The sequence below is a fragment of the Micromonospora sp. D93 genome, from assembly GCF_018070365.1.
GTDB classification, from domain to species: Bacteria; Actinomycetota; Actinomycetes; order Mycobacteriales; family Micromonosporaceae; genus Micromonospora; species Micromonospora ureilytica.
Genome location: NZ_JAGPXW010000001.1, coordinates 400,160 through 456,424, shown reverse-complemented (window position 1 = coordinate 456,424; position 56,265 = coordinate 400,160). Strand labels below are relative to the sequence as shown.

Genomic DNA, 56,265 nt, shown 5'->3' with positions numbered 1-56,265 from the left:
CCTGGGGCGCGACCAGGATCGCGCTGTTGTTCGACTGCTCCTGCTGCCCGTAGTAGGACCACGGAGTTCCGCTGGTGCCGCCGGAGGAGATCTCCTGCATGGTGCCGCCGCGCCAGTGGAACGCGAAGATCAGCCGGTAGGGGTTGCTGTTGTTGTAGTTGGCGGGCACCCGGAGGATGAAGGTTCGGCTCTTGCCGTTGCTCTGGATGGTGTGCGTGCCGCTGGCCAGCGTCGGCGCCTTGCCGCACCCGCTACCACCCGTCGGCGGTGGCGTCGTGGGGTCGCTGCCGCCCACCTGGACGAGCTGCCACTGCTGGTTCGTGCCGCCCCAGTCGGCGTACTGCACGACGTTCCCACCGTCAGCGGTGGACGCGCCCTGCACCTCGACGGCCTTGTTGCTGTTGCGATTGATCAACCGCACATAGCCACCATCGGAGTCAGCCAACCGGAACTGCTGGTTCGTCCCATTGAGGTCCGCCCACTGCACGATCGCCCCACCGTCAGCGGTCGAGAAACCACTGACGTCGAGCACCTTGCCCGAGTGCCGCGACTTGACCCGGTAATAACCACCACCAGAGTCCACGAACTGCCACTGCTGATTCACCCCGTTGTTACGCGTCCACTGACTGATCCGCGCCCCATCGTTGGTAGCCGACGCATACAGATCCAACGCCTTACCACTGTTCCGGTTCACCAACACGTAGGAGGCGTTGGTGTCCACTGTGGCTGCCGCCGCGGGCGCCGCGTTGACCGCGACGAGTGTGCTGGCTGCCATGACCGCGGCCGCCGCCGCGGCCAACCCTGACCGCCAGCGACGTCTCTGTCGAGAGGCGGGACGAGCCTCACCGAGGGCTTTCATGGTGCACTCCTTCGATCGGGGTCACCCACGAGCGGAACGCCCGCGGGTGCCCTGGCGTGCGTGCCGGCGTCCTGGTGGTGGCGTCAGCACGTGTGGGGGGTGTTGTGCGGGGGTACGGCGGCCCGCCCCGGATGGGACGGACCGCCATTCGTCAGACCTCGCCCGGGCGGGCGCCGGCCGGATCCCGATCGGCCGGCAGCCCTCTCTCCCCCAGGTCGATGGTGGCGGTCGTCAGCCGATCCGGACCAGTTGCCACTGCTGGTTGGTGCCGCCCCAGTCGGCGTACTGCACGATGTTTCCACCGTCGGCGGTGGACGCGCCCTGCACCTCGACGGCCTTGTTGCTGTTGCGGTTGATCAGCCGCACGTAGCCGTCAGCCGAGTTCGCGAGTCGGAACTGCTGGTTCGTGCCGTTGAGGTCGCCCCACTGCACGATCGCGCCGCCGTCGGCGGTGGAGAAGCCGCTGACATCGAGCACCTTGCTGGAGTTGCGCGACTTCAACCGGTAGTAGCCACTCCCCGAGTCGACGAACTGCCACTGCTGGTTGACGCCGTTGTTGCGCGTCCACTGGCTGATCCGCGCCCCGTCGTTGGTGGCCGAGGCGTATACGTCCAGCGCCTTGGCGCTGTTCCGGTTCAGCAGCACGTACCAGGCGCTGGTGTCCACCCCGGAGCCCGGCGGGGGCGTGGTGGGCGGGGTCGAGCCACCGTTCAGAGCGTCCAGGACGGCGGTGTACGCGGCCTTCTTGTTGCCGTTGCAGTCGAACAGCAGGGCGTTGTCCGAGCCACGCCACGAGTCGCAGTCCCGCACGCCCCACACGGTGATGCCGGTGCAGCGCGAGACGGCCAGGCAGGCGCGGGTGACGGCGCCGTAGATGTTTGCCTGGTTGCCGCCGGTCATCACGTCCAGCTCGGTGATCTGCACATCCACACCGAGATCGGCGAAACGCTGGAGGTTGGCCTGGTAGTCACTGGCCAACGAGGTGCCCAGGTGCGACTGGAAGCCCACGCAGTCGATCGGCACGCCACGGGACTTGAAGTCCCGCACCATGTTGTAGATCCCCGTCGACTTCGCGTTGATCCCGTCGGTGTTGTAGTCGTTGTAACACAACTTCGCACCCGGATCCGCCGCCCGCGCCGCCCGGAACGCCGCCTCGATCCAGTCGTTACCGGTGCGCTGCAGGTTCGAGTCCCGACGCCCACCACCGCCGCCATCGGCGAACGCCTCGTTCACCACATCCCAGGCATAGATCTTGCCCCGGTAGTGCGTCGCGACCTGCGTGACGTGGTTGATCGCCGCGTTCCGCAACGCGGTGCCGGACATGCCCTGCGCCCAACCCGGCTGCTGTGCGTGCCACAGCAGGGTATGACCCCGCACGCTCATCCCGTTGGCCTGCGCATGGCTGACCAGACGATCACCACCGGAGTGGTTGAACTGGCCCTGCGACGGCTCGTTGGATGCCCACTTCATCTCGTTCTCGGCCACGACACTGTTGAACTCACGGTTCAGAATCGTCGTGTACGCGCTGGTGGACAGCTTGCCCGTCGCGACGGCAGCGCCGAAGTAGCGGCCCTTCTCGGCGGCGGCGGCCTTCAAGGTCGTGCCGGCGCCGGATGCGGGGGTCAGCGCCACCGTCATGCCGGTGGTGAGGGCGACAGCGATGGTCGCCGCCGCCAACATCGTTCTCATGGGTTTCATGGCGTTCCTTTTCAGTGGTTGCATCGGTGGTGGTGATGTGCCACTTCGCTCGGGGTAACCGATCGGGGACGGCCTTCCTGGCTACCCGGCATCAGCACGCGCGGTCCGAGAGGGCTGTCGCGGCGTCTGCCGGTCCCGAGGTGACGTCCGCGTGCCCTGCAGGACGTCGTGATCGGAGGTACGACCCGTGCGGCTCGCCCGGTGAGCCACGACAGCGATCGTCCTCTATATCGAGAGTGAGCGATAACATGCCGTTCGTCAAGACGTAACGGGCCGTTCACGACGATCTCCCGGAACGCCACGTTTCGCTCGGCGCCAAACGCCCAGGGCAACCGCGCTCAGCCGCCGCACGACAAGGGGACGACCCGTACCACCATGCCGCCGCGGTCGCGCCGCACGGCAACTCTGTTATCGCTCACAGTCGCCGGCCGGCGGCGACCGCCTCGTGGTTCACCAGCACCCGGTGGCCGAGCTACGCGAAGACGGTTACGCCGTTTTCGCGTCGGCGCGTATTCCGGCAACCAGGTCGGCGGTGGTGTGCGCCTCGATGCCGGGCTGCGCGGCGTCGGCGAACCGCTCGACAACCGCCCGGACGTGCCGCTCGGCGGGTGCGGCGAGGCCGTCGTAGACGGCCGCGAACAACTCCCGCGCCGGACGCCTGAGCCATTCCCGTGGGAGAAGCTCCACGGGCAACTGCGGATCGAGGACGGGGAAACGCCGGAAGGTGTCCATGACCTCGGTACGGGCCCGCACCGCGGCGGCGCCGTCGACCCGCCCGGACACCACTCCGGGCAACAGCGGCGTCCACCGCCGCAGGAACGCGTCGTAACTCCGGCTGATCGCCTCGATGTCCCAGGCTTCGATCGGCGCTCGGTGAATGGTCGAGGCGAGTGCTGTCTGCCGCCCACGAAACACCGTCACGGCGCCGAGGGTGAGCCGGTCGAGCTCGGCCCGAGCCGCAGGAGTCAGCTCCTGCGGTGAGATCCACAAACCGTCGTACAGCGGCGCGTAACCGAGCCACCGGAGTTGCGCCCGCAGGGCCCGACGCTGCGTGCTGCGATCCTGCGGCAGCGAGAAGGCGACGATCGTCCAGCACCCGTCCCACCGCGCCGTGGAGCTGGTGGAGGCGAGGATCCAGTGCCCTCCGGCGGAGAGGCTGGCGGCGGCGGCGCGGCTGAGGCGGTAGGAGCTGCGCCGCCCCAGTCGACTGCCCTCCAGCACGCCGCGGCGGGCCAACCTGCTGATCGCGGTCCGCGCGCCGGCCGTCGTCACGCCGGTCTCCCCGAGCAGCGCGACGATGGCGGCGGACGGGAGGGCGACACGCGTCCGCAGCGTGTAGTCGGCCAACAGGGTCACCGCGACACCCTGGGGCGAGTTGCCGACCTGCCGGCGGGGCAGCCGGAGTGCGTGGTCTCCGTCGTCCGGATAGATCTCGTCGATGTCGAAGAGGCTCGCCACAGGCACTCCGTGCTCCTCGGGGACGGTACGACGACTGTAGACGGACCGGCACCGCTCTTCATAAATAGAGCATCCTCGATTGACACTTGTTGGCCCGAGGGGAACACTAATTGCCACGCGACGCCATCCGAAGCCGGGCTGGGCGAGCCACAGGTAGCGGGCAGCGTGCGATCACAGCGGGAGTCGGGCAGACCCGCCGGGTCGCACAGCCAATCCAGCCTGCACAGGCAATCGAAGGAGTCGTCAGTTGAGAATCAGAAGGAAACTGCTACTCGCCCTGGCCGCGTCACTGGTGGCGGCCGGACTGGTGGCCCCCACGGTGGGGCCCGCGTACGCGGCGTCACTGACCGAGGTGACCAGCTTCGGTGAGAACCCCGGTCGGATGCGCATGCACGTCTACGTGCCGGACAACCGCCCGGCCCGGCCGGCGGTCGTGGTGGCCATGCACGGCTGCGGCGGGTCCGGCCCGGGCTTCTACTCCGGGAGCGAGTTCGCCAGCCAGGCCGACCGGTACGGATACATCGTGATCTACCCGTCCGCCACCCAGCAGGCCGGGTTCGGCAACTGCTTCGACACCTGGTCGGACGCCGCCAAGCGGCGTGGCGGAGGCAGCGACCCGGTGTCGATCATCTCGATGATCCAGTACGTGCAACAGCAGTACGCTGCCGACCCGGACCGGGTCTACGCCACCGGCAGCTCGTCCGGCGGCATGATGACCAACCACATGCTGGCGCTCTACCCCGACGTGTTCAAGGCTGGCGCCGCGTTCATGGGCGTGCCGTTCAACTGCTTCGCCAACGCGGCGGACTACCCGCCCGGGAGCAGCCAGTGCACCGGCGGAAACATGAATCGGACCCCGCAGCAGTGGGGCGACGCGGTCCGCCAGGCGTACCCCGGCTACTCCGGACCCCGCCCGCGCGTGCAGCTGTGGCACGGCACCAACGACACGCTCGTGCCGTACTCGTTGTTGCAGGAGGCGATCGAGCAGTGGACGAACGTGTTCGGGCTGAGCCAGACACCCACCTCCACCGACACCCCTCAGGCCAACTGGAACCGGCGCCGGTACGCCGACAGCAGCGGCACCGTTCAGGTCGAGGCGTACAGCATCCAGGGGGCCGGGCACAGCCTGCCGTCCGGCGGCATGGCCGCGTCCGCGATCGCGTTCTTCGGGCTGACCAACCCCACCACGCCGCCGCCCACCATCCCGCCGCCGACCACCCCGCCCCCGACCACCCCGCCGCCGGCTTCCGGCGCCTGTCGGGTGACAGTCGAGGTCAACGCCTGGAACACCGGGCTGACCGAGAACATCACAGTCACGAACACCGGCACCAGCGCCGTCAACGGCTGGTCGGTGGTCTTCACCCTGCCGGGCGGGCAGACCATCACCTCGGGCTGGAACGCCACCTACTCGCCCAGCTCGGGGCAGGTGACGGCCAGGAACGTCGGCTACAACGGCGCCATTCCCGCCAACGGCTCGGTGAGCTTCGGCTTCCAGGGCACCCACACCGGTAACAACGCACGACCGTCCTCGTTCACCCTCAACGGCGCGTCCTGCACGGTCACCTGAGACCGGGTCGACGTCCACGCGAGCGTGCGCCGGTCACCACGAGGTGGTGACCGGCGCACGACGCGTTCTGGCCTCGCCAGGATCAGCGGTAACCGGCGGTCACCACGTTGGCCTGCACGGCGTTCTCGGTCGCGTCGGACGGATAGCCGGCGACCATCGCCCCCTCGTAGAAGGTGCCGGCGCTCAGGTTCGCGCCGCCGTCGGGCTTGCAGCAGTCACCGCCACTGCCCAGGATGATCGCGCCCTGCTTCTTCATCGGGCTGTATCCCGACGGGAGCGAGCCGTCCCACAGCGTGTAGAGGCTGCCGGACTGGGCGTTGCTGCCCTTGATGGCGAAGCGGGACACGCCGTTGTTCTTGAGCGTCGCGGTGACGAACTTGCTGGTGAACGCGCGTTGGTTCGGGTTCCAGGAGCTGCTGCCACCCGGGAAGAGACCCCATTCGAGGTCGGCCTGGACCCAGGGTCCGCTGCCCGAGCAGCCGCCGAACCAGCACTGCTTGCCGAAGTTGATGGCGTCCATCGCCCCGGCGGCGTCGGCCTTCCTGGTCGTCTCGCTGTTGCCGTAGTCGAAGCAACAGCCGCTGTTGACGTGGGTCCCGCTGGTCACCATGTACATGCCCTCGGGCGCCGCGCCGGTCGGCACGCCGGTGAGGTGCCCGTCGCGCCAGTAGCTGTTGCCGGGGTTGATGTAGAGCGAGTACGCCTTCGCGCCTCCGACGGTCAGCGACTCTGAGGTCGCGATCGCCGGCTTGCTCTGGGGAGAGCCCGGCACCACGCTCGACCCCTGGTACCAGAGGTCGTTTCCGCGCCCGGACTGGTCGAAGACGACAGTGATCACGCAGGTCGTGCCGGTGCAGAAGGAGTCCTGCGTCGCCGCGTTGGCGGTGCCACCCGTACCCGTGAGCCCGATGTTGCGGGTCGTGTTGTCCGACGAGCGTCGGACCTGGTAGAGGTTGCCGGCGTACGCCTCGTAGAGCGCCCGCGTGGTGCTGTGCGCCGCGATGCACGGGGTGCCGCCGGAGGTGTAGATGTCGCACGGACGCGCGCCGGTCGGCGGGTTGGTCGGTGGCGGGGTGGTGGTCGGCGAGGCCCACTGCTGGTTGGCGCCGCCGTTGCAGGCCCAGAGGATGACCTTGGTGCCGTTCGCGGTGGCGGCGGCGTTGGCGTCGAGGCAGAGCCCGGACTGCACGCCGGTGATGGTGCCGTTGCTGTTGACGTTCCACTGCTGGTTGTTCTGGCCGTTGCAGTCCCAGATGATCGCCTGGGTGCCGTTGGTGGTGCCTCGGCCGGAGGCGTCCAGGCACTTGTTGCCGTACACCTGCAGTTGCTTGGTCGACGTCCACGTCCACGTCTGGCCGGCAGCGCCGTTGCAGTCCCAGAGTTGCGTCTGGGTGCCGTTGGTGGTGCTGGAGTTGGGCACTTCGAGGCAGCGGCCGGACGGCGTACCGACGATCGGGGTGCTCTGCCCCGGCTCGATGGCGGCCGCGAGTTGAGCGGCGGCCGCCTCGGCGATCGGCGACGGGGCACCGGGGGTGGCGCCGATGCCGACGAGAACGCCGACCAGGGCACCCGCCAGGGCGGTCAGACGACGGGCGCGTTGACGCCTCGGAATGGGTGCACGGGCTTTTCCTGGCCCGGTGGGGGACGGGGTTCGCACGAGGCGGCTCCTCGAAGTCGTGGAAGCGCGGGGGATTGTCGACGCGCCGCGGGGGTGGTGGCATGGCGAATCGATTCGGAGCGAATCGTATGACCTTTGTTTTATTTATGTCAATGAATGTGGTTACCCGGGTGACACACTGGCCGCTGGGCGGACAGCCAGCGCATCACCTCCCGCGGGACGCCTAACGCCCCAGGATCCGCCACGTCTGGTTCAACGGGCTGCCCTGGTTGGCCGCCTTGCAGGTCCACTGGTGGACCAGCGCGCCGGCCGCCGTGGAGACCGCGTTGACATCGACACACTTGCCACTGTGTCGGGCGACGAGTTGGTAGTCGTGCGAGTCGTTGCCGGAATAGGTCACCCTGCGCAGAGTGAACTGCTGGTTGGGCGCGTTGAGGCAGGTCCACTGGTGCACGGCCGCGCCGTCGGCGGTGGACACGCCGCTGACGTCGAGGCACTTACCGCTCTGCTGGTTGACCACGGTGTAGGTGTTGGCCACCCCGGCGACCGGACGGAAGTTCCAGAGCTGCTGGTCACCGCCGTCGCAGTAGTTCTGCTGCTGGACGTTGCCGTCGGCGGTGCTCAGGCCGGCGTTGTTCAGGCACTGCTGGGAGTGCTGGGCCACCGCCACCGACTGGAAGCCACCGTCCGACGGGGGCAGCAGCGTGACGGCGTAGGTGTCGGTCTGGTTGGTGTACGACAGGGTCACCGTGGCGTTGTTGTTGGACACACCGACCACGCTGTTCGAGACAGTGATCGGCCCCGCCACGGCGCCGCCACCGTTGTGTGGGATGCGTTGGGTGAGAACCCGGACCTGGTTGTTCTGCACGATGCCGCTGGTGGTGTCCAGGCGTTGCAGGTTGACTGTCAGGTTCCCGGTGGTCCGACCACCGCCGATCAGGACCTTCGCCACCCCGGCCGCCTTCGTGGCGTACGCGTCGTACGACTGGCTGGGGGTCACCGCCACGTTCTCCCCGACCTGGGAGGCGTAGAAGCGGTAGTTCCACCACTCGCCCTTGGGCTGGTGCTGGCCGGCCGAGTTCCGGATCAACAGGTTGCCGAGGTCGTTGTGCAGGCTGCCGCCGCTGGCCCAGTTCGCCCGCAGGCCGTCGGCCTTGGCCCGCTCCAGGCGCGCGATGTACCAGGCGCCGTCGGCCGGGTTCTGCTCGTCGGGCGCGCCGTACTCGTTGATCTGGTACGGACGCGGGTGGGCGATGCCGCGCGGGTCGAGGGTGGCGTTGGCGGCGTTGACGTTCGCGACCGGGTCACCGGGCAGCGAGTGCCAGCTGATGATGTCCGGCACCGTGTTGGTCGAGCGGACGAAGTCCAGGTACTGGTTCCAGAAGGCGTGATTGGTCGACGGTACGCAGGCGCAGCTCGGCCCGACGATGAGCTGGCTGGGGAACTCCGCCCGGATGCGCTGGTAGGTCCGACGCCACAGTTCGAGGTACTGGGGGATCGGCCGGTTCCAGAAGATGGTGATGTTGGGTTCGTTCCAGATGTCCCACTGCACCGACAGCCCGGACGCCCGGACGTCGTTGATCAGGCGGGTCAGGAAGTTGTCGTAGTCGGTCCAGTTGCCGTTGTCACCGGGGAAGCGGGAGATTCCGGCGCCGTCGGCACCCCAGAGGTCGTGCGGCAGGATGATGAACTTCCCGCCGAGGGCTGTGGTCCGACGTGCCTGGGCGAGTGTGGAGTTCCAGCGACGGTCGTAGGTTCCGCCGACCCAGCCACTCCCCGGCAGCTGCGCGCCGCCGGCGCGCATGTACTGGAACTTGACGTCGCGGTAGAAGTGGTCGGCGGGACCGCTGGCGTTCTCGGTCATTCCGTAGATCCAGCCGGAGGCGCGGTAGGTCGGCGCACCGCTGGTGGTGGAGAAGTTGACGCTTATCGACTCGTCGGCGGCCTGGGCTGGGGACGGGACGACGGTGACGGCGGCAGCGGCGGCGAGCAGGCCGACGACGAGTCGGGCCACGAACACACGGGCTCGTCCGGACCTGCTGCGGGACGGGGTCTTCACGGGCGGCTCCTTGGTGGGGCGCGGGGGACGCTCTCCGGAGGGCAGCGCTTGCGAATCGATTCGCACGGATCGTAGGACTGGGAACTGAACCATGTCAATGAAGTGACGGCGCGGTGACGTCCGTGTTGCCCAGCGATCCTCCCAGCGCGGTCAACTGACTCTTGACCCCCGGGCATGGCCAGACCTATCTTCGGGCGAACCGATTCGTCGAATCGATTCGCCTCATGGTTGGACTGGTCCAGCCCGCGACGATCAACCCACACACCACACCTGACGATCGATTTGAAGTGAGGCACCACATGACCGGACTCAGCCGTCGGCGGCGCCTGGCCGCCGTCGCCGTGATAGCTCTCGCCGCAGTGACAGGCAGTGCCTGCTCGTCGTCCGCCGACGGCCCGAAGGACGGTGGCGCCTACCTCGTCTGGGACCCGTACCCGCAGTTCGCCGACGACTCCGAGTGGGTGGCGCTGCTCAAGAAGTGCGGCACCTCCGCGGGGGTGACTGTCGAGCGGACCGGCTACGACACCACCGACCTGACAAACAAGGCGCTGCTCGCCGCCCAGCAGGGAAACTCACCGGACGTGCTGATCGTGGACAACCCGGTCATCTCGACTCTGGCCGAGGCCGGTGCGCTCACCACCACCGACGACAACAAGCTGGACGTCTCGGCCATGGAGAAGAACCTGCTCGGCGCCGGCCAGAGCGACGGCAAGACCTACGGCGTGCCGATCGGGGCGAACACCCTCGCCCTCTACTACAACAAGGATCTGCTCACCGCCGCCGGCGTCGATCCCGCCGCCGTCAAGGACTGGACGTCACTGACCGCGGCACTGACCAAGGTCAAGGCCAAGGGGAAGAAGGGCATCACCTTCTCCGCGATCGGCACCGAGGAGGGCAGCTTCCAGTTCCTGCCCTGGTTCTGGGGCTCGGGTGCGCAACTGACGAGTCTCGACTCACCGCAGGCGGTGTCCGCGCTGACCCTCTGGACCGACTGGCTCAAGGAAGGCCACGCCCCGAACTCGGTCATCAACAACACCCAGACCACCAGCTGGCAGGAGTTCGCCACCGGCAACTACGCGTTCGCCGAGAACGGCACCTGGCAACTGGCCAACGCGGAGAAGCTCGGCTTCTCGTACGGCACGATCCCGATCCCGGCGAGCGCGGGCGGGCCCGCCCCGGCACCCACCGGTGGTGAGTTCGTCTCCATTCCGGTGCAGAAGAACACCGGCCGGTACGAGGCGTCGCAGAAGCTCGTCACCTGTCTGACCAACGCCGACAACCTCCTCACCACGGACACCACGCTGTCCTACGTCGCACCCGTCGCCGCCGTTCAGGAGCGACAGGCGACCTCGGACCCCAAGCTCAAGGTCTGGGTGGAGGCGGTCCGGGCGGCCAAGGGTCGCACCGGTGACAACCTCGGCACGAAGTACCCGAAGATCTCCGAATCGCTGTGGACCGCCGTGCAGTCGGCCCTGAGCGGCGGGAAGTCGCCCCAGGAGGCACTGACCGCCGCGCAGACCGCGGCCACGACCAGGTAAGCGATCCGAACCGACACCATGCCCTCCACGACCGAGACCTCCACTGCAGAACGAGACCAGGGTGGGGCGGCGAACGCCGCCCCACCCGGGCCTCCCCCGTCCCGTGCCCGCCGACCCAACCGATGGTTGGCGTGGGGCTTCCTGGCACCCGTGACCATCTACCTGGTGGCCTTCTACGCCTACCCGCTCTACCGCAACGTCGAGTTGAGCCTGCGGGAGTACACCGTCCGCTCGTTCGTGCAGGGCGGGGCGCCCTTCGCCGGCCTCGACAACTATCGGACGGTCCTGACTGACCCGGCCTTCGGGCCGACGCTGACGCACACGGTGGTCTTCACCGCGGCCTCACTCGCCTTCCAGTTCACCATCGGCATGGCCCTGGCCCTCTTCTTCTACAAGCACTTCCCGCTGTCGCGCACGCTGCGGGCGCTGTTCCTCGTACCGTGGCTGCTGCCACTGATCGTCTCGGCGTCGACCTGGTCGTGGCTGCTCAACAGCGACTCGGGGCTGGTCAACTCGGCGCTCGGGGTGGTGGGAATCGACCCGGTCAACTGGCTCACCTCGCCGGGCTGGTCGCTGACCTCGGTGATCATCGCGAACATCTGGATCGGCATCCCGTTCAACCTGGTCGTGCTGTACAGCGGCCTGCAGGCGATCCCGACGGAGATGTACGAGGCGTCCGCGCTCGACGGCGCGACGGGATGGCAACGGTTCTGGGGAATCACCTTCCCGCTGCTGCGTCCCGTCTCCCTGATCACGCTGCTGCTGGGGCTGATCTACACGCTGAAGGTCTTCGACATCATCTGGATCATGACGAAGGGCGGCCCGACCAGCTCCTCGGCCACGCTCGCCACCTGGTCGTACCGGCTCGGCTTCGGCAACCTGCTACCCGAGTTCGGCCCGGGAGCGGCCATCGGGAACCTGCTCATCGTGCTGGCTCTGGTCGCCGGCCTCGTCTACATCCGAATCGAGCGGAGGCAGCAGCTGCGATGACCACGTCAACGCCTCGGGCCTGGTGGAAGACAGGCGTCGGCCTGGTGCTGACCGGGCTGATGCTCTTCCCCGTCTACTGGATGATCAACGTGTCGTTCACCCGGGACCAGGACATGCGGGCCAGTCCCCCGCACCTGTTCCCCACCAACGGCACCCTGGACGGCTACCGGGCGGTGCTCGACCAGCAACTGCCGTACCTCGGCACCAGCTTCCTGGTCGGCCTCGCCACGGTGGCGCTGACCGTGGCGCTGGCCGCCCCCGCCGGCTACGCGCTGGCGAAGCTGCGGCCACCCGGCGGCCCGACGCTGAGTTTCGTGCTGCTGATCGCACAGATGATCCCGGGAATCATCATGGCGATGGGCTTCTACGCCATCTTCCTCACTCTCGGTGTCCTGAACACGCTGCCCGGCCTGATCCTGGCCGACACCACGCTCGCGGTGCCGTTCGCCGTCCTGATCTTCACGGCCTTCATGTCCGGCATCCCCGACGAGCTGCTCCAGGCCGCCGTGGTCGACGGCGCCGGCCAGCTGCGGACCTTCTGGTCGGTAGTGCTGCCGGTCAGCCGCAACTCGATCGTCACGGTGTCGCTCTTCGCGTTCCTGTGGTCCTGGTCGGACTTCATCTTCGCCTCGACCCTGGCCGGCGGCGGCGACCACCAGCCGATCACCCTCGGCATCTACCACTACATCGGGAACAACAACCAGCAGTGGAACGCCATCATGGCCACCGCCGTCGTCGCCTCGATCCCCGCCGCCGTGCTGCTGATCCTGGCGCAGCGGTACGTCTCGATGGGCGTGACCGCCGGCGCCGTCAAGGACTGACCATCCGCGGCGGTCAAGGACGACCACCCGCACCACAGAAAGGCACCCGCCACCCATGACCGTCGCCCCGTCCGGTCCGGAGTTCGGAATCCAGGACATCCCGTTCAGCTACCGAGGATCCTGGTTCAACATCTCCCCGGTGGTAGCCGAGAAGACGTACGCCGACGACCTGCACCTGGTCTCCCACCAGAACGGGCTGCATCCCGTACTGCGTCTCACCCCCACTGTCGCCGGCACCACAGTCGTCGCCACACCGGCCCTGCTGACCTGGCGCCACGGGGCCGACCGGATCGAGGCCGTCTACGACGGGCCGGACGCCCTGCGGATCAGGGGCCACCGGCTCGGCCTGCGGGTGGCCTCCGCCGCGCACACCCTCACCCCGTTCAGTGGCACCTACCTGTACGCCGACCCGGTCGACGGATCGCACGTGTTCACCTCGTACGAGACCGGTCGTCGCTACCGGGTCACGGTGCTCTCCGGCGCTCTGTCCCGAACCGACGGCACGCAGGCGCTCAGCACCGCCGACCGGTCCCTGGACCTTCCCGGCGACCAGCCCTGGGAAATCGCGATCGAGGAGTACGCCACCGCTCGCCCCCCGTACGCCGGATCCGTCACCTTCGAGCAGTTGTGCCGCGACCGGATCGCGGAGTTCACCGCGTTCGTCGACGCGATAGCGCCCTGGCGTGGTGCGGAGACCCCGGCCGCCGAGTTGGCCGCGTACGTCCTGTGGTCGGCCACCGTCGCCCCGGCGGGCTTCGTCACCCGGCCGGCCGTCCTGATGTCCAAGCACTGGATGGACAAGGTGTGGAGCTGGGACCACTGCTTCAACGCGATCGCCCTGGCGGCCGGCGAGCCGGAGTTGGCCTGGCACCAGTTCCAGTTGCCCTTCGACCACCAGGACGAGGCCGGCGCCCTCCCCGACTCGGTCACCCACTCCGAGGTCCTGCACAACTACGTCAAGCCCCCCATCCACGGCTGGGCCCTCCGTCACCTGCGCCGACGCCTTCCCCAGCCGCCGGACCGGGCGGCGCTGGCGCAGACGTACGACCGGCTTGCCCGCTGGACCGAGTTCTGGCTCGACGCGCGGCGCGCCCCCGGCCACGACCTGCCGCACTACCAACACGGCAACGACAGCGGCTGGGACAACGCCACCACCTTCGACGCCAATCGGGTCCTCGAGACGGCTGACCTCGCCGCGTTCCTGGTATCGCAGCTTCGCTGCCTCGCCGACCTCGCCACCGAACTGGGTGAGCCTGCCGCTCGCTGGTCCCGGGAGGCCGACCGGATCCACGGGGCCATGCTGCGCGACCTGTGGGACGGCGAACGCTTCTGCGCCCAGGACCCCCACACCGGGCACCGGCGCAGGAGCCGCAGCCTGCTCGACCTGATGCCCATCGCACTCGGGGCCGACCTGCCGGCCCCGGTGGCCGCCGCGCTGGCGCGCGGCGTCGAAACCCACCTGACCACGCACGGGCTGGCCACCGAGCCGACGGACTCGGCCCACTACCTCGCCGACGGCTACTGGCGTGGCCCGATCTGGGCACCCTCCACGGTCCTGGTCGAGGACGGCCTGCGCCGAGCGGGACAGACCAGGATCGCCGACGACATCAGTCGACGATTCCTCGCGCTGTGCGAGAAGTCCGGCTTCGCGGAGAACTTCGACGCCGAGACCGGCACCGGGCTCCGGGACCGCGCGTACACCTGGACCGCCAGCAGCTATCTCATTCTCGCCGCCGCACAGGAGGAACGGCGGGTCAGCGGCGGGTAGCCGGGCCGAATCAGCGGGCCCGGACCGGACCGGTACTGGAACGCAACGAGATGGGCGGGCTGTACAGGCGGTGTCGCGGCACGGCGCCGGGCGCCGCGATGATCTCCAGCAGCAGCGACACCGCCTCGGCGCCCATCTCGACCATCGGCACGTCGGCGGCTGTCAACGGCGGGCGGAAATCCTCCGCCCAGTGCTGCGCGGCGACTCCGGTGACGGAGAAGTCGCGGGGCACGGACAACCCGGCGCCGGTCAACGCGCGCTGCATTCCGGGCAGCGCGGCCTCGTTGATGGTGGCCACCGCCGTGACCTCCGGGTGCGTCGCGAGTAGCTGCTCCATACACGCCTCGCCGGAGGCGGTGTCGTCGGCGCTGGAGACCTCCACGCCGGTCAGACCCCGCTCCAGTGCCGCCGTGCGGAAGCCGGCCAGCGCGCGATGGCTGGGACCGTATCCGGCGGCCACCAACTCGGCGGACCGGTTCACGAGTGCCACGTGCCGGTGCCCCAGATCGGCCAGGTGCTGCACGCACCGGGCGATCAGCCCGGCGTAGTCGATGTCGATCCAGCTCATCCCGTGCGGCTCGGCCGTCCGACCGATGGTGACGAACGGCAACCCGGCCTTGGTCAGCCGAGTCACCCGGTCGTCCGCCAACCGGATCTCCATCAGGACCACGCCGTCCACCCGACGACCGGTGACGATCCGCTCGAACGACCGGTCATGGTCGCCGCCGGAGGGCGACAGCAGCACATCGAGGTCATGGCGGGCGGCCGCCTCGACGACGCTGGCGACGAAGCCCAGCTGCATGTCGGTCAACCGCTGGCTCGCCGGCGGGATGACCAGCCCGAGGGTGCGGGTGCGCCCTTCCTTGAGAGCACGGGCGCTGGCGTTCGGTCGGTAGTCCAACTCGTCGATGACCGACTGGATCCGTTGCCGGGTCGCCTCCGACACGCTGCGTTTTCCGCTGAGCACGTAGGAAACGGTGCTGCGGGACACCCCCGCCCGGCGAGCGATCTCCCCGATGTTCATCAATCGCCCTCGAATCGATTTTTGCCCCGACACGGGGACGCACCTTGCTCGGCTGACCAGCATATCCGTCCTCAGGCTCATCGATCGACGACCAACGCGTGGCAACTAGCGCTAATCGATGGACGGCTATTAATGTCACAGGTATGACGTGTGACGTCAATTCCACCGCCGTAACCACCCCCACCACGTACTGGAAAAGGATCCGATGAATCTGAAGAGAAGGCTGGGTCGCCTGACGGCCGCCGCGGGGACCGTGCTGGCCCTCGTTGTCGGCGCCGGCGTCTATGTGGTCTCGGACGCGCCGGGCGTCGCCCGCGCCGCCGGCACGGGCCCCTGTGACATCTACGCCTCCGGCGGCACGCCGTGCGTCGCCGCGCACAGCACCACCCGCGCCCTGTACGGCGCGTACAACGGCCCGCTCTACCAGGTCCGCCGCTCGTCGGACAACACCACCCGCGACGTCGGCGTGCTGAGCGAGGGTGGTTACGCCAACGCCGCCACCCAGGACACGTTCTGCGCCAACACCAACTGCGTCATCACGATCATCTACGACCAGTCCGGCCGCAACAACCGCCTCACCCAGGCGCCTCCCGGCTACTTCGTCGGCCCGGCTCCGGGCGGCTTCGACAACCTCGCCGACGCGAAGGCCGCGCCGGTTACCGTCGGCGGCCAGAAGGCGTACGGCGTCTACATCGCCCCCGGCACCGGCTACCGCAACAACAACACAAACGGTGTCGCGACCGGCGACCAGCCCGAAGGCATCTACGCGGTCGTCGACGGCACGCACTACAACCAGTGGTGCTGCTTCGACTACGGCAACGCGCAGACCAACAGCCTCGCCGACGAACGCGCCATCATGGAGACCGTCTACTTCGGTGCCAACAAGCAGTGGGGCTACGGGGCGGGGGCCGGCCCCTGGATCATGGCCGACCTGGAGTGGGGGCTGTTCTCCGGGGTGAACGCGGGCTACAACAACATCGCGTCCATCAACCACCGGTTCGTCACGGCCATGGTCAAGGGCGAGCCGAACCACTGGGCGATCCGCGGCGGAAACGCACAGTCGGGCAGCCTGACCACCTACTTCGACGGGCCCCGCCCCAACGGCTACCACCCGATGAAGAAGGAGGGGGCCATCCTGCTCGGCATCGGCGGCGACAACAGCATCACCGGCCGCGGCACCTTCTTCGAGGGCGTCCTGACCTCCGGCTACCCGACGGCGGCCACCGAGAACGCCGTCCAGGCCAACATCAACGCCGCCGCCTACGCGCCGGTCGGCGGCGGCAACCCGCAGCAGAACGTCCAGGTCGTCGGAGCCCAGTCCAACCGCTGCGTCGACGTGCCGAACGGCACCACCACCAACGGCACGCAGGTCCAACTCTGGGACTGCACCGGCAACACCGCGCAACGCTGGACCTACACCGCCGGCAAACAACTGCAGGTGTTGGGCAACAAGTGCCTCGACGCCTCCGGTCAAGGCACCGCCAACGGCACCCAGGCCATCATCTGGGACTGCCACGGCGGCACCAACCAACAGTGGAACCTCAACTCCAACGGCACCGTGACCGGCGTCCAGTCCGGGCTCTGCCTCGACGCCAACGCCGCCGCCACCGCGAACGGCACCAAGCTCATCCTCTGGGCCTGCAACGGCGGCGCCAACCAGCGCTGGGCCACCCGCAGCTGACCCACCATCGGTCGTGCCGCCCCCGGGAAGCTCGCGGGGGCGGCACGGCCAGCTACCGCTCGCACCGATGACGGCCCCGCCGCGCCAACGAGTGACATCGTTGCTATATATATCGTGGTGCGATATATATAGTGCATGGATATCAGTGAGCAGACGTTCCTGATCCTCTCTGCCCTCGCCGACCAACCCCGGCACGGCTACGCCGTGGTGACGGAGGTCGACAAGATGACGGACGGCCGGATCCGGTTACGCGCGGGCACCCTCTACGGGGCCCTCGACCGCCTCGTCACCCAGGGGCTCATCGCCCCCGACCACGACGAGGTGGAGAAGGGCCGGCTGCGCCGTTTCTACAAGCTGACCGACGCGGGAGCAGACGCCATCCGCGCCGAGAGCCGGCGGATGGCCGCCGCGGTCCAGCTCGCCGAGGAGCGCCTCAGCAAGCGTGCCGCCCGCAACGCCCCGCGACTCGGGACCATCGGATGAGCCCGGACATGAGCCCTCTGGAGCGACGATACCGACGGCTGCTGCGCCTGCTGCCAGCCACGCACCGCACCGCCCGCGGCGAGGAACTGCTCGGACTGCTGCTGGACCTCGACGACGGCCGTCGACACCCGAGCCGGCACGAGACACTGAACATCATCGCCCTGGCGATCCGGCTGCGACTCACCACGCCCGTCACCACCGTGGCCCTCACCACCGCGCTCAGTGCCCTGCTCGTCGCCGCCGGCACCCAGCCCGCCGGTCAGACCCTGGACCTGTTCACCGGCGCCGTCCTCGCCACCGACATGCCGGCCATCATCGCCGGCTGGCCGCAGATAGTCGCTCTCGGCCTGCTGCCCCTCGCACCGCTGATCGCCTGGCTGTGCGGCGCGACCCGGACCGCTCTCACCCTGCAAGCGATCTTCCTGACGGTCACCGTAGGTTGGTTCGTCATCGAGGTGCTCAACGGTGCCGGCATGGGAATCGACCCCGGCCAACAACTCTTCTCGTACGCCGCACCGGTCCTGACCCTCGCCCTGCTCGCGATCGCCGCCCGCGAGCGGTGGAGCACCCCCCGGCCGCGCCTGTTCTGGTGGGCCCTCGTCCCGCTCGGGATCCTCGCCTGGAAAGGCACCGGAGAATGGGGACGCCACGGCGTCTACGTTCCCCAGGCCGTGCCGACGGTCATCGGGATCCTCGCCGCCGCCACCGTAGCTTTCGGAGCCGCCTTCGCGGTCCGCCGCCACCGGCCCGCCGTCGTCATCGGCGTCGGACTCACCGGCTTTCTCGCCGGCTGGCTCATCCCCGACCCGCTGCTCTCCAACACGGCGATGCGGCACTTCGACGGTCAGCCGCTACCACTGGCGATCCTCATCACGGTGGCCGCTGCCACCATGACCGGCATCGGTCACCTCGCCCGTCGCCGCAACCCGAGAAGCGGTCGCACCCAACCGATGAACCCGTGACGCCCTGAACACCAGCTCTGGTCAAACGAGTGGCGGCCGGGCCAGGTAGGTTCGGGACTGGGCGAACAGCGGGGGTCCCATGGTCAGGGGTTGGCACGGCTGGTTCGGTACGTTCAACGGCGTCGTCCTCATCACGATTGTCGTCCTGCCGTTGGCAGCGCTGGCGGTGTGGCTCCTGGCTCGCCGCCGACGTGCCGCCGGCAACACGTCGGCGTGGCGGACGTCGCTGGCCGACGTCGGCCTCGTCTACGGCACCGTACCGTGGGTATGGATGATCATGTTGCCGGGCGACCAGGCCGGCGTCGTCTCCGGTCGGGTGACAGTGGTGCCACTGCGCGACCTGCTCACGATCTTCTCCGACGGGGGGCCACTGACGGCCACGGTCCAGGTCGTCGGCAACCTGCTGGTCTTCGCGGCCCTGGGGTTCCTCGCCCCGCTGCGGTTCCCGGCGCTGGCATCGGTACCACGGATCCTGGCCCTCGCGGCCGGCTGCTCGGTCCTGGTCGAGACCGCCCAGTACGTCCTGAAGCTGGACCGGGTGTCGTCGGTGGACGACGTCCTGCTCAACGCCGCCGGCGCCGGGCTCGCCGCGCTGGCGTCCCGCCGCTGGTGGCGTGCCACCCCCGACACGTCCACGGATCGCCGACCTCAACCGGCACCGGCAGCGGGACGCTGAGCATCGCTGTGAACTACCAACAGAGCTGATCAGCGGTCAGGTCGGTGGCTTCGCCAGCCGCTCAGGGCGGGTCCGGGTCCACGTGGCCCAACCCCGCCTGCGCATCAGGTCCAGCAACCGCTGCGCTCGCGGATCGGCCTCGACGGCAAGCGCGTCCAGAAGGTCGAACGGGACATCGTCCGGTGCCATCTCGCCGCGGTTGCTCTCGCTGGAGCTGGAGGTGTACGCCTGCTCGACAAGGTCGGCCAGGATGTCCGCGAGTTCCTCCAGACGCGGATCGTCGTCCGCGTCGCCGTCGAGGATCTCCGATCCGAGCAGATAGAGCCGGACGAGTTGGGGGTCGGCGAGCTGCGCGTGTTTCGCGCGCATGATCTCGTGGATGCGTTCGGGCCAGCGCGCCACAACCAGGATCCACCCGTCCCGCTCACCCTCCACCACCCGCTCCGACACCCCGATCTGCCGAAGCCGATCGAGGTAGGAGGTCACCTCCGGTGGGAGCGTCAGACTGTCCCCCGCAGCGAGCTGCGCGATCTGCTTGCGGCTCGCCTCCAGACGTTCGATCTCGTCGCACAAATGGCTGTCGATCCGCCGTACCGCCTCGGCGAAGTCTGCTGCGTCGGCTTCGAGCAGTTCACCGATCTGGGACAGCGGCACGCCCGCGTTGGCGAGGGTGCGGATCCTGATGAGGGACACGACGGCCGCGGCGCTGTACCGCCGGTAGCCCGAGGCGTCCCGCTCGGGCTCCGGCAGCAGGCCAATCTGGTGGTAGTGCCGCACCGCCCGCACCGTCACGCCGGTGTACGACGCGAGTTGACTGATCGTCAGCATGCCCTGATCCTGCCCGCACCCTGCCCAGCCTGGGTCGACACCGGGTCAGGAGATCTTGCGGCGGTAGGTCAGGTTGGCGAACAGGTAGGCCACCACGAGGATGCCAACGCACCAGGCCAGGGCGGTCCAGATGCCCGCACCGACCGGCTTCTGCGCGAAGAGGTCTCGGATCGCGTTGACGATGGCGGTCACCGGCTGGTGCTCGGCGAAGGCGCGGACCGGGCCGGGCATCGACGCGGTGGGCACGAAGGCCGAGCTGACGAACGGCAGGAAGACCAGGGGGTACGAGAAGGCGCTCGCGCCGTCCACGGACTGCGCGGTGAGGCCGGGGATGATGGCGATCCAGGTCAGCGCCAGGGTGAACAACACCAGGATGCCGGCGACGGCGAGCCAGCCCAGCAGGCTCGTGCCGGTGCGGAAGCCCATGAGCAGGGCGACGAGGACGACGACCACCAGCGAGATCAGGTTGGCGACGAGCGAGGTCAGCACGTGCGCCCAGAGCACCGCGGATCGTGCGATCGGCATGGACTGGAACCGTTCGAAGATGCCGCCCTGCATGTCGAGGAAGAGCCGGAAGGCGGTGTACGAGATGCCCGAGGCGATCGTGATGAGCAGGATGCCGGGGAGCAGATAGTTCACGTACGAGTCGGTGCCGGTCTCGATCGCGCCGCCGAAGACGTAGACGAAGAGCAGCATGAAGGCGATCGGCATGACCGCGGTCGTGATGATGGTGTCCGGGCTGCGGGCGATGTGGCGCAGCGAGCGCCCCAGGAGGACTGTGGTGTCGCCGAGGAAATGCTTGTTCATCGTTGTTCCTTCTCGGTCTTGGCGCCGACGAGGGTGAGGAAGACGTCCTCGAGGGTGGGCTGCTTCTCGACGTACTCGACCTCGGCGGGTGGCAGGAGCTGCTTGAGCTCGCTCAGGGTGCCGTTCACGATGATCCGTCCCTCGTGCAGGATCGCGATCCGGTCGGCGAGCTGCTCCGCCTCGTCGAGGTACTGGGTGGTGAGCAGCACTGTCGTGCCGCCGTTGGCGAGTTCCTTGATGGCCTGCCACACCTCGATGCGCGCCTCCGGGTCCAGCCCGGTCGTCGGCTCGTCGAGGAAGATGACCGGCGGGTTCCCGATCAGGCTCATCGCGATGTCGAGGCGGCGGCGCATACCGCCGGAGTACGTCCGCACCCTCCGGGTGCCCGCCTCGGTCAGCGAGAAGCGCCTCAGCAGGTCGTCGGCGACCGCACCGGGCTCCTTGAGGTGCCGCAGCCGGGCAACCAGGGTCAGGTTCTCCCGCCCGGTGAGGATCTCGTCGACCGCCGCGAACTGCCCGGTGAGACTGATCGACTGCCGTACGTCGGCGGGCCGGGTCGCCACGTCGAAGCCGGCGACTCGGGTCGTGCCGCCGTCGGCCCGCAGGAGCGTGGCCAGGATCCTCACCACTGTGGTCTTGCCGGCCCCGTTCGAGCCGAGCAGGGCGAAGATGCTGCCCCGCGCCACGTCGATGTCGACGCCGCGCAGCACCTTCAACTGCTTGAACGACTTCTCCAGGCCGCGCACGTGGATCGCGGGTTGCTCGGTCTGAGCTGTTGCTCGCGAATTGCTCATGGCGGCAGCATGGAGGGTTGACGCAGCGTCAGGGTCAAGTCCGCCGACCCGGAGACGGGCGAGCGACCCCGATTCTTAACTCCGATGTCACCGCCCGATCCCACGGGTGACGTGTCGCTGTCCGTCCGCAGAGGTTGGCTGCCAGTCGTCGCACTACGTCCTGACCAGGAGCTGATCCACGTGCCTTCCTCTCGTCGTACCTTCCTCGCCAGCGGCGCCGCCGCCGGCGTCGGCCTTGCGGTCGCGGGCGGCCTGCCGTCCCTGGCCCAGGCCAGCCCGGCTCGGCCGCACCCGCCGGTGAAGCCCGGTAGCGTGCCCTTCCCGCCGCTCGTGGACGACCCCAAGGGAGTCCTGGCCCTGCCCAAGGGCTTCAGCTACAAGGTGGTCACCCGGACCGGCGTCACCCGGCTCGACCGCGGCCAGGGCACGACCCCGTCGGACCACGACGGCATGGCCGTCTACGACGCCGGCCACGGCCGGTACACCCTGATCCAGAACCACGAGATCGACCCGGGCGCCGAGTTCGGCGTGCCGCACGTCAAGGGCACGGTCTACGACGCGGGCGCCGTCGACGCCGGCGGTTGCACCGTGATCAAGACCGACCTCGCGGGCCGCAACCTGGGCGAGTTCGTGGCGCTCTCCGGCACCATCTCCAACTGCGCCGGCGGGCCGACCCCCTGGGGCACCTGGCTCACCTGCGAGGAGACCGAGGACCGGGCCGGCGACACGTGGGAAGAGGGCGACCGGTCCGGCGTCTACCAGAAGGACCACGGCTACGTCTTCGAGGTGTGGGCCGACGGCAGCGCGGACCCGAAGCCGATCAAGTGCCTGGGCCGCTACTCCCACGAGGCTCTGGCCGTCGACAAGGACCGCACCCGGATCTACCTCTCCGAGGACGCCGACGCGCCCAACGGTCTCTTCTACCGCTGGACGGCGCCGCACGGCGTCAAGCTGGGCCCGGGCGTGCTCACCCGCCTGGCACCGAACGCCGGCGTCCTCGCCGCGATGCAGATCATCATGGATGACGGTTCGGTGCTGCCGGACGTCGCGTACCTGACCTCCGCCCAGTTGGGCCGCCCCTTCCCGGTCCGCTGGATCGAGGTGCCGGACCGCGACGCGCGCACCAGGTCGGTGCGCGAACAGTTCGCCGACGGCCAGGTCACCCGCGGACGCAAGTTCGAGGGTGTGTGGGCCACCGACGAGGGCGTGTACGTGGTCAACTCGTACGCCTGGGACGAGGGTGACCTGCCGGCGGACGCGGCGCCGCACGACGGAATGGTCTGGTTCTACAACTACCGCAACCAGACCATCCAGCTGGTGACGTACTTCCCGCACCAGACCGCCTCCGAGGAGGGCGCGCCGGTCAAGTACACCGACCTCACCTTCGACGGCCCGGACAACGTGACGGTCACCCCGTGGGGAAGCCTCGTGCTCGCCGAGGACGGCACGGGCGCCTCGCACGTGCTCAGCACGACCCCTGGTGGGCCCACGTACGCGATCGCCCGCAACCAGCTCAACGACTCGGAGTTCTGCGGGCCGACCTTCAGCGCGGACGGCAAGGTGCTCTTCGTCAACATGCAGGACCCGGGCCTCACCCTGGCCATCACCGGTCCGTGGGAGAAGTACCTGGGCTGACCGAGCCCGACCGTGTGGGGGCCAGGCGTCCCGCCTGGCCCCCACCAAGCTCGGCCGCTCTCAGGAGACGCGCGGCAACGCCAGCCAGTCCTGCCAGGAGATGTCGCGGCCCAGATAACGAGGCTGGCGGAACGGCCAGTCCGCGGCGATCCACAGCGGCACCAGCGCGTCGACCGCAGCCTCCGTCTCGCTGCCCACCAGGTCGTCCACCACCCACCAGGAGACCTCGCCGTCGGAGCCGGTGCGCTCGGGCGGGTCGATGTAGACGCAGCCGAGGATCGCCGTCTCACCCTCGTCCAGCAACGCGTAGTTGAACGACTGGTGCGCGGCGATCTCCCTCTCGTGGCGCAGCAGGTCGACGCGATCCTCTTCGTAGGTCATCGTCTCGCTGGGCCACGCCCAGGCCGGCCCGAAGATCTGCCACAGGCGCTCGCGGGAGCCCATCACGGCGGGGTAGTCAATCGGGGTGTCCGCCTCGCGGATCGGCCGCAGATGCAGCGCGGTGTCCGGCACCGGGACGTGGACGGGGTGGACGAAATCATCGGGCAGCCAGGTCACGAGGGCCGAGGCTAGCGCCACCCGGCGACGCCCGGTCCCCCGTACCCCCGCGGTCTGGGCCCTACGCGGTGGGGGCGACGCGCTGGCGTCGATAGTGGCGGGCGGCCTTGGCGCGGGCGCCGCAGCCGTCCATGGAGCACCAGCGTCGGGTGCCGTTGCGCGACGTGTCGTAGAAGTGCAGGACGCAGGCGGGGTTGCCGCAGCGTCGGATGCGGTTGGGTTGCTGGCGCAGCAGGTCCAGGTAGTTGATGGTCGCCCGCCAGGAGGGGAGCCAGCCGGCGTCGACCTCATGCTGCTCCTGCACGGCCGCGTCGCGAAGCGTGTAGCGCGAGGCGCCACGGGCGAGGATCGCGTTGATCCCCCGTTCGGCGTCCTCGTCGGGCCGTTCGAGGACTCGGCGCAGGGCCGACCGCGCCTCCCGCAACGAGGGCTCCACCGCTGCGGGGTCACCCTCCAGATGGTGCTCGGCGAGCCATCCCCGCAGCCCGTCCGGCTCGTCGAACAGGTCGACCGTGCGGCCCCGCTCGACCCACTGGGTGTTGACCAGGTCCAGCGCGAGGGGTTCGCCCACCAGCGGCCGACGTGTCATGCGAGCAACCTTACCACCGTCAGGCATTTGACAGGTTAGTCGTAGCGACGTATCTTCTTACCGGTCAAAGTCTTCACGGTGGTTAGACAGGACCAGTCCGCCTGCCGGAGCCCCGACCCTCGCCGCCCGGCCCGACCCGTGGAAGGTGCTCGTCATGCCACACCGCTACCTGCAGGAACTGACCACCGCGTCGGTGGTCGCCGCGCAACAGCGCTACGGCAGCCGGCCCGCCATCGAGCGCATGACCGCCGGGTGGGACACGGACGCGACACTCAGTGACGATGAGGCTGCTTTCATCACCGAACGCGACAACTTCTACCTCGCCACCGTCGCCGAGAACGGCTGGCCGTACCTGCAGCACCGCGGCGGGCCGCCCGGCTTTCTGCACGTCCTCGACCCCGTCGACGGGCACAGCGTCCTCGGCTGGGCCGATCTGCGCGGCAATCGGCAGTACCTGTCGGTCGGCAACCTCGCCACGTCACCCCGGGTCTCGCTGCTGCTCATGGACTACGCCCACCAACGCCGCCTCAAGATCATCGGCACGGCGCGCGTCGTCGACGCGCGGGACCCCGCATTCGAGGACCTGCTGGCAAGGCTGAGCGTGCCCGGGCCATCGGGCCGGGTGGAACGGCTGATCACCGTCGACGTGCAGGGCTACGACTGGAACTGCCCCCAACACATCACGCCCCGCTTCAGCGAGGCGGAACTTTCCGACGCGCTCGCGCCGGTACGCGACGAACTCGCCCGCCTACGCGCCGAGAACCAGGCCCTCCGCGAGCAGACGAACCAACATGCAGGGAGGACATCATGAACACCACGGCGGGGCACCCAATCTCGGCCCTGGGGCGATCGGCCTGATGCGGACCGGCCCGGTGCTGCCTGCGGGTGTGGTCTCCGTGGTCGAGCCACGACGATCGCCAACACGCCGAGGATCCGCATGGTGTAGCCACCGACAGACTTGACCCGTTCACTCGTCATGGTGCGCCTTCTGCCCGACGAGCCGATCCGCAAACGGTGCGGCCGGGGAGATCTCACTCCACCTTGGTGAGAAGTGGTTTCCCCTTCTCGACGACGTACGTGGCCAGTTCGACAGCCACACCGTCGCCAACATTGCGCGCCTGGTGGTGCACACCGTATGGGACCGTCAGCGCGTCGCCGGGATTGCACACGATGGGCGGCTGCCCCTCCAGCCGGTATTCCAGCGTTCCCTGCAGAACACAGATGATTTCCTCGCCGGGGTGGAAATGCTTGAACGGCGGCGAGTCCGGCGTGAACTCCACCCGGGTCTGAATGACCTCCCGCCCGGGGATGCTGAGGTCGTGCCGTTGCAGATCGATCCGCCACAACCCTGGCGCTGACTCCACAGCAGTGGGGCTGATCCCCTCGGGTCGATCCGTGCTGCTCATGACGGCCTCCTGTAAGCCGTCGGCCGACGGCCACTACTGGGATTGGTGCATCCCCCGTCGAGAATAGGGAGCCGCAGACGATCAGGGGCGCGGATGCGGTAGCCCGATCCCCAGCGGCCTGCGGCAGCTGATCTCACCGACGTCGCAGCAGCCCTCGTTCGGTCAGGAACACGTGCAACGTCTCGGCATCCTCGGCGGACATCAGCCAGCGCGGGATCACGGTCGCCGGCATCCGGTCGACGTACACGACCCAGAACTCTCCGACGTCCCGCACCTGGGCAACCCCGGCCCAGGCGATCCCGCCGGACTCGGAGCCGCTGCGCATCATGATGTTGTCATCGGTGATGTCGTAGGCGCCCTCGACGGCGTAGCTACCGGAGCGGCGGCGGGCGCGCGCCAGCACCCACGGTCGATACAGCATCGACAGCACGCCGGCCACGAGCAGCGCCGTCCACAGCGGTGAACTCCGCTCGCCCCACCCGAACCCCTGCGAGACGACGAGACCGATGACCCCGACCACCGCCAGGACCGCTCCGATATAGCCAAATCTGCGCAGCCGAACGCTGCCGAGCGCGGCGGCCACCCGGCCCGGGTAGGCGGGATCGGCGGGGATGTCGAAACGGATGTGCACGCCAGAACGATAGTGCTCCCGTCCGCCCCTGGCTGCGCCTTACCCCCGCCCCGCTCGACGAGGCCGTGCGCATCGTGGTGCGGCAGTCTGGTGGGGTGAACGCCCGAGAGCCCGCCGACGACGTCCGAATTCCCCGGGCCCAGGCCGGGTCCAGCCCGCAACACCTCCTGACGACCCTGCTCGGCGAGTACCTCGACTCCGCGGATGCCGACCTGCCGTCGACAGCGGTCATCGCGATCCTGCGGGAGTTCGGGGTCAGCGAGTCCAGTGCCCGTGCCGCGCTGTCCCGGCTGGTCAAGCGTGGCCTCATCGCCACGCGGGGGAAGGGACGGCCGCCGGTCTACCACCTCACACCGCAGGCGATCGCCAAGCATCGCTCACGGATGCAGCACTTCCTGAACTTCGGCTCCCACCCGACGCCCTGGACCGGCGAGTGGGTGCAGGCGTCCTTCTCCATTCCGAACTCCGGCCAGGCGTCCCGTCACGCGCTCCGCAGGTCGTTGGGCGCGCTGGGCTTCGTGGGCCTGTACGACAGCGTGTGGATCCGGCCGGGATCCGACGCCGCGCCGGTGAGGGAGGCGCTGCGCGAGTTGCTGCACCACGTCGAGGGCGCCCGGTGGTCGGTCCTGCACGTCCGGTTCGACGAGGAGGCAGGGCCACACGGTCCGGCCTCCGCCTACGACCTGACCAGCCTCGCCTCCGCGTACTCGAGTTTCATTCAGCGCTTCGCGGAGCTGCGGGCAGCCGCGCGCGGCGGGGAGGTGGACGCGGCCCGGGCGTTGGTGGCTCGGACCTCGGCCATGGATTCCTGGCGGAGGTTCGCGGACATCGACCCGGACCTACCGCCGCATCTACTACCGGAGCCCTGGCCGCGCCAGGAGGCCAGGGATGCCTTCCTGGACATCCACAGCACGCTGGGCTCGCTCGCTGAGGCGCGTCTCGTCGAGGTGGTGACCCCGCACTGGCCGGAGGCGTCGTCGTGGATCACCCACTTCCAGGCGTCGAGGAATCCCTCGCGGCCCGAGCCGACCGGTGGCACCTGGCCGTCCGACGGCGGCAGCGGGCCGTCAGACCAGACCAGACATTGACACTTTTCATTACGCCAGTGATAGTAACTGCATTCAGCTCCCATCGGATCGCCTGTGGGGACCGCGGCCGGGTGGCCGGGAGCACCACCGTGACGTGTGCTGGAGGGTCAATGAGAAGGCGATCGAAGATCTACGTGGGGCTGGCGGCCGCCATCGTCCCGGTCACCTCCGTGCTCATGGCGCTCGGCGGGACACCGGCGTCCGCCGCCATCGGGGGTTCCGGCCCCTATCCCGCCGACTACGAAACCTCGGCCACCCTGGCCAATCACACAATCTTCCGACCCCAGACCCTCCCGGCGGAACGCCTGCCCATCGTCGTGTGGGGCAACGGCGGCTGCTCGGCCAACGGCCTGTCCCAGGGCAACTTCCTCCGCGAGATCGCCTCTCACGGCTTCCTCGCCATCGCCAACGGGGCCCCGAACGGATCCGGCTCCACCACCTCCCAGATGCTCACCCAGTCCATCGACTGGGCGGTCGCGGAGAACTCCCGGCAGGGCAGCAAGTACTACAACAAGATCGACACCAGCAAGGTCGCCGTCGCTGGGTTCTCCTGCGGGGGCCTGGAGGCGTACGCCGTCTCGAACGACCCGCGCGTCACCACGACCGGCATCTTCAGCAGCGGTCTGCTGAACGACGCCGACGACTACCAGCTCAGGAGACTGACCAAGCCGATCGCCTACTTCGTCGGCGGGCCCAGCGACATCGCCTACCCGAACGCCATGGACGACTGGGGCAAGCTGCCCGCCGGTCTGCCCGCCTTCATGGGCAACCTGAACGTCGGGCATGGCGGCACCTACGACCAGGCCAACGGCGGCGAGTTCGGCAGGGTGGCGACTCTCTACCTCAAGTGGCGCCTGAAGGGTGACACCACCGCCGGCCGCAACTTCGTCGGCGCGGACTGCGGTCTGTGCCGCAGCCAGTGGAGCGTCCAGCAGAAGAACCTGACGCTCGACGACGGCACGCCACCCACCACCCCACCTCCCACCACCCCACCGCCCACCACGCCCCCGCCGACCGGCACCCCCGGCTGCACAGCTGTCTACTCCGTCCAGGACCAGTGGAACGGCGGATTCGTCGCCAACGTCAGCGTCACCGCGGGAACCACCGCGCTGACCGGCTGGCGGGTCACCCTCACCCTGCCGAGCGGCGCGTCGGTCAGTTCGCTCTGGAACGGGGTCAGCAGCGGCACCAGTGGGACCATCACTGTCGCGAACCAGAGCTACAACGGGCGACTGGCCGCAGGTCAGGCCACCAGCTTCGGCTTCCAGGGCACCGGCAGCGGCAGCGGAACCACAGCGAGTTGCACCGGCAGCTGACGCCCCGGGCAGATCGAGTCGCGCGGTGGGCCGGTGCCCCGGCACCGGCCCACCGAGGGTGCGCGACGGTCCGACGGATAGGGAAGACTGGCCAGCATGGCTGATCTGAGCGATGCGAAGGCCGCTCTGCACGACTACCTCCGGGAAAACCGCGAAGACCTCATCTGGAAGCTCGACGGGCTCAGCGAACGGGAGGCCAGGCTGCCCCGCACCGCGACCGGCAACAACCTGCTGGGCGCGCTCAAGCATTGCCTCAATGTCGAAGCCGGCTACTTCGGGCCCACGTTCGGTCGCGAGTTCCCGACGCCTGACGAGCTGGTCCCCATGGCGGCGTTCGACGAGGACCCGCAGGCAGACTGGTACGCCCGCGAGGACGAGACGAAGGATGGGCTGATCGACCTGTATCGCCGGGTCGGCGCGTTCGCCGACCAGACGATCGAGCAGCTGCCGCTCGACGCGCCGGGGCAGGTGCCGTGGTGGCGACCAGGTCGGCGGGACGTGACGCTCCAGCGGATCATCATCCACGTGACCTGCGATATCGCCCGGCACGCCGGGCACGCCGACGTCATGCGCGAACAGCACGACGCGGCGATCGGCCTGCGGCGGGACAACAGCAACATCCCCGACGACTACGACTGGCCGGCGTATGTCAGCAAGCTGACCAAGCTGGCCGACCGCTTCGAATGACCGGGAAAGCTGTCGGCGTGCGAGACGACCTCGACCAGATCGAAGCGGCCTTCCTGGGCACGCCACTGGCCGGCCTGCCGATCGGGCACGGCCCGTCGGGCACCGTCCTCGTCACCGACGTCGACCCCGACCGTCTGCACGAGGTCTGGCAGGCCGCCGAGGCGCTGGTGCCGGTCATCGGACGGCGGCCCGTCCTGGTCACCGACGACTTCGACGACGCGCTGACGATCCGGTCCGAGCCCGAGCAGGGTCCGTCGGAGTCGGAACTGCGGGCGTTCGCCGAAGCGGCGGCATCCTCCGAACCCTGGCTGACCCACCGCCACCACTGCGAGGACCAACAGGTCGACGAGGACGAGATCGAGTTCTACGCTCGCGGCACCACAGGCGTCGACCTGACCGCCCTGGTGCCGGACGTGGTGCTGCCGACGCCGCTCCCGGCGCTGGAGCGGGCGCTGTACGACCGGCTGCTCGCCGACGCCGACCTGCACACCCAGGTGCTCGGCAACGTGCGGCTCGTGACGCAGACCGACTACTGGTACGAGCCGGACAGCGTCCTGCTCATGTTGCTGCCCACCAGCAACGTGCGCAGCTCGGCGTACTGGGTGGACTTCTACGGTGCCCTCACCGAGGAGGATCGGCAGAGGCTCGGACCTCGAACTGAGCCAGTGGGAGGCCGCCGTCGCCCTTTCGGCCGGTGACGCGTGGTTCGTCCACAACCGGCCCTGACCACCCGACGACGCGGTCCTACCCGACTATTCCGCTTGCTCGACGACGGTACGAGAAACCTCCCGGATCAGATCGAGCGGTTCTTCGGTCCAGTGGGAGGCGAGGACGAGTTCCCGGGCCGGATCGACCCACAGGAGGTGTCGTCCGCCGTTGCCCCGGGCGCTGCGGCCGGTTGCCGGGGCCCCGGGCCACGGCACCTGCTCATCGTTGAGCCACCACAGATAGCCGTACTCCCGTTTGACCGGGCACGGAGCCCAGGACTGGTCAACCCACTCGGCGCTCAGCAGCCGGGTCCCGGCATGGGTCCCCCGGTCCAGAAAGAGCTGCCCGATCAGGGCCAGGTCCCGGGCCGGGACGATCAGTCCCCCGCCCCAGTGCGCGCCGCCGGAGACCACCTCGGTCCGGCGGCCGTCGAGGTCGACGACGCTCGTCCGGTACCCGTGCCACGACCACCGGTCGGAGGCGCCCAGCGGGTCCATGACCCGCTCCCGCAACAGGTCCGGCAGCGACCGGCGAAACAGCAGCGTCAGCGCGTACGCGAGCAGGTTCATCCGCACGTCGTTGTACGCCCACCCCTGGCCCGGGGGCGTGTCGTGCACCTCGGTCCCCTCGCGGAAGCTCTGCGCGTCGACGCTCGTCGGCTTGCCCCACAGCTCGCCCTCCCACTGGCTCGACTGCTGCAGCAGATGACGCCAGGCGATCTGCTCGTTGTGCGGCCCCTGGAACTCGGGAACGTCGACGACCTGGTGCACCGGTTGGTCCGGCACCAGCAGCCCGTCGTCGAAGGCCAGGCCGGCCACCACCGACACGACCGACTTGGTGACGCTGAACGCCATCTCCGGGACGTCCGGGTCACCCCAGGCCGCGACCTCCCGACCCGCGACCCGGACCACACCACTGGCGCCACTGGCGGCAAGCAGCGGGCCGACGACGTCGCGGTGACTCGTGTCCGAGACCTGTGCCGCCAGGTAGGTCTCGATGTCGGCGGCGTCACTCGTCCACCGGGCGCCGAACTCCTGGACGACCCGCCCCAGCCGCTGCCGATCCACCGACACGTGACCCATGCCCAGCAGTGTCCAACACCCCCGCCACCGGGAGCGCGAGCTGTGACCGGCCACATAGGATCAGCCGACCTCGTAGGTCGGAGCTGAGGAGCGTCCCGGATGACCCTGCTGGAGCGTCTGCACCGGGCCGGTATGCGTGAGGTCGTCACGGTGCAGCCGGTGACGGGCGGGCTCGCGGCGCTCGCGGGCATCGCCACCCGTCGGGATGCTCCGCCGGTGTTCGTCAAGGCCTTCGCCGACCCGCCAGCCGACGACGTCTTCGTCGCCGAGGCCGAGGGGCTGGCCGCCCTGCGCGAGCTCGGCGGCGTGGCGACACCCGAGGTGATCCTGGCGGATCGGGACCTGCTGGTGTTGTCGGTGTTGCGGGCGAGGCCGCGGAGCGAGGTCTTCTGGGAGCAGTTCGCGCACCTGCTCGCCCGCCTGCACCTGAGCACGACCCATCCTCGCTTCGGCTGGCACCACGACAACTGGCTGGGCCGTCGCCGGCAGATCAACACGTGGAACGACGACGGCTTCGCATTCTTCGCGGAGCACCGGCTGCTTCGCTGGCTCGATCAGCCCCGCGTCGAGGCGGCGCTCGACGCGGAAGACCGAGCGGCGCTGGAACGGCTCTGTGACCGGCTGCCCGACCTGCTGCCGAACCGGCCGGCGTGCCTGACGCACGGTGACCTGTGGGCACAGAACATCCTGGCCACCGCGGACGGACAGCCCGCGCTGATCGACCCGGCCGTGTCGTACATGTGGGCCGAGGTCGACCTCGCGCACGTCTGGTCCACCTCGCCCCCGCCCGAGGCACGACGGATGTTCGAGGTCTACGCGGAGTTGACCTCGCTCGACGGTGACTGGGAGGCCCGCATGCCGGTCATCCAGCTGCGACAACACCTCGCCGTGCTGGCCCAGTTCGACGACGACTGGGGCGCGGCGGATCAGATCCGCGCCGTCCTTGCCCCGTTCCGGACACGACAGTGACCGGAGACCCCGCCGCCGGGGCCCGTGAGCGGAGCGGGCGTCGGGCCCTCCATTACGGTGACCCCTGAAATGGGGGTGGCCATGGCACCGGAAGTGTCGCCGCGAAGGGCCAGGGCCGTGCTCGTCGCGCTGTCCCTCGCCGCGTTCGCCTTCATCACGACGGAGTTACTGCCCGTCGGTCTGCTGACCCACATCGCCCCCGACCTCGACCGGTCCCGCTCACAGGTGGGTCTGCTGGTCAGCGGGTACGCCGTCGTGGTGGTGCTGGCGTCGGTGCCGCTGACGCGGCTGACCCAGCGGATCCCCCGTCGGCACCTGCTCGGCGGCACGATGCTCCTGTTCGCCGCCGCGAACGCCGCCGCCGCGCTCGCGCCGTCGTACGCCGTGCTGGCCGGCTCCCGCCTGGTGACCGCCCTCGCCCAGGCGCTGTTCTGGTCCATCGCCACGGCGACCGCGATCGGGCCGTTTCCGGTCGCGGTGCGCGGTCGGGCGGTGGCGCTGTTCGCGACCGGGGCGACGCTCGCGCCGGTGCTCGGCGTACCCCTCGGCACCTGGCTCGGGCAGCAAGCCGGCTGGCGCGCGGCGTTCGCGGTGCTCGCCGGGGTCGGTCTGGCGATCGCCGCCGCGGTGCTGGTCCTCCTCCCCTCCTATCCCCCGGCCTCCGGCGGCGCCGCCCGGGGTTCCGCACCGGACGGGCGGCGCTTCGCCGTGCTGTTGATCGCCACCGCCCTCGGCATCGGCGGCTTCATGACCCTGCAGACCTACGTGACACCGTTCCTGCTCGACGTCAGCGGCTTCGCCGACGCGGTGCTGGCGCCGCTGCTGTTCGTCTCCGGCGCTGCCGGCGTCGTCGGCACGCTGGTCGCGGCCCGGACTCTGGATACCCGACCGATCGCGTCGCTGCTGACGCCGCTGAGCATCGGCACGGCTTCGCTGCTCGGGCTGTACGCGCTCGGCGCGCTCCGGCCGGGTGTGGTCGCGTTCCTCGCCGGGATCGGCCTCGCGTACGCGGCGTTCGGCTCGGCCGTGCAGAACCGGATGCTGCAACTGGCCCCGGGCAGCACCGACATCGCGTCGGCCGGTGTCAGCACCGCCTTCAACGCCGGCATCGCCGGCGGATCACTGCTCGGCGGCGCCCTCCTGCCCGCCTCGGGGGCACGACCGCTGGCACTCGCCGGCGGGCTGCTGACGCTGGCCGCGCTCACGCTGCTCGCCGTGGACACGCGTCGTGGCCGCGCCGTCGGGTCGGAGCCGGCGGTCGCTCGTCCCCCGGCTACGCGCCGGCCGGATTCGCCTGCGGCCGGAAAACCTTCCGGTACGCGCCAGGTGTGACGCCGAGGAGTTGCCCGAACTGGAATCGGAAGTTGCTCGTCGTGGGGAACCCGGTCTGGGCAGCGATCCGGTCGACGGTGTGGTCGGTCGTTTCGAGCAGGTCCTGCGCGTGACGGATGCGTACCCCCGACACCCACTGCATGGGGCTCTGCCCCGTCTCGTCGTTGAACCGACGCGTCAGCGTACGCACGCTCATGCCGGCTGCGGCGGCGATGTCGGCGAGGGTGAGGTCACGGTACGCGTTCGCCTCGATCCACGAGAGCGTCCGTTGCAGGGTCGACGTCGGGTAGGTCGCGCGGTTCCGAACGATGTACTGCGCCTGCCCTCCTGGGCGGTGCAGCGGCGCGACGGCGAGGCGGGCGGCGTCCGCCGCGACGGCCATCCCGTAGTCGCGCTGAACGATGTGCAGGCACAGGTCGAGACCGGAGGCGGCTCCGGCGGACGTCAGGATGCTCCCGTTGTCGGTGTAGAGCACGTCGGGGTTCATTCGGACGGCGGGATGCCTTCGGGCCAGCTCGTCCGCGGCGAGCCAGTGTGTCGTCGCGTCCCGGCCGTCGAGCAGGCCCGCCTCGGCCAGGGTGAACGCGCCGACGCAGATCGACGCGATCCGCGTCCCGTGCGCCGCTGCGGCGCGCAGGGCCGCGAGAACGGCGGGCGGCGACGGCTGCAACGGGTCGTTCCTGCCCGGCACCACGACGAGGTCTGCCCGCTCGATCGCGTCCAGCTCCTCGTCGATGGCCAGGCGCAGCGGACCTGCTTGGACGGTCGGCTCGTGGCCGGCGACGACGAGCCGGTATCCCGGGCGGCCGTCGGGTAGGCGCACGCGCCCGAAGGTTTCGATGGCGGTGGCCATATCGAACGCAATCGCATCCGGGAGCGCGAGCACCACGACCGTGTACATGTCAGCAAGAGTAAGGCACTGCGGCGGTGGCCGGATTCAGGCGAAGCATGTCCTGATTGCCATCGGCATGCGGCCCGATGGAGCGCGAGCATGGAGGACACGTCCAACTGGAAGGGATCATTCATGCCTCGACTCCACGCCCAGATCGTCCTCTTCGACGGGTTCGACCCCCTCGACGTCATCGCCCCGTTCGAGGTGCTGACCGCCGGAAGCCAGCTCCTCGGCGGCACTATCGCGGTGGAGCTGGTCTGCGCAAGCGGCCCCCGCGTCGTGCGATCCGGCAACCCGCAGATCAGCCTCACCGCAACCGCCCGGCTCGATCCGGGCGCACCCGGTTACGTCGTGGTCCCCGGGGCGGTCGGTCCCGTCGATGGAGACCCGGACGCCGGGGACGAGACCATCCCCGTACTCCTGGGTCGTTTCGCGTCGAGCGACGCGATGCCCCTCATCCGTCGCGCGCTCGACAACCCGGACATCACCGTGGCGGCCTTCTGCGGCGGATCACTCGCCCTCGCGATGGCCGGTCTCCTGGACGGCCGCACCGCGACCACGCACGGGCAAGGCATCGACGCGCTCAAGGCCACGGGGGTGAACGCCGTCCGCGCTCGCGTGGTCGATGACGGCGACCTGATCAGTGGCGGCGGCGTCACGTCTGGTCTCGATGTGGCCCTCTACCTGCTCGAACGTGACTTCGGCTCGCAGACGGCGCACGCCGTGGAGGAGCTGTTCGAGTACGAGCGACGCGGCACCACCTGGCGGCTGCCACCCACGCGCGTGACCGGCGAACGGACCAGCGTGTGAGTGCGTTCCTGCTGTCGGTCCACATCCTCGCGGCCATTCTCACCATCGGGCCAGTCGCCATCACCGCGAGCATGTTCCCGCGCTTCGCGCGTCTCGCCCTCGCCGCGCCCGACGAGCCGGAAAGGGTTGTCGCCGTGCGCATCCTGCACCGCATCACCCGTGTCTACGCGGTGATCGGCGTGCTCGTTCCGGTGTTCGGCCTCGCGACGGCCGCGGCTATCGGCGTGCTCGGCGACCGGTGGCTGATCGTCTCGATGATCCTGACGGCCGCGGCGGCCACGATGCTGATCGCGTTCATTCTGCCTGGCCAGGGACGCGTCGTCGGTGCGCTCGACACGGGCGCAGACGACGCCGTCGAGTCCGTGCCCGACGGCACCGTACCCCGGCTCGGGATGCTGACTGGCGTGTTCAACCTGCTGTGGGCGATCGTCGTCGTGTTGATGATCTACCGGCCTGGCTCGACCACGGGGGTTGGTCTGTGATCCCGCGTCGCATCCTGCAGATCGTCGGCACGGCGGAGCTCGTCACCCTCGTGCTGATGCTCGCCAACGTCGTCACCATCCATCTGCCGACGATCTCCCATGTCCTCGGTCCGGCGCATGGGCTCGCCTACTGTGCCAGCGTCATCACCGCCCTCCTCATCATGGGCGGACGACAACGGGTCTGGCTGCTCGCGCTCATCCCCGGGATCGGCGGCCTTCTCGCGGCGCGTGCCGCGTCAACTGAGCACCAGCTCAATATCTGAGATCAACCGAACCGGGGCGGTAGGGCACCGCCGTCCGTGCGGGCGAGCGGCGGGACAGGAGGTACCCGGTCAGTGCGGCGGCGAGGCCGGCGAGGCCGGCCGTCGCGAACCCGCCCGCCGGCACGGAGAGGTCGATCGCCACGCCGACGAGCGGGGATCCGAGCGCGAAACCAGCGCTCTGCGCCGACGATTGCAGACCGATGACCTCACCCCGCACACCGGGCGGCGCCAGCCGGCTCACCGCGTCGGCCACCGTGCCAAGGGTCGGCGCGGTGAGGAGCCCGCTGCCGACGACTGCCACGCACAGCCAGGGCCAGTCGCGGGCCAGCCCGGCCGGTATCGTCACGATCCCGAGCAGGCCGAGTAGCAGCCACGTGGGCAGCGGCCGGGTCAACGCGCCGTAGATCAGCCCGCCGATGACGGACGACAGGCCGAACACCACGACGACCACGGCGGCCCAGGACACCTGACCGGCCTCCCGCAGCGTGGCGACGATGGCGAGGTCGACGCCGCTGAGCAGCGTCGTCGTCCCGAACGCCATCGTCAGCGCGGCGATCATCCTGGCGCCGAGCCACTGCCGGCGTGGGGGTCGTTCCGCGGCGGCGTCGTCCGCCTCGTCCTGGGCCCGCATCGGCGGGTTGAGCACGGCGATACCGACGCCGCCGGCCAGGATCGCGGCGCCGACCCCCCACGCCACCACGTCGGGGGACACCGTCGCCGCGCCCAGGATCACCACCGCCGGCCCCACGATGTACGACAGCTCGCCCTGCACCGATTCCAGCGCGAACGCGGCCCGGCGCTGCTCGGCCGTCGTCATCGCGGCGATCGCCTGTCTGCCCACCGCCTGGGCCGGCACCATCAGCAGGCCCGCCACGAAGCTGGCGACCAGCAGGAACCCGTACGGCAGGACCGGCACGCCCAGCCAGAACACGACCTGCGCGGTGACTGTCACCAGCAGGACGAGGCGCAGGCCCCGCGAGTCGATCATGCGACCGAGCAGCGGGCCGCCCAGCGCCACTCCGACGGTCAGGGCCGCCGCCACACCACCCGCCGCCGCGTAGCTCAGCTCCAGGCCCAGGACGACGAAGAGGGTCAGCGCCATCACATCGGCGGTTATCGCGGTGCGGGCGAGCAGCGAGACGCCCAGCAGCGGCGCCATCCCTGGCACGGCGAGCACCTGCCGGTATCCGGTCACCCCATTGACGCTAATTCCCTCCGCCCGCCATAAGAAGACGCCATCTTGTTCAGACCGGCATAATGCATGCTTATGGCGAGGGACCTGGAGATCACCCTGCTGCGGTCGTTCGTCGCCGCCGTGCGGGAGGGCAGCATCAGCCGCGGCGCGACCGCGCTCGGCCATACCCAGCCCGGCCTGAGTCAGCAGTTGCGCAAGCTGGAGAGCGTCGTCGGCCATCCGCTGCTGCACCGCTCGTCGTCAGGTGTCTCGCCCACCCGGGCGGGCGAGGAGCTCCTGCCGTACGCCGAACGTATCCTCTCGCTCTCCGCACAGGCACTCGCCGAAACCGGACGCGCGCTCACCGGCCACTGCGGCGTCGGGTTGCTCGAAGACCTCGCCGCTTCCCAGCTCCCGCAGGCCCTCGCCGACCTTGCCCGGCTGCATCCCGGCGCGACGCTGGAGGTGCTCAGCTGCTCCAACGCCGCCATGCGGGAGGCCTACGACGCGGGCCGTGTCCAACTCGTGCTCGACGCGGTGCCGGACATTCCCGGGCCGCCGCGCTGGACGGTGCGCGCCCCGCTGGTCTGGGCGACCGGGCAGGGTGTGGACGTGGCCGCCGACCCGCTGCCGGTGGTGCTGTTCTCCAACCCGTGCTCCTGGCGTACGTCCGTGCTGGACGCGCTGGAGCGTGCCGATCGGCGCTGGCGGGTGGCCTTCGAGAGCAACAGCCTGGTCGGGGTGCTCGCCGCGGTACGGGCCGGGCTCGGCGTCGCGGCGCTCATGCCCGCGAACCTCGAACCGGCCATGATCTGCCGCGACACGGATGCCCTGCCGGTCCTGCCGGACGTCGAGTTCGGTCTCGCCCGGCACCCCCGGACCGAGGGTGATCCGCTGATCGACGCCGTGGAGACGGTGCTCCGTCGCATCCTCTGAGCACTCGCCCTCGCCGTAGGGCAGGCTGTCACCCACTGCCCGCGCTGACGACCGCCATCACGATCAGGGTGCGTCGCCGCCGCTGACTCATCAGCGCGAAACAGGCGGTGAGCACCACCAGCTCCAGCTCGGCCCACTCGCCGGTGACGTCGACCCGGATCGGCCCGCCGCGTCGGCCGGGGAGGCCTATCGCGAGGCGGTGTCCGTCGCGTACCAGCTCACCGCCGCAGCGACCGGGCGCCCAGCGGGCCACCCCGCCCGGTCCCGGCACGTGCGACCGGCCCGGGTCGAGCCGTACCGGCACGCCGTGCTCGCCCCGGGCGGCGAACCCGATGCGTCGGCGGTCGGTCGGCGCGACCGTCCAACGGCCGGTGCCAGTGCGGATCTCGCCGCACCGCCAGGTCCAGCCGGTACGCAGCGAGGCGCGCGCCCCGGAGTCGAGGACGAAGGCCCCGTCCTGTTTGCGCACGGTCAGCGCGGTCATCGGTTCGCCCCTTCCGGACGCGACCGGGGCAGTCCGAGGATGAGGATGATGCCGACGCTCAGGTGCAGCAGCGCGAGGGTCGCCTTCGCTCCCCCGCCGACGCCACTCGGCGGCCCGAGCAGGAGCGACAGCAGCAGGACCGCGACCGCGACCGCTGTCCACCAGACGCGGGAGCGGTTGGTGCGGCGTTCCAACACCGCGAGCAGCGCCCAGCCGGCCAGTGCCGCGACGGCGGCGGCCACGATGACCGCGGCAACGCTGATCTGCCGGGTCGAGTTTCCGGACCTGACTGCCAGGTCCACACCGGCCGCCGAGTGCAGGAGCGCGAACTCGACCACCGCCACCACGATCGCGCCGGCCGCCACCGCGGCCCGTCCCAGGAGAAGGTTGTTCGTCATGGTCCGAGCCTGCGGACCGGGCCGGGCCGGACACGTCGGTCCAGACGCCGCGGCGGGTACGTCCTCAGGCGGCTCGGCGTACTACCAAAGAAGGTGGTCCGGCCGGCGGCGAGCCCAGTAGCGTGCGCGGTGTGGATGCGGCGACGTGCGAGGTCAAGCCGCCGCGGACGTGGCGTTCCGTCCCGGTGGCCGTGACGACCGTGGCGATCGGCGTCCTCGTCGCGACCATGCTGTGGTCCGCCACCCGGTCCAGCTCTGCCGGCCTGGTCGGCGTCGACGTCGCGCTGGCGGTGGCCGCCCTGGCCCTCGTTCCGGTGGTCGTCCGCCGCCCACAGGTCGGTGGCGTGCTGGCCGGCCTGCTCGTCGCGCTGTCTCCGGTGGCCACGCCGGTGGCCAGCTTCGCGGTGCTGTTCACCGCCCGCAACCGGCCGTTTCGGCAAGCGGCGGCGGTGGCGGTGGTCGGCGTGGCGGGCGAGGCGGTGCAGGCGTTCTGGCGACCGGTGCCCAGCCTGCCGTACGGGTGGCGGCTGCTGCTGATGGCGATCGCGTACGCGGCCCTGCTCGGCTGGGGCACCTGGGCCCAGGCCCGCAACGCCCTGCTGGCGGCGCTGCGGGACCGGGCCCGGCGGGCCGAGCAGGAGCAGGAGCGACGGATCGGTGAGGCGCGGGCGGCGGAGCGCAACCGGATCGCGCGGGAGATGCACGATGTGCTGGCCCACCGGTTGTCACTGCTGGCGGCGGCCGCCGGCGCGATGGAGTACCGGCCGGACGCGCCGCCCGAGCGGCTCAGCGCCGCGGCCGGGGTGATCCGGGCCAGCGCGCATCACGCCCTCGACGAGCTGCGCGAGGTCATCACCCTGCTGCGCAGCGACGACGCCGAGTCGCCGACCGACGCACCACCCGGGCAGACCCTCGCCGACCTGCCGCGCCTGGTCGACGAGGCGCGGGCCGCCGGGCAACAGATCGAGGTCGACGACCCGCTCGGCCCGCCGGTCGAGATCCCTCCGACGGTCGGCCGCACCGCGTACCGGATCGCGCAGGAGGCACTGACGAACGCCCGCAAGCACGCCGCCGGCCAGCCGGTCCGGCTGGTGCTCGACGGCGCGCCCGGCTCCGGCCTGAGCATCACGGTGAGCAACCCGACCACGCCCGACAGCGGTGCCACCGGCAGCGCCGGTACCGGCCTGATCGGCCTCGCCGAACGGGCCGCGCTCACCGGCGGTCGCGTCGCCCACCACGTCGACGCCGCGGGCCGGTTCCACCTCACCGCGTGGCTGCCGTGGCCGACGTGACCGGCCCGATCCGGGTCGTCATCGTCGACGACGATCCCCTCGTCCGGGGAATGCTCACGCTGATGCTCGACGGCGCCGACGGGATCGTCGTCGTGGGCGAGGCCGCCGACGGCGCCACCGCTATCACCGCGGTGGACCGGCACCTGCCCGACGTGGTGCTGATGGACATCAGGATGCCCGGCGTCAACGGCATCACCGCCACCGAGCGCCTGCGCCGCCGCCACCGACCACCCGAGATCATCGTGCTCACCACGTTCGACACCGACGAGCACGTGCTGCGCGCCCTCCGCGCCGGCGCGAGCGGCTTCCTGCTCAAGGACACCCCGCCCGAGCAGATCAGCCAGGCGGTCCGCTCGGTCGCGGCCGGCAACCCGATGCTGTCCCCGGGCGTGACGCGCCGCCTCATGCAGCGGGTCGCGTCGGGGGCCGAGTCGTACGAGCAGGCGCACGAGAGGTTGGCACTGCTCACGCCCCGGGAACGCGACGTCGTGTTGGCCATCGGGCAGGGACGCTCCAACGCCGAGATCGCCAGCGGGCTGCTGATGAGCGTGACGACGGTGAAGGCCCACGTCTCGCACATCCTGACCAAGTTGGATCTCGACAACCGCACCCAGATCGCCCTGCTCGCCCACGACGGCCGGCTCCTCTGACCGGCGTCGGGGGTCAGGTCAGCACCGCTGGCAGGACGAGGAGGGCGAAGCGGAGCACCCGCCCGGAGAGGCACGCGCAGGCGAACTCCCAGCGTCGAAGGCCCGCGGTGCCCGCGGCGAGACTGACGACGGCCAGCGGTGGAACCCCGACCGCCGCGGAGACCAGCACGGTCGGCAGGGCGGTACGGCGGCGGGAGAGCCAGCGCCGGATCGGCGCGGTCCACCGTGCGGCCCGGGCCGCCGCGCGACCTGACTTTCTCCGTCGCGCGACCTTCCGGAACAGTCGCCCCGATCCACGTCGCGCCGATTCGAACAGGAGCAGCTTGGCGGCGGTCTGCCCGAGCGCCAGAGCGACCACGGCGATCAGCGCGTGGCCGCCACGTTGGCCGGCGACCACGGCGTACGCCTCGGCGTTGACGACCGGGACGAGCGCCGACGCGAGACCGTAGCCGAGCGCCACCGCCGCCTCGCCGAGGCTGCTCACGCCCGACCGTCCCGCTCGAGCAGCCCGACCACAGCCGTTATCGACCACAGCTTGACCGCGACGACGGCGACGGCGACGCCCAGTGCGAGCGGGTACTGCTCGAACGCGATGGCCCCGATGACCCCTGCGGTGTTGGCGACCTTGGCCACGGGCGACCAGTTCAGTGCCCATACCCGCCGGTCGACCAGGTGGAAGTAGTTGGGGCTGAGCACGGGCCAGCACAGGAACGCCAGCGACAGCATGGTGTCGAGCACCAGGAACGAGAGCAGGAAGACCACTGCCACGACCGCGACGTCAGGCATGAGGGAGACCAGGCCCACGCAGAGTACGGCGGTGCACGCGCGGTCACTCACGATGTCGAAGACGGCGCCGGCTCGGGTCTCCTGTCCGAGTCGGCGGGCGGCCCAGCCGTCGAGCACGTCACCGATCCAGTAGATACCGTACGATACCGCCATCAATGCCACCGACCCGGAGACGAGGGCCCCGATACCGACGGTGACAGCGGCGACCGTGCGAATGGCGGTGATGTAGTTGGGAACCGTGCGAAGAGGGCCGACGGTGATGGCGGCGCGGGAGTCGACGAGAGTCACCTCCGCAGAGTCGTCCGGTGAGCGTTTTCGCGGAACGTGCCGCGGTGCCGATCTGGTCCCGAGGGTGGCACCGGGGTGCCGGCCGATCCGGTACCTGGGTACTGGCCGGTCTTCCGGCTGGTCACGGAGACTGTCCAGGTGATCACTGGAATCCGCGAACGGTTGCGCGACCCCGAGCGAGTGCGCCGACTCGCGTACGGTGCGGTTGGTTTGATCATCGCCGCCGTGGTCACCACCGTCGAGGACGGCGTGTCCGTGCCGGCGGGCTGGGCGTGGCTGGTGCTGCCGGTCGGCCTCGGGGCCACGGCGCTGCGCCCCCGCTACCGAACCCTGGTCTTCGCGGTCTGCGCGGGATTCGTGGCGGTCGTGAGCACCGGGGAGTCGGTGCAGTTGGGCCTCGCGGCCGCCGGCCTGGTGTTCGTCTCGGTCTGTGAAGACCCGGCCCGGCACCCGTGGCTGGGGTGGGCGGCTGGCCTGGTCGGCGCGGTCGGCGCCCTCGCCACCGCGCTGCTCCACGAGCGAGGGCTGTACGAGCAACCGTTCTTCTTCGTCACGGCCGGCTACCTCCTGGCGATCCTGTTGCGATCGTGGTCACGCGGATACGCCCTCACCCGGGAGACAGACGACCTGCGCGGCCAGGCCGCGTGGCTCGAACAGCGCACCAACCTGGCCCGCGAGCTGCATGACGTGGTCGGCCACCACGTCAGCGCGATGGTGGTGCAGGCCGAGGCGGGCCAGCTCAGTGCCGACCCGGGGGCGGCGCTGCGGGCGATCGCGGGCAGTGGCCGCACCGCACTGAGCGAGCTGGACACGCTCGTCGTGCACCTGCGCAATCCGAACGCGTCGATCGCGGTGAGCGCGCCGCCGCGCCTGTCCGACATCGACGAGCTGCTCGCGCAGCCGCTGCGCCAGCAGGGCGTGACGGTGCGGGTCCAGTTGGACCCCGAGCCGGGCCTGGACGAGATCGGGGTGTTGACCGTCTACCGCATCGCCCAGGAGGCCCTCACCAACGTCGCCAGGCACGCGAAGGCCACGGCGGCCTGGGTCGAACTGGTCCGCGTCGGCGGTCACGCCCGCCTGCGCGTCAGCGACGACGGCATCGGACCGCCCCGCACACCTACGAGCGGCTCGGGCCTGCTCGGCATCGGGGAGCGCGTCTCCGCGCGCGGGGGCAGCTGGGAGCTGAGCCAGCGCCCCGGCGGCGGCACGGTGGTGCAGGCCAACCTGCCGGTGGTGAACCCGTGATCCGCGTCGCGATCGCCGACGACCAGGAGCTGGTCCGGGACGGCTTCAGCCTGATCCTGCGGTCCCAACCCGACATCCACGTCGCCGCCGAGGCGGCCGACGGCCGGCAGTTCCTCGACGCCGTTCGTCGCGACCCCCGCATCGACGTCGCCCTCGTCGACATCCGCATGCCGGTGCTCGACGGCCTGCAAGCCACCCGCGAACTGGCCACGATCCCGCACGCCCCGGCGGTCATCGTCGTCACGACCTTCGACGACGACGCGTACGTCCTGGACGCCATCGCCTCCGGCGCACGCGGGTTCCTGCTCAAGCGGTCCAGCGCCCGCGATCTGATCGCCGCGGTGCGCACCGTCGCGGCCGGCGAGGCGGTCCTCTCCGCCGAGGTCACCGGCGCCGTACTCGACCGGGTCCGCGCGACCGGCCCCGCCACCCGCGTGGAGTTGGCGGCCTACCAGCTGACCACTCGGGAGACCGACGTGCTCGCCCTGATCGGCGCCGGGCTCAACAACAACGAGATCGCCGAACGGCTCTACCTGTCGATGAGCACCGTCAAGACCCACGTGACAAACGTGCTGGCCAAGACCGGCAGCCGTGATCGGGTACGCGCCGCCATCCTGGCGATCCAGGCCGGCCTCGCACCGTGAGTCAGGCGTCGGCGTGGACCAGCCGGCGTTCCGGGCTGGCCTGCCAACCTCCGAACGGCGTGAGCTGACGCGGTCAGCGGCCGATGGTCGTAGGGTTCCAATATGGCCCAACGACTCGTCAGCGTATGGCAACCGTTCTTCCTTTCCAGCGAGAGTCAGGGCGCGGTCATCGATGCCGCGACCGAGTTGGAGGAACTTGGCTATTCACGGATCTGGTTCTCCGGCGGTTTCGGAGAAAACGTCGCCCCACGCTTCCGGGAGATCCTGGACGGGACGACGCGCATCGGGGTCGCGTCGGGGATCGTGAGCATCTGGCACTCTTCGCCCCCCGAGGCGGCAGCGTTCGTCCAGGACGCGGAGCGGGCACACCCCGGCCGGTTCCTGCTCGGTCTCGGCGCCAGCCACGCGGTGCTGGTGGAGGGCAGCGGCACCGACTACCGCAAGCCGTACTCAAGAATGGTGAACTACCTGGACGGTCTCGACGCGGCCGGGGTTTCGCCCGAGCGGCGCATCCTGGCCGCACTGGGCCCGCGGATGCTCGAACTCTCCCGCGACCGTTCCGCCGGGGCGCACCCGTACTTCGTCCCTGCCGAGCACACCGCGGAGGCCCGGGCGGCGATCGGGCCCGACCGGCTGCTCGCCCCCGAGGTCGCGGTGGTCCTCGACGCGGACGCCACCACAGCGCGCGCCACCGCCCGGCAGTACACGAGCGGGTACCTGGCACTGCGGAACTACACAAACAACCTGCGGCGATTCGGCTGGACCGACGACGACTTCGCCGCCGGCGGCAGCGACCGCCTCATCGACGCCCTGATCCCCTGGGGCAGCGTCGAGAAGGTGGCGGCCGGGCTGGAGAAGCACTACCAGGCCGGCGCGGACGAGGTGGCGATCCAGGTGCTCAACGGCGGCGACGCCACGACATTTCCCGCCGACGCGTTCCGCGCCCTCGCCTCGGTCGTGATCTGACACGTCGACGCCGTCGTGACCGCAGCGAACCGCGATCTGGTCTCACCCAGCTTCAGCCCTTCTTCGGGAACGCGTACCTTGCGCCGCCGATCACAGTCGTGGCCGCGATGATCAGGAGGATGAGCGCCGCCCAGGTGAGCGAAGCGGTTCCCAGGCCGGCTAGCAGGAGACCACCGACGAAACCGCCGATCGCGATAGAAGCTGAGAAGACCGTGATGGTGATCGACTGAGCGACGTTGGCAGCTTCTCCGCTGGCGTTGATCGTGGCACCTATGAACAGACTCGGCGAACTGCCGAAGGCGAAGCCCCATGCGGCGACGGCGACGTAGACCAGCGCCGGTGCGTCCGCGACGATGCCCAGGACGAGCACGCTGGCCCCGAAGAGCAGGGTGCTGCTGACGGCAAGCTTGCGCAGGTGTCGGTCGATGTGGGTTCCGACCACCAGAACGCTGAGCACGGAGGTGACTCCGAAGGCGAACAGCACCCAGCCGGTCTGGTCGGCCATGCCCAGTTGAAGGAGAAGGTCAGTGACGTACGTGTAGAGGAGGTTGTGAGCGATCATGTACGTGGCCAGCGCGAACAGGATGGGCCGCAGTCCGGGCACAACCAGGACGCGTCCGATCTTGAAACGAGCGTCGACCGGCTGGCCGGGCAGGTTCGGGACGGTCACCAGGACCCAGGCCATGGTCATGACGGTCACGGCGGCCGACGCGTGGAAGGCGAGTTGCCAGCCCCCGAGGCTGCTGAGCCAGGTCCCCAGTGGGATGCCCAGGGCCAGCCCGATCGGGGTTCCGGCCAGGGCGATGGCGATGGCGCGGCCTTGTCGTCCTTCTGGCGCGAGTTGAGCGGCGTAGCCGCCGAGAAGTGGCCAGATGAGTCCGGTTCCCAGACCGGCGACGAAGCGCAGCACCATCGTCAGCGTGTAGTCGTCGGACAGCGCGGTGAGCGTGTTGGTGACGGCGACCACGGCCAGGGCGAGTTGCAGGACGTGCCTGCGCGGCCAGGTGGCCGTCGCCCACGCGAGAGGGATGGCGCCGAGCGCTGTGGCGAGCGCATAGACGGTGACTGTCTGGCCCGTGAGCGAGATGCTCGTGTGCAGAGTGCGGCTCATTTCCGGCAGGAGGCCCGCCGGGAGGCATTCGGTGAGAATGCTGATGAAGCCGGCCAAGAATAGGCCGAACAATGCTTTTCCCGGAAGGCGGCCCTGCCGGGCGGTTGCCGGGCTCGGGCCCTTGGATGATTCGGTGATTGTCATGGTGCATCGAGCGTGCTTCAGGGGCGCGGTGCCAGCCAGCCACCTGCTTGGTCTACGTCTCGGGTGACTATCACTGGCAGGGACAGGTTGGGCTGCGCACTGCGTGAGACAATTGAGATATGGCAACCCGCCACGTCACCCACCCCGATTTCTCAGCCGCGGAACTGAGCGATTTTCTGCGCACCCGCAGGGCCCGCCACAAACCGGCCGACGTTGGGCTGATCGACTACAGCCGACGCCGCCGCGTCCCGGGTCTGCGCCGGGAAGAACTCGCGCAACTCGCGGGGGTCTCCGCGGCGTACTACACGCGGTTCGAGCAGGGCAACGCCCGCAATGTCTCCCGTGAAGTGCTGGACGCGATCGCCCGCGTACTCAAACTCTCCGAAGCTGAGCACGCCCACCTGGTACGCCTGGCGCAGCCCAAGCGGCATCAGCGTCGGCCCACGCCGCGCCAGCAGGTGCGGCCCGAGATACGGGAGCTGCTCGCCGCGCTGGAAGGTGTGCCAGCGTACGTCTGGGGCCCCCGGACCGATGTGTTGGCGTGGAACCAGACCGCCTCTGCTCTCTTCGGTGACTGGGCAGCACGTGCCCCGCAGGACCGGAACTGGGCCAGGATCACTTTCCTCGACCCGGCGTCGCGGGACTTGTTCCCTGACTGGGAAACCAAGGCGTATGACGTGGTGGGACAACTACGGCTGGGCGCCGGCCTGCACACGGACGACCCGTTGCTGGCGTCCCTGATCGGCGAACTCTCGATAAGAAGCGAGGACTTCCGCAGGCTGTGGGCCACCCACGACGTCAAGAAGAAGACGCACGGCCTCATGCGCCTGTCGCACCCCCTCGTTGGTGAGCTGACCCTGCGCTACGAGACACTCGCGCTCCCCGGCGATCCGGAGCAACTGCTGAGCACCTACCACGCCGAGCCCGGATCGCTCTCAGAAGAGGCGCTACGTCTGCTGGCCAGTTGGGGAGTAGACGCGTCACCGGATCGGGCCGCCACCACATCACAGTGACGGCGTCGGTGCAGCCACTCAGGAACGGTCGAAGGACTGTTCGCCGAGGACGCGCAGGAAGTCGAAGCTGTCGGCGGTGGCCGTGCCGGGTTGCGGCCGGAAGATGACCAAGCGCTGACCCGTGGTGGTGCTGAGGACGAAGTCGCACTGTACGTCCAGCCGTCCGGCTTGCGGATGAACGAGGATTTTGCGGGTGGTCTGTAGTGGGGCGACCTGCATCTCGGACCAGTACGTGGCGAATTCGCCGCTGACGGTGGTGAGATCGGCGATCAGTTGCTCGGATACCGGGTCGTGGCCGCCACGGGCGGCGGCTGCGCGTAGGTCGGCGACGTATCCACGGCCGATCGCCTCGTGTTCCTCCGGCACGTTGAGTGCGCGGGATTCGGGGTGGGTGAACCAGCGCCAGGTCACGTTCGAGTGCCGGTCGTCGCCGTCGGTCCAGGAGCCCAGCAGCGCGCGACTGAGGGCGTTCTGGGCGAGGATGGTGGTGCGGTCGTCGATGACGTGTGCGGGCACGGTCGTGAGTGCGTCGAGGAGGAACATCATCGCGGGGTCGACGTACCCGCTGGCGGTGGAGGCCGCTGGCGCCGGATGTCCGGCGAGGCGGTAGAGGTAGTCCCGTTCGTCGACGGAGAGTCGCAGCGCCCTGGCCAGGCTGCCGAGTAGAGCCTCCGAGGGGTTGGTGTTGCGCGACTGCTCAAGTCGTTCGTAGTAGTCGACTGACAGATTTGCCAGGAGTGCGACTTCCTCACGGCGTAGGCCGGGGGTGCGGCGACGCCCGCGCGAGGGCAGCCCGACGTCCGCCGGACGGAGTGCCTGTCGGCGAGCCCGCAGGAAGTCGCCGAGTTCGGTTCGTGCCACGAACTGCCCTTTCCGGGTCGCGGTGCCACAGCAGTGCTGGTGGCACCGCGAAGATCCCGTGGGTCTCGGACGCTACTCCTGGATTGCTGCCATGGCCGGGCCGGCATAGCGGTCCCCGACGGCGGCACCTACCGGAGCAGCGGCGCTGAGTTCATCGAGCAGGCCAGCATCGATCTTGAGCTGCGCGGCGGCGACGTTCTCCTCCAGGTACGTACGACGCTTGGTGCCGGGAATTGCGGTGATGTGGTCACCTTGGGCCAGTACCCAGGCCAACGCGAGCTGGCCGGGCGTGACACCCGCCTGTTCCGCGATGGCGCGGATCCGATCCACCAGGAGCAGGTTCTGCCGCAGGTTCTCCTCAGCGAACCGGGGCCAGGTACGACGCCAGTCGTTCTCGGGCAGGTCTTCGAGACTACGAACTGAGCCGGTGAGGAAACCGCGGCCCAACGGGGCGTACGCCATGAACCCGATGCCCAGTTCACGCACCGTGTCGAGCACGCCGTTGGTCTCCACGTTGCGAGTGAACAGCGAGTACTCGGTCTGCACCGCCGACAGCGGGGCGGTGGCGTGCGCGGCGCGGATGCTCTCCGGCGACGCCTCGCTGATCCCGAGGTAGCGGATCTTGCCTTCGGTGACGAGTTCGCCGAGGGCGCCGAAGGTCTCCTCGACCGGCACGTTCGGGTCGACCCGGTGCTGGAAGTACAGGTCGATGTAGTCGGTGCCGAGCCGACGCAGCGATCCGTCGAGCGACTTGCGCACGTAGTCGGGTTGCCCGTTGGCGCCGCCGATGATGCTGCCGGCACTGTCGAGCGTCACACCGCCGAACTTGGTCGCGATGACGGCCTGGTGGCGACGCCCTCTCACCGCCCGGCCGAGCAGTTCCTCCCCGCTGAGCGGGCCGTACATGTCGGCGGTGTCGAACAGGGTCACGCCTAGTTCGAGTGCGCGGTGAACGGTGGCGGCGGACTCGGCGTCGTCCGGGGTGCCGTACATCGCGGTCATGCCCATGGTGCCGAGCCCCTCGACCGAGGCCACCAGCCCTTGACCACCGATCGCATGTTTCTGCAAGATCACGTTGGTCTCTCTTCCCTAGATGCCACGAAGCGCCTTCCGATCGCTCATCACCAGCCTGCGGCAGATCAGCGCCGTTATCGGCGTTCTGCCTATCCCCGGCTCAGCAGGGCGACGATCACCTCCGGGTTACTTTGATCAGCGTCGTACGATGGGTGGGTTGTGATGCGCCCGTTCCAAGGAGTTGCCGTGCCCCGCCCTCGTAGTGCCGCCCGGATCGTGGAGCACCCCGAGCTGTCCGAGGTTTCCCTCCAGCAGGTCATGGAGGCGCTGGCGGATCCGGTGCGACGGGCGGTGGTGTGCCAGTTGGCCAGCAACGGCAGGGACATGAGCTGCGGCACGTTCGAGACGCCCGTGTCGGTTTCGACTCTGACGCACCATTTCAACACGTTGCGCGAGGCTGGCGTGATCCGCCAGTACTACGTCGGGACAACCAAGATGAACGCGCTGCGCACGGACGAGATCGACAGCCGCTTTCCCGGCCTACTCTCGGCGGTGGTGGCCGCCGCCGGCACCGAACCCCGGGCGGGGTCGGCCTGAGCTGGCGGCCCCTATTACGACTGCGGTCGTAGTTTGATCACCATCGAGATTAGCGGTAGCGTGAGGACCAGCGGCACATTCGGCGCCGCTCCCCTGACTCCTACCGCTAGGACTGATGCACAGTGGCAAAACTCGTACAGTTCGACCGGCTCGGTGGCCCCGAGGTTCTCACCCTGAACGACGTCGAGGTGGTCGCACCCGGCGCGGGCGAGGTCCGGATCCGCGTCGACGCCATCGGCCTGAACCGGGCCGAAATCATGTACCGCGACGGCGTCTACTTCGACCAGCCCGTGTTCCCCTCCACGCTCGGCTACGAGGCCGCCGGCGTGATCGAGGCGGTCGGTGAGGGTGTGGACGGCCTCGCCGAGGGCGACGCGGTCAGCGTCGTGCCGGCGTTCCTGCAGAGCAGGTACGGCACGTACGGCACCCACGTCGTCATTCCGGCCTCGGCTGTCGTGCCTCGCCCGACCCACGTCGAGCCCGCCCAGGCGGCGGCCGTCTGGATGGCCTACATCACCGCGTACGGGCCCTTCATCGAGTCCGGAAAGGTGCGCCCCGGCGACCATGTACTGATCGCGGCGGCCTCCAGCAGCGTCGGCCTGGCCGCCATCCAACTCGCCAACCACCTGGGCGCGATTCCGATCGCCACCACGCGCGCCTCCGGCAAGAAGCAGCGCCTGCTGGACGCCGGAGCGGCCCACGTCATCGTCACCGACGACGAGGACCTTCCTGCCCGCATCAAGGAAATCACCGGCGGTGAGGGCGTCCGCCTGGCGTTCGACCCGATCGCCGGGCCCGGCGTCGAGACCCTCGCCCTGGGCATCGCCCCCGACGGTTTCCTGGTGGTCTACGGAGCCCTCGACCCCCGCCCCACCCCGCTGCCCAACGCGCAGTCCTACCCGGCGCTGAACAGCAGCACCTACACCCTCTTCGAGATCACGATGAACCCGGAGCGCCTGCGCCGCGCCGTCGCCTTCGTCAACGCTGGGCTCGCCTCCGGCGCCATCTCCCCGGTCGTCGATCGCATCTTCGATCTCACGGAGATCGGCGAGGCCCACCGCTACATGGCGGCCAACGGCCAGGTCGGCAAGATCGTCATCACCGTCACCCACGACGACTCCACGGCCTGAGCCGGCGCCGATGGAGTGATCGGACGATTGCGTGGCCATCGTCCCCCATCGCGACTCCGCCGTCGCCGCGCGTCCGGCGCAGGGTCAGGGCGTCCAGCGTACGCCCGGGTTCACCCGCCCGGACCAGTCGAAGACGGCCATGTTGTCCCACCCGTTTCCGGTGCCGTTGATGTTGGCCGGGTCCCAGCCGTTGCCGCGGACGGCATACCAGGTCGGTTCCCAGTAGAAGACACCGATGGCGCCCGCGTTGCGGGCCGTGTTCTGCACCCAGTCGAACTCCTGGGCCTGCCCGGACCAGGTCGCGCTGATGCCGTCACAGGTCGCGTCGCCGATGACGTTCGGCTCGCTGTCCGCGTTGTTCCGGGTGAAGGGGTACGCGGTCTCCACGATCACCACCGGCTTGCCGTAGCGCCCGCGCAGGTCGACGATGTTGTTGTAGAGGTTCGACAGGCTGCCGTGCCACACGCAGTAGTACGACTGGGCGGTGATGTCCCACTGCACACCCTGGGCGCGGATGCCGTCGTAGAACCATCGGGCGTTGGCGTTGCTGTCGGCGTTGGCGGTATGGATCATCACCGGGATGCCGCTGCCGCACGCCTTTGTCGCGTTGTAGCCCTGCTTCAGCAGACCGGCCAGCGGGGCGAAGTCGTTGTTGACGACCTTGCCCTCGTTCCACAGCATTCCGACGTTGATCTCGTTGCCGATCTGCACGCTGTCCGGTGGGGTGCCCTGCCCCCGCAGGCTTGAGCAGACGTCGTAGGTGAAGGTGTAGACGTCGGTACGCAGCTGGCTCAGGCTGTGGCCTGCCCAGGCCGCCGGCTTGTACTGCTTGCCCGGGTCGGCCCAGGTGTCGGAGTAGTGGAAGTCGATGAGCACCTTCAGGCCCTTGGCCCTGGCCACCCTGGCCTGGGCCAACACCCCGCTCTTGTTGTTGTAGCCGCTGATCGGGTTGTTCCACACGCGCAGCCGGACGTAGTTGACGCCGACGGACTTCAAGATGTCCAGTGGGTCGCGGGCGACGCCGTTGGCGTCGTAGTACTTGGCGCCCAGATCCAGGCTGCGCTGCAACGAGGAGACGTCGGCGCCTCGCATGGTGAGCGTGTTCGCGGCGGAGACGGGCGCGGGCGCGCCGCCGAGCGTGGCGGCGACGACGAGGATGCCGGCCGTGACAGCCCCGAGCAGGGCCCTGGGGCGGCGATGGTGGGGTGCGGCCGAGTGTGTGTTCACGAGGCTCCTTCAGCCCACGGTGCAGGTGGCGTCGTTCAGCGAGAAGGCGGTCGGCGGCGCGTCGCTGGCGCTCCACCGCCCCTGGACGCCGAAGGTCGCGGAGCCGTTTGGCGCGAGGACGCGGTTCCAGTCGACGTTACGAGCGGTCACGGTGGTCCCGGTCTGGCCGATCGTGGCGTTCCACGCCGAGGTGACCTGCTGGTCTCCCGGGAAGCTGAAGGTGACGGCCCAGCCGTCTATCGGTGCCGCCCCGGCGTTGTGGACAGTCGCCGTGGCCACGAAACCGCCCTGCCACTCGGACTCGTTTCGGTAGGTCACCCGGCAGGTCGAGGGCGGCGGGGGCGTCGTGGGCAAGGTGACCGTGTTGGACGCGATCGACACGTTGCCCACCGCATCCCGGGCCCGCACGTAGTACTGGTTGCGCAGCGACGTCGATGCAGGTAGGTCAGTCGTGTACGTCGTACCCGGCACGGTGGCGACCAGTTGCGAGGTGAACCAGCCGTCGAACCGGTAGACGTTGTACCCGAGCACGCCGACGTTGTCCGTCGACGGCGACCAGGACAACGTGCCGGTCGAGGCGGTCACCTCGCCGACGGTCAGGTTCTGCGGCGCGGCCGGCGGGGTGGTGTCCGGGCCGGTGTCCGTCACCGGGGTGACCACGGTCAGCGCGTTCGACCAGTTCGAGCCTTGTCCGAGGCTGTCCCGGGCGATCAATCGGAACGTGTACTGCTGGCCCGACCCAAGGTGGCTGGTGATCGTGGTGCTGGTGACGGCCCCGACGCTGGCGCTGAAGACGATGTCGCCGAACTCCTGGTAGTACGTGATGTCGTACCCGGCGATGGCGCAGCAGCCGGGCGCGGCTGCCGTCCAGGTGAGGGTGACCGACGCGCTCCGGACCTCGCTGGCGGTCAGGTTCGTGGGCGCACCCGGCGGGACGGGCGAGGTGCTCGGCGTGCTGGGCGGCGTTGGCGGCGCGGTTCCGGTCGGTTCTGCGACGGACACCGCGGCCGCACGAGGCGCCGGGATGACCCCCGGGTACGCGGCGGGCGCTGCGGCGTCGGCCGCCGGTGCGGCGCTCAGGGCGGTGCCGAGCACCGCCGTCGACAGCACGGCGGCGGCCAGCAGACCCGGCCGCAAACGGCGGAACAGCGAGGACGAGGACACGCCTGTCATACGTCGACCATGCAGCGGTAGATCGATGATCGCCAACATATCTCACGCCTCGGTCGGCGACCGGCCCGACTCGTGGTGGATCGTCGCCGTGCGTCGTGGACAGGCCCGCCGGGACTTCTTACCGAACGATGACGTGCCCTCCGACCGTTGACCGTTGACAGTGCGCCGGCCCGTACCGAGTGGAGACAGCACATCACCGGAGCCGTTTCCGGCTTTGAGGAGATTCCGATGAACCGCAGAAAGAACGGGACCGCGCTGGTCCAGACCCGGCCGGCCAGGCTCGCCATGGTCGCGCTCGTGCTGGCGGCCACCGGTGCGCTCACCGCCACCTTCGTCTCCAGTGGCGGCAAGGGCACCGCAGACGCCGCCACCAGCCTGGATCAGTTCGTGTCGATCGAGAACGTGCCGCCGAACGTGCAGAACCCGAGGCCGGCCGCCGGTGCGTCGACCGGCCGGTTCACCGTCGACTGCGGCACGAACGGCAATGGCAAGTTCAGCCCGGACAACCCGGTGGCCCAGCCCGGCATCCGCAACGGCGCCGAACACGTCCATGACTTCGTCGGCAACCTGGCCATCACCGCGAACTCGTCCAACGCCGATCTGGACGCCTCCGGCACCACCTGCCGCAACGGCGACAAGTCGTCCTACTTCTGGCCGGTGGTGCGCATCGACAAGACCGTCCGCAGCGGCAAGCAGGTCCAGCAGGCCCTCGCCCAGACCCAACCGATGGTGGTCTGCCCCTCGGTCGGCAAACGGCTGCGAGCCGTCCCCACCGGCGCCCGCAACACCGTCGACCGCCTGCTGGCCGAACTGGACCGCCAGCAGGCCGCCGCGAACCAGCGGATGACCGCCAGCCGCGGCCGCATCGACGCCGGATTCAACCGGGAGGTCATCGATTCGCTGCGGGCCCGCCGCGCCGCGATGATCAAGCAGATCAGCACCACGATCACCGCCGCCGGCGGCAACCAACCCGGCCTGGTCTCACTTGTCGAGTGTGACGTCAGCTACGACGACATGCACGCCCGGATGCCCGGCAGCGCCCACCGTGCGAGCGTCAACGCCGCCCAGGCGGCGAACCCACGGATCCAGTGCCCCACCGTGCGGGACAAGTTGCCGGGCGTACCCGATCGGGCGCTCGCCGAAGTGAACCGCAACCTCGACGACCTCGACCGGCAGATCTCCGAGGCCAACGAACGCCTCGTCACCAGCCGCGGCCAGGGCGGCCCGGCCTTCGTCGACAACGCCATCCTCGGACCGCTGCGCGCCAAGCGGCTCGCCGTGCTCGACCGGATCGCCACCGCGATCGGGCGGCAAGCCCCCCGCCCGCAGGGTCTCGAAGCGTTCGCCCCCTGCACGCTGGACCAGGCCCCCAGCACCCCGGCGGCGCCGAGCAGCGCACCCACCACCCCCGCCGCGCTCCCCGATCCGCAGGGACCCAACTTCGAGCTGCCCGGCAACACCGGCGGCATCGTCCGCCCGGCGCAGGTCCTGATCGAGTACCGCGGCAACCCCACCAGCAAGGTGGTGCCGATGCCGAAGTTCCTCCGCGCCCTCACCGGCGACGCCAAGCCCACCAGCCGTGGTCCGGCCAACGCCCGCGCCACCTGGACCTGCTCGGGCTTCGCCGACCGGCTCTCCGACAAGTACCCGATCTGCCCCGCCGGTAGCCAGGTACAGCGCGTACAGGATTTCCCCGGCTGCTGGGACGGCAAGAACATCGACAGCGACAACCACCGCAACCACGTCGCATTCGCCGACAAGGCCACCGGCGCCTGCCCGCAGGGCTTCCAGGCGATCCCGCAACTGCGGATCACCGTGGCCTACGACATCGCCCGCAACGTGCAGGTCAAAGGTCAGTACGCCCTCGACTCCTTCCCCGAGGAGAACCACAACCCCTTCTCCGACCACAACGACTTCGTCAACGTCAACTCAGCCCAGACCATGCAACGCATCGTCACCTGCATCAACAAGGGCAAGAACTGCTCCTGACCCGGGATCGCATCGCTGGGAGCGATACCAGTGGGGCAAAATTCAGCCCTTCCGATCGCTACACTCGCCGCAACGCCGGCACCGCCCGCAGACCTCAGCCTGCGCCAATCCCCATCGAATGGAGACGCCTGTGACCCGCGACAAGGCGGCACCCCCCGGCATCGACCCCAACATTCCCAGCGTTGCCCGGGTCTATGACTTCTTCCTGGGCGGCAAGGACAACTTCGAGGTCGACCGAAAGGTCGCCGAGCACGCCCTGCGGATCACACCGGACGGGCCGGCGGCCGGCCAGGCCAACCGCGCCTTTCTGCGTCGAGTGATTCGCTACCTCGTCAGCGAGGCGGGCATCGACCAGTTCCTCGACATCGGGTCGGGGCTGCCCACACAGGGCAACGTGCACGAGGTCGCCACCGAGCAGAACCCAAAGGCTCAAGTGGTGTACGTCGACAATGATCCGATTGTCCTGGCACACGGACGGGCCCTGCTCGCCGCTGAGGGCACCGCGACGGTGATCCAGGCGGACATCCGGGAGCCGCAGGAAATCCTCAACCATCCGGACGTACGTCGCTTCCTCGACTTCGACCGGCCGATCGGGCTGTTGCTCTTCGCGATCCTGCACCACCTCGGCGACGACGAGGACCCGAAGGCAGTGGCAGCGGCGTTGATCGACCAGCTGCCCTCCGGCAGCTACGTGGCGATCTCGCACTTCCGCGACCCGGCTGAGCGAGACCCCGAGGGCTCCCGCAAGGCCCGCGAGGTCGAGCGGATCTTCAACGAGTCGCTGGGCACCGGCCGCTGGCGTACCGACGAGGAGATCCTCTCGTTCACCGAAGGGCTGACGCTGCTGGAGCCGGGGCTGGTGCCGCTGGCCGAGTGGCGCCCGGAGCCGGACGCACCGGCCACTGTGCAGACCGACACCTATCACACATTCGTCGGGCTCCTCGCCCGCAAACCGTAGGCGCCGTCATGCGGTGAGGTCCGTCGACGGGAGCGCCCGTCGACGGACCCACTCGTCAGTACGCGGTCCTGCCTGACACATCTCGGCGGCTGCCGTCCACTTCGGC

56 protein-coding genes (1 of these 56 running past the window's edge) are annotated in these 56,265 nt (G+C 69.5%); 31 read left to right on the top strand and 25 right to left on the bottom strand.

The genetic code is table 11. The features are described 5' to 3' along the window. From KBX71_RS02080 to KBX71_RS02070, 3 genes are all read right to left on the bottom strand, one after another. Nucleotides 1-775: the 5' portion of an RICIN domain-containing protein gene (locus KBX71_RS02080; RefSeq protein ID WP_374102565.1), read on the bottom strand. The gene continues 536 nt to the left of window position 1, outside the view; only the first 775 of its 1,311 coding nucleotides appear in the window; it begins with the start codon at nucleotides 773-775; its stop codon lies beyond the left edge, outside the window. 315 nt (nucleotides 776-1,090) lie between these two features. Then, nucleotides 1,091-2,557, bottom strand: a complete 1,467-nt coding sequence (locus tag KBX71_RS02075; protein ID WP_210816216.1) for an endo-1,4-beta-xylanase — start codon at nucleotides 2,555-2,557, stop codon at nucleotides 1,091-1,093. A 486-nt stretch (nucleotides 2,558-3,043) separates the two neighbouring features. Beyond that, nucleotides 3,044-4,015 carry a PaaX family transcriptional regulator C-terminal domain-containing protein gene (locus tag KBX71_RS02070; RefSeq protein ID WP_210816265.1) on the bottom strand — a complete coding sequence of 324 codons (972 nt, stop codon included), beginning with the start codon at nucleotides 4,013-4,015 and terminating at the stop codon, nucleotides 3,044-3,046. 247 nt (nucleotides 4,016-4,262) lie between these two features. Here KBX71_RS02070 and KBX71_RS02065 point away from each other — a divergent pair, with 247 nt between their 5' ends. Next, nucleotides 4,263-5,582: a PHB depolymerase family esterase gene (locus tag KBX71_RS02065; RefSeq protein ID WP_210816215.1), complete on the top strand. Its 1,320-nt coding sequence runs from the start codon at nucleotides 4,263-4,265 to the stop codon at nucleotides 5,580-5,582. Between the two features lie 82 nt (nucleotides 5,583-5,664). Here KBX71_RS02065 and KBX71_RS02060 read toward each other — a convergent pair whose 3' ends face one another. Then, nucleotides 5,665-7,239 carry an arabinofuranosidase catalytic domain-containing protein gene (locus KBX71_RS02060; RefSeq protein ID WP_210816214.1) on the bottom strand — a complete coding sequence of 525 codons (1,575 nt, stop codon included), beginning with the start codon at nucleotides 7,237-7,239 and terminating at the stop codon, nucleotides 5,665-5,667. Nucleotides 7,240-7,423: 184 nt separating this feature from the next. Then, a complete protein-coding gene (locus KBX71_RS02055; RefSeq protein WP_210816213.1) occupies nucleotides 7,424-9,259 on the bottom strand; it encodes an RICIN domain-containing protein in 1,836 nt (611 codons plus the stop codon). Nucleotides 9,260-9,558: 299 nt separating this feature from the next. Here KBX71_RS02055 and KBX71_RS02050 point away from each other — a divergent pair, with 299 nt between their 5' ends. The 4 genes from KBX71_RS02050 (at nucleotide 9,559) to KBX71_RS02035 (ending at nucleotide 14,376) form a co-directional block, all read left to right on the top strand. Next, entirely contained in the window at nucleotides 9,559-10,797 is a 1,239-nt protein-coding gene (locus tag KBX71_RS02050) for a sugar ABC transporter substrate-binding protein (protein WP_210816212.1), read from the top strand. A gap of 150 nt (nucleotides 10,798-10,947) precedes the next feature. Next, nucleotides 10,948-11,787, top strand: a complete 840-nt coding sequence (locus KBX71_RS02045; protein WP_240639121.1) for a carbohydrate ABC transporter permease — start codon at nucleotides 10,948-10,950, stop codon at nucleotides 11,785-11,787. Further along, nucleotides 11,784-12,608 (top strand): carbohydrate ABC transporter permease, encoded by an 825-nt coding sequence (locus tag KBX71_RS02040; RefSeq protein WP_210816210.1) that lies wholly within the window; start codon nucleotides 11,784-11,786, stop codon nucleotides 12,606-12,608. The genes KBX71_RS02045 and KBX71_RS02040 overlap by 4 nt, the downstream gene beginning before the upstream one ends. 55 nt (nucleotides 12,609-12,663) lie before the next feature. After that, nucleotides 12,664-14,376, top strand: a complete 1,713-nt coding sequence (locus KBX71_RS02035; protein ID WP_210816209.1) for an amylo-alpha-1,6-glucosidase — start codon at nucleotides 12,664-12,666, stop codon at nucleotides 14,374-14,376. A gap of 10 nt (nucleotides 14,377-14,386) precedes the next feature. Here the strand turns inward: KBX71_RS02035 and KBX71_RS02030 are convergent, their stop codons facing one another. Then, the gene (locus KBX71_RS02030) at nucleotides 14,387-15,400 is read right to left on the bottom strand and encodes a LacI family DNA-binding transcriptional regulator (RefSeq protein WP_124819525.1); all 1,014 of its coding nucleotides are present in this window, start codon (nucleotides 15,398-15,400) and stop codon (nucleotides 14,387-14,389) included. Between the two features lie 205 nt (nucleotides 15,401-15,605). Here KBX71_RS02030 and KBX71_RS02025 point away from each other — a divergent pair, with 205 nt between their 5' ends. The 4 genes from KBX71_RS02025 (at nucleotide 15,606) to KBX71_RS02010 (ending at nucleotide 19,202) form a co-directional block, all read left to right on the top strand. Next, nucleotides 15,606-17,081 (top strand): arabinofuranosidase catalytic domain-containing protein, encoded by a 1,476-nt coding sequence (locus tag KBX71_RS02025; RefSeq protein ID WP_210816208.1) that lies wholly within the window; start codon nucleotides 15,606-15,608, stop codon nucleotides 17,079-17,081. Nucleotides 17,082-17,216: 135 nt separating this feature from the next. Then, on the top strand, nucleotides 17,217-17,564 hold the full coding sequence (locus KBX71_RS02020) for a PadR family transcriptional regulator (protein ID WP_210816207.1): 348 nt from the start codon (nucleotides 17,217-17,219) through the stop codon (nucleotides 17,562-17,564). Nucleotides 17,565-17,572: 8 nt separating this feature from the next. Continuing rightward, nucleotides 17,573-18,526: a hypothetical protein gene (locus KBX71_RS02015; protein ID WP_210816206.1), complete on the top strand. Its 954-nt coding sequence runs from the start codon at nucleotides 17,573-17,575 to the stop codon at nucleotides 18,524-18,526. A gap of 79 nt (nucleotides 18,527-18,605) precedes the next feature. Then, nucleotides 18,606-19,202, top strand: coding sequence for a VanZ family protein (locus KBX71_RS02010; protein WP_210816205.1), 597 nt, complete (start codon nucleotides 18,606-18,608; stop codon nucleotides 19,200-19,202). 36 nt (nucleotides 19,203-19,238) lie between these two features. Here the strand turns inward: KBX71_RS02010 and KBX71_RS02005 are convergent, their stop codons facing one another. Genes KBX71_RS02005 through KBX71_RS01995 form a run of 3 tightly spaced genes read right to left on the bottom strand, consistent with a single transcriptional unit; the run spans nucleotide 19,239 to nucleotide 21,631 of the window. Then, nucleotides 19,239-20,030 (bottom strand): MerR family transcriptional regulator, encoded by a 792-nt coding sequence (locus KBX71_RS02005; RefSeq protein WP_210816204.1) that lies wholly within the window; start codon nucleotides 20,028-20,030, stop codon nucleotides 19,239-19,241. Between the two features lie 45 nt (nucleotides 20,031-20,075). After that, a complete protein-coding gene (locus KBX71_RS02000; protein WP_196927657.1) occupies nucleotides 20,076-20,837 on the bottom strand; it encodes an ABC transporter permease in 762 nt (253 codons plus the stop codon). Then, a complete protein-coding gene (locus KBX71_RS01995; RefSeq protein WP_210816203.1) occupies nucleotides 20,834-21,631 on the bottom strand; it encodes an ABC transporter ATP-binding protein in 798 nt (265 codons plus the stop codon). The genes KBX71_RS02000 and KBX71_RS01995 overlap by 4 nt, the downstream gene beginning before the upstream one ends. Before the next feature lie 180 nt (nucleotides 21,632-21,811). Here KBX71_RS01995 and KBX71_RS01990 point away from each other — a divergent pair, with 180 nt between their 5' ends. After that, nucleotides 21,812-23,266 (top strand): alkaline phosphatase PhoX, encoded by a 1,455-nt coding sequence (locus KBX71_RS01990; protein ID WP_210816202.1) that lies wholly within the window; start codon nucleotides 21,812-21,814, stop codon nucleotides 23,264-23,266. A 60-nt stretch (nucleotides 23,267-23,326) separates the two neighbouring features. Here KBX71_RS01990 and KBX71_RS01985 read toward each other — a convergent pair whose 3' ends face one another. Next, nucleotides 23,327-23,824 carry an N-acetyltransferase gene (locus tag KBX71_RS01985; protein WP_210816201.1) on the bottom strand — a complete coding sequence of 166 codons (498 nt, stop codon included), beginning with the start codon at nucleotides 23,822-23,824 and terminating at the stop codon, nucleotides 23,327-23,329. Between the two features lie 61 nt (nucleotides 23,825-23,885). Beyond that, nucleotides 23,886-24,413 carry a CGNR zinc finger domain-containing protein gene (locus KBX71_RS01980; protein ID WP_210816200.1) on the bottom strand — a complete coding sequence of 176 codons (528 nt, stop codon included), beginning with the start codon at nucleotides 24,411-24,413 and terminating at the stop codon, nucleotides 23,886-23,888. 154 nt (nucleotides 24,414-24,567) lie between these two features. On the opposite strand from KBX71_RS01980, the gene KBX71_RS01975 reads away from it, so the two are divergent. Continuing rightward, on the top strand, nucleotides 24,568-25,224 hold the full coding sequence (locus tag KBX71_RS01975) for a pyridoxamine 5'-phosphate oxidase family protein (RefSeq protein ID WP_210816199.1): 657 nt from the start codon (nucleotides 24,568-24,570) through the stop codon (nucleotides 25,222-25,224). A gap of 220 nt (nucleotides 25,225-25,444) precedes the next feature. Here KBX71_RS01975 and KBX71_RS01970 read toward each other — a convergent pair whose 3' ends face one another. Together KBX71_RS01970 and KBX71_RS01965 are read right to left on the bottom strand one after the other, a co-directional pair. After that, nucleotides 25,445-25,819, bottom strand: coding sequence for a cupin domain-containing protein (locus KBX71_RS01970; protein WP_210816198.1), 375 nt, complete (start codon nucleotides 25,817-25,819; stop codon nucleotides 25,445-25,447). Between the two features lie 133 nt (nucleotides 25,820-25,952). Next, nucleotides 25,953-26,450 carry a YcxB family protein gene (locus KBX71_RS01965; protein WP_210816197.1) on the bottom strand — a complete coding sequence of 166 codons (498 nt, stop codon included), beginning with the start codon at nucleotides 26,448-26,450 and terminating at the stop codon, nucleotides 25,953-25,955. Between the two features lie 95 nt (nucleotides 26,451-26,545). On the opposite strand from KBX71_RS01965, the gene KBX71_RS01960 reads away from it, so the two are divergent. The 4 genes from KBX71_RS01960 (at nucleotide 26,546) to KBX71_RS01945 (ending at nucleotide 30,239) form a co-directional block, all read left to right on the top strand. After that, the gene (locus KBX71_RS01960) at nucleotides 26,546-27,538 is read left to right on the top strand and encodes a PaaX family transcriptional regulator C-terminal domain-containing protein (protein WP_210816196.1); all 993 of its coding nucleotides are present in this window, start codon (nucleotides 26,546-26,548) and stop codon (nucleotides 27,536-27,538) included. A gap of 110 nt (nucleotides 27,539-27,648) precedes the next feature. After that, entirely contained in the window at nucleotides 27,649-28,854 is a 1,206-nt protein-coding gene (locus KBX71_RS01955; protein WP_210816195.1) for a cellulose binding domain-containing protein, read from the top strand. A 96-nt stretch (nucleotides 28,855-28,950) separates the two neighbouring features. Beyond that, nucleotides 28,951-29,541, top strand: coding sequence for a DinB family protein (locus KBX71_RS01950; protein WP_210816194.1), 591 nt, complete (start codon nucleotides 28,951-28,953; stop codon nucleotides 29,539-29,541). Nucleotides 29,542-29,558: 17 nt separating this feature from the next. Further along, nucleotides 29,559-30,239 carry a hypothetical protein gene (locus KBX71_RS01945; protein WP_210816193.1) on the top strand — a complete coding sequence of 227 codons (681 nt, stop codon included), beginning with the start codon at nucleotides 29,559-29,561 and terminating at the stop codon, nucleotides 30,237-30,239. A 54-nt stretch (nucleotides 30,240-30,293) separates the two neighbouring features. Here the strand turns inward: KBX71_RS01945 and KBX71_RS01940 are convergent, their stop codons facing one another. Beyond that, nucleotides 30,294-31,331, bottom strand: coding sequence for a serine hydrolase (locus tag KBX71_RS01940; protein WP_210816192.1), 1,038 nt, complete (start codon nucleotides 31,329-31,331; stop codon nucleotides 30,294-30,296). Nucleotides 31,332-31,430: 99 nt separating this feature from the next. Here KBX71_RS01940 and KBX71_RS01935 point away from each other — a divergent pair, with 99 nt between their 5' ends. Both KBX71_RS01935 and KBX71_RS01930 read left to right on the top strand, forming a co-directional pair. Then, the gene (locus tag KBX71_RS01935; RefSeq protein WP_210816191.1) at nucleotides 31,431-32,300 is read left to right on the top strand and encodes a fructosamine kinase family protein; all 870 of its coding nucleotides are present in this window, start codon (nucleotides 31,431-31,433) and stop codon (nucleotides 32,298-32,300) included. Nucleotides 32,301-32,381: 81 nt separating this feature from the next. Beyond that, the gene (locus tag KBX71_RS01930; protein ID WP_247682725.1) at nucleotides 32,382-33,632 is read left to right on the top strand and encodes an MFS transporter; all 1,251 of its coding nucleotides are present in this window, start codon (nucleotides 32,382-32,384) and stop codon (nucleotides 33,630-33,632) included. Here the strand turns inward: KBX71_RS01930 and KBX71_RS01925 are convergent. Beyond that, nucleotides 33,574-34,533 carry a GlxA family transcriptional regulator gene (locus tag KBX71_RS01925; protein ID WP_210816190.1) on the bottom strand — a complete coding sequence of 320 codons (960 nt, stop codon included), beginning with the start codon at nucleotides 34,531-34,533 and terminating at the stop codon, nucleotides 33,574-33,576. The genes KBX71_RS01930 and KBX71_RS01925 overlap by 59 nt on opposite strands. A 123-nt stretch (nucleotides 34,534-34,656) precedes the next feature. Here KBX71_RS01925 and KBX71_RS01920 point away from each other — a divergent pair, with 123 nt between their 5' ends. From KBX71_RS01920 to KBX71_RS01910, 3 genes are read left to right on the top strand one after another with little or no spacing between them, the layout of a single operon-like run. Next, on the top strand, nucleotides 34,657-35,334 hold the full coding sequence (locus tag KBX71_RS01920) for a DJ-1/PfpI family protein (protein WP_210816189.1): 678 nt from the start codon (nucleotides 34,657-34,659) through the stop codon (nucleotides 35,332-35,334). Then, nucleotides 35,331-35,816: a hypothetical protein gene (locus KBX71_RS01915; protein WP_210816188.1), complete on the top strand. Its 486-nt coding sequence runs from the start codon at nucleotides 35,331-35,333 to the stop codon at nucleotides 35,814-35,816. The genes KBX71_RS01920 and KBX71_RS01915 overlap by 4 nt, the downstream gene beginning before the upstream one ends. Continuing rightward, complete coding sequence (locus tag KBX71_RS01910; protein ID WP_210816187.1) at nucleotides 35,813-36,079, top strand: hypothetical protein; 267 nt, start codon at nucleotides 35,813-35,815, stop codon at nucleotides 36,077-36,079. The genes KBX71_RS01915 and KBX71_RS01910 overlap by 4 nt, the downstream gene beginning before the upstream one ends. On the opposite strand, the gene KBX71_RS01905 is transcribed toward KBX71_RS01910, so the two are convergent. Then, nucleotides 36,069-37,274, bottom strand: coding sequence for an MFS transporter (locus KBX71_RS01905; RefSeq protein ID WP_210816186.1), 1,206 nt, complete (start codon nucleotides 37,272-37,274; stop codon nucleotides 36,069-36,071). The genes KBX71_RS01910 and KBX71_RS01905 overlap by 11 nt on opposite strands. 72 nt (nucleotides 37,275-37,346) lie before the next feature. Between KBX71_RS01905 and KBX71_RS01900 the strand changes: the two genes are divergently transcribed. Then, entirely contained in the window at nucleotides 37,347-38,189 is an 843-nt protein-coding gene (locus KBX71_RS01900) for a LysR family transcriptional regulator (protein WP_210816185.1), read from the top strand. A gap of 28 nt (nucleotides 38,190-38,217) precedes the next feature. Here the strand turns inward: KBX71_RS01900 and KBX71_RS01895 are convergent, their stop codons facing one another. Both KBX71_RS01895 and KBX71_RS33465 read right to left on the bottom strand, forming a co-directional pair. Then, nucleotides 38,218-38,673 (bottom strand): hypothetical protein, encoded by a 456-nt coding sequence (locus KBX71_RS01895; RefSeq protein ID WP_124817773.1) that lies wholly within the window; start codon nucleotides 38,671-38,673, stop codon nucleotides 38,218-38,220. Beyond that, a complete protein-coding gene (locus KBX71_RS33465; protein WP_247682724.1) occupies nucleotides 38,670-39,071 on the bottom strand; it encodes a DUF6069 family protein in 402 nt (133 codons plus the stop codon). The genes KBX71_RS01895 and KBX71_RS33465 overlap by 4 nt, the downstream gene beginning before the upstream one ends. 131 nt (nucleotides 39,072-39,202) lie before the next feature. Between KBX71_RS33465 and KBX71_RS01885 the strand changes: the two genes are divergently transcribed. Beyond that, a complete protein-coding gene (locus KBX71_RS01885; protein WP_307846919.1) occupies nucleotides 39,203-40,363 on the top strand; it encodes a histidine kinase in 1,161 nt (386 codons plus the stop codon). Next, on the top strand, nucleotides 40,351-41,013 hold the full coding sequence (locus KBX71_RS01880) for a response regulator transcription factor (RefSeq protein ID WP_210816262.1): 663 nt from the start codon (nucleotides 40,351-40,353) through the stop codon (nucleotides 41,011-41,013). Before KBX71_RS01885 ends, KBX71_RS01880 begins: the two co-directional genes overlap by 13 nt. 13 nt (nucleotides 41,014-41,026) lie before the next feature. Here KBX71_RS01880 and KBX71_RS01875 read toward each other — a convergent pair whose 3' ends face one another. Next, the gene (locus KBX71_RS01875; RefSeq protein WP_210816184.1) at nucleotides 41,027-41,497 is read right to left on the bottom strand and encodes a hypothetical protein; all 471 of its coding nucleotides are present in this window, start codon (nucleotides 41,495-41,497) and stop codon (nucleotides 41,027-41,029) included. Continuing rightward, nucleotides 41,494-42,087: a CDP-alcohol phosphatidyltransferase family protein gene (locus tag KBX71_RS34475; protein ID WP_210816183.1), complete on the bottom strand. Its 594-nt coding sequence runs from the start codon at nucleotides 42,085-42,087 to the stop codon at nucleotides 41,494-41,496. The genes KBX71_RS01875 and KBX71_RS34475 overlap by 4 nt, the downstream gene beginning before the upstream one ends. Before the next feature lie 138 nt (nucleotides 42,088-42,225). On the opposite strand from KBX71_RS34475, the gene KBX71_RS34470 reads away from it, so the two are divergent. The 3 genes from KBX71_RS34470 to KBX71_RS01855 all read left to right on the top strand — a co-directional run bounded on the left by KBX71_RS34470 (nucleotide 42,226) and on the right by KBX71_RS01855 (nucleotide 44,942). Then, a complete protein-coding gene (locus tag KBX71_RS34470) occupies nucleotides 42,226-43,332 on the top strand; it encodes a sensor histidine kinase (RefSeq protein WP_210816182.1) in 1,107 nt (368 codons plus the stop codon). After that, on the top strand, nucleotides 43,329-43,976 hold the full coding sequence (locus KBX71_RS01860) for a response regulator transcription factor (protein WP_210816181.1): 648 nt from the start codon (nucleotides 43,329-43,331) through the stop codon (nucleotides 43,974-43,976). Before KBX71_RS34470 ends, KBX71_RS01860 begins: the two co-directional genes overlap by 4 nt. Before the next feature lie 102 nt (nucleotides 43,977-44,078). Further along, complete coding sequence (locus KBX71_RS01855) at nucleotides 44,079-44,942, top strand: TIGR03620 family F420-dependent LLM class oxidoreductase (protein WP_210816180.1); 864 nt, start codon at nucleotides 44,079-44,081, stop codon at nucleotides 44,940-44,942. Between the two features lie 52 nt (nucleotides 44,943-44,994). On the opposite strand, the gene KBX71_RS01850 is transcribed toward KBX71_RS01855, so the two are convergent. Continuing rightward, a complete protein-coding gene (locus KBX71_RS01850; protein WP_247682722.1) occupies nucleotides 44,995-46,197 on the bottom strand; it encodes an MFS transporter in 1,203 nt (400 codons plus the stop codon). A 119-nt stretch (nucleotides 46,198-46,316) separates the two neighbouring features. Here KBX71_RS01850 and KBX71_RS01845 point away from each other — a divergent pair, with 119 nt between their 5' ends. Further along, complete coding sequence (locus tag KBX71_RS01845) at nucleotides 46,317-47,210, top strand: helix-turn-helix transcriptional regulator (protein ID WP_210816178.1); 894 nt, start codon at nucleotides 46,317-46,319, stop codon at nucleotides 47,208-47,210. 18 nt (nucleotides 47,211-47,228) lie between these two features. Here the strand turns inward: KBX71_RS01845 and KBX71_RS34465 are convergent, their stop codons facing one another. Further along, on the bottom strand, nucleotides 47,229-48,071 hold the full coding sequence (locus KBX71_RS34465; RefSeq protein WP_210816177.1) for a helix-turn-helix transcriptional regulator: 843 nt from the start codon (nucleotides 48,069-48,071) through the stop codon (nucleotides 47,229-47,231). 72 nt (nucleotides 48,072-48,143) lie between these two features. Then, a complete protein-coding gene (locus KBX71_RS01835; protein ID WP_307846918.1) occupies nucleotides 48,144-49,145 on the bottom strand; it encodes an aldo/keto reductase in 1,002 nt (333 codons plus the stop codon). 186 nt (nucleotides 49,146-49,331) lie between these two features. Here KBX71_RS01835 and KBX71_RS01830 point away from each other — a divergent pair, with 186 nt between their 5' ends. Further along, nucleotides 49,332-49,682: a helix-turn-helix domain-containing protein gene (locus KBX71_RS01830; protein WP_307846916.1), complete on the top strand. Its 351-nt coding sequence runs from the start codon at nucleotides 49,332-49,334 to the stop codon at nucleotides 49,680-49,682. 122 nt (nucleotides 49,683-49,804) lie between these two features. After that, the gene (locus KBX71_RS01825; RefSeq protein WP_210816175.1) at nucleotides 49,805-50,812 is read left to right on the top strand and encodes a zinc-dependent alcohol dehydrogenase family protein; all 1,008 of its coding nucleotides are present in this window, start codon (nucleotides 49,805-49,807) and stop codon (nucleotides 50,810-50,812) included. Nucleotides 50,813-50,896: 84 nt separating this feature from the next. Here KBX71_RS01825 and KBX71_RS01820 read toward each other — a convergent pair whose 3' ends face one another. Both KBX71_RS01820 and KBX71_RS01815 read right to left on the bottom strand, forming a co-directional pair. Then, a complete protein-coding gene (locus KBX71_RS01820) occupies nucleotides 50,897-52,039 on the bottom strand; it encodes a glycosyl hydrolase 53 family protein (RefSeq protein WP_307846914.1) in 1,143 nt (380 codons plus the stop codon). Between the two features lie 9 nt (nucleotides 52,040-52,048). Further along, on the bottom strand, nucleotides 52,049-53,212 hold the full coding sequence (locus tag KBX71_RS01815; RefSeq protein ID WP_210816174.1) for a cellulose binding domain-containing protein: 1,164 nt from the start codon (nucleotides 53,210-53,212) through the stop codon (nucleotides 52,049-52,051). A 228-nt stretch (nucleotides 53,213-53,440) separates the two neighbouring features. On the opposite strand from KBX71_RS01815, the gene KBX71_RS01810 reads away from it, so the two are divergent. Both KBX71_RS01810 and KBX71_RS01805 read left to right on the top strand, forming a co-directional pair. After that, a complete protein-coding gene (locus KBX71_RS01810; RefSeq protein WP_210816173.1) occupies nucleotides 53,441-55,201 on the top strand; it encodes a DUF1996 domain-containing protein in 1,761 nt (586 codons plus the stop codon). Between the two features lie 130 nt (nucleotides 55,202-55,331). Then, nucleotides 55,332-56,159, top strand: a complete 828-nt coding sequence (locus KBX71_RS01805) for an SAM-dependent methyltransferase (RefSeq protein ID WP_210816172.1) — start codon at nucleotides 55,332-55,334, stop codon at nucleotides 56,157-56,159. Nucleotides 56,160-56,265 lie beyond the last annotated feature (106 nt).

Coding starts and splice junctions, on each gene's coding strand:
- KBX71_RS02030 (WP_124819525.1), bottom strand. CDS start 15,400: ATGAACATCGGGGAGATCGCTCGCCGGGCGGGGGTGTCCCGCAGCACC.
- KBX71_RS01935 (WP_210816191.1), top strand. CDS start 31,431: ATGACCCTGCTGGAGCGTCTGCACCGGGCCGGTATGCGTGAGGTCGTC.
- KBX71_RS01895 (WP_124817773.1), bottom strand. CDS start 38,673: ATGACCGCGCTGACCGTGCGCAAACAGGACGGGGCCTTCGTCCTCGAC.
- KBX71_RS01950 (WP_210816194.1), top strand. CDS start 28,951: ATGGCTGATCTGAGCGATGCGAAGGCCGCTCTGCACGACTACCTCCGG.
- KBX71_RS02025 (WP_210816208.1), top strand. CDS start 15,606: ATGAATCTGAAGAGAAGGCTGGGTCGCCTGACGGCCGCCGCGGGGACC.
- KBX71_RS01975 (WP_210816199.1), top strand. CDS start 24,568: ATGCCACACCGCTACCTGCAGGAACTGACCACCGCGTCGGTGGTCGCC.
- KBX71_RS01815 (WP_210816174.1), bottom strand. CDS start 53,212: ATGACAGGCGTGTCCTCGTCCTCGCTGTTCCGCCGTTTGCGGCCGGGT.
- KBX71_RS02000 (WP_196927657.1), bottom strand. CDS start 20,837: ATGAACAAGCATTTCCTCGGCGACACCACAGTCCTCCTGGGGCGCTCG.
- KBX71_RS02010 (WP_210816205.1), top strand. CDS start 18,606: ATGGTCAGGGGTTGGCACGGCTGGTTCGGTACGTTCAACGGCGTCGTC.
- KBX71_RS02020 (WP_210816207.1), top strand. CDS start 17,217: ATGGATATCAGTGAGCAGACGTTCCTGATCCTCTCTGCCCTCGCCGAC.
- KBX71_RS01940 (WP_210816192.1), bottom strand. CDS start 31,331: ATGGGTCACGTGTCGGTGGATCGGCAGCGGCTGGGGCGGGTCGTCCAG.
- KBX71_RS02050 (WP_210816212.1), top strand. CDS start 9,559: ATGACCGGACTCAGCCGTCGGCGGCGCCTGGCCGCCGTCGCCGTGATA.
- KBX71_RS01920 (WP_210816189.1), top strand. CDS start 34,657: ATGCCTCGACTCCACGCCCAGATCGTCCTCTTCGACGGGTTCGACCCC.
- KBX71_RS01970 (WP_210816198.1), bottom strand. CDS start 25,819: ATGAGCAGCACGGATCGACCCGAGGGGATCAGCCCCACTGCTGTGGAG.
- KBX71_RS02040 (WP_210816210.1), top strand. CDS start 11,784: ATGACCACGTCAACGCCTCGGGCCTGGTGGAAGACAGGCGTCGGCCTG.
- KBX71_RS01850 (WP_247682722.1), bottom strand. CDS start 46,197: ATGACAATCACCGAATCATCCAAGGGCCCGAGCCCGGCAACCGCCCGG.
- KBX71_RS01810 (WP_210816173.1), top strand. CDS start 53,441: ATGAACCGCAGAAAGAACGGGACCGCGCTGGTCCAGACCCGGCCGGCC.
- KBX71_RS02035 (WP_210816209.1), top strand. CDS start 12,664: ATGACCGTCGCCCCGTCCGGTCCGGAGTTCGGAATCCAGGACATCCCG.
- KBX71_RS01855 (WP_210816180.1), top strand. CDS start 44,079: ATGGCCCAACGACTCGTCAGCGTATGGCAACCGTTCTTCCTTTCCAGC.
- KBX71_RS01980 (WP_210816200.1), bottom strand. CDS start 24,413: ATGACACGTCGGCCGCTGGTGGGCGAACCCCTCGCGCTGGACCTGGTC.
- KBX71_RS02005 (WP_210816204.1), bottom strand. CDS start 20,030: ATGCTGACGATCAGTCAACTCGCGTCGTACACCGGCGTGACGGTGCGG.
- KBX71_RS01995 (WP_210816203.1), bottom strand. CDS start 21,631: ATGAGCAATTCGCGAGCAACAGCTCAGACCGAGCAACCCGCGATCCAC.
- KBX71_RS01930 (WP_247682725.1), top strand. CDS start 32,382: ATGGCACCGGAAGTGTCGCCGCGAAGGGCCAGGGCCGTGCTCGTCGCG.
- KBX71_RS01955 (WP_210816195.1), top strand. CDS start 27,649: ATGAGAAGGCGATCGAAGATCTACGTGGGGCTGGCGGCCGCCATCGTC.
- KBX71_RS01845 (WP_210816178.1), top strand. CDS start 46,317: ATGGCAACCCGCCACGTCACCCACCCCGATTTCTCAGCCGCGGAACTG.
- KBX71_RS01900 (WP_210816185.1), top strand. CDS start 37,347: ATGGCGAGGGACCTGGAGATCACCCTGCTGCGGTCGTTCGTCGCCGCC.
- KBX71_RS01925 (WP_210816190.1), bottom strand. CDS start 34,533: ATGTACACGGTCGTGGTGCTCGCGCTCCCGGATGCGATTGCGTTCGAT.
- KBX71_RS02075 (WP_210816216.1), bottom strand. CDS start 2,557: ATGAAACCCATGAGAACGATGTTGGCGGCGGCGACCATCGCTGTCGCC.
- KBX71_RS33465 (WP_247682724.1), bottom strand. CDS start 39,071: ATGACGAACAACCTTCTCCTGGGACGGGCCGCGGTGGCGGCCGGCGCG.
- KBX71_RS02015 (WP_210816206.1), top strand. CDS start 17,573: ATGAGCCCTCTGGAGCGACGATACCGACGGCTGCTGCGCCTGCTGCCA.